Source organism: Microseira sp. BLCC-F43, assembly GCF_041929235.1.
Classification (GTDB): Bacteria; Cyanobacteriota; Cyanobacteriia; order Cyanobacteriales; family Aerosakkonemataceae; genus Microseira.
In genome coordinates this window covers 1-43,222 of sequence record NZ_JBHFNP010000232.1, presented here as the reverse complement: position 1 = coordinate 43,222, position 43,222 = coordinate 1, and the positions used below count along the sequence as shown (strand labels likewise).

Below are 43,222 nucleotides of genomic sequence, written 5' to 3'. Positions count from 1 at the left end.
TGAGTTTCGACAACAGGAATCGTTTCGACTATCGGCTGAGTTTCGACAACAGGAATCGTTTCGACTATCGGCTGAGTTTCGACAACAGGAATCGTTTCGACTATCGGCTGAGTTTCGACAACAGGAATCGTTTCGATAATAGGTATACCCTCGACTGATTGTTCTGGTTTAATATCATCGAGCAATTGCTTACCCTTCTCAGAATTGCGCCAATCTTTTGTCTGGTTAATAACTTCATCGATTTTTATCGCTTTCCCGGTTGCACCACTGACTTGAAAAATCAGGTCGTTGTAATCTTTATCCGATCCAGTATCAACTCTTTGATCTTCAATCGAAAAAGTATTACCTTGCCCATTAATATCGGCAATTTGACCGATGTGAAAACCTTGATTCGGATTGGCTATTACTAAAGAAAATAACGGACGTTTGTCTGCACCAATTGCAGGATTATTTAACACATCCTGCACTTTACCATTGGGAATTAGCATGAAGCCAAATTTATCCCCCGGCTTCATTGCAAATGTCTTTTCGCCAAAGTATTTTCCGTCGTTGTAATTCCCTTCTCCTAAACCACCGCTAAACTTGGCGTCTTCCGATGCATCGGAAAAGACTACGTAACCTTGCTCCGAGTTGGAGAGCGATCGCACAACCGCCTCCTTAATAAACTCCTCCGATCCGGGGACATATTTCTCCATCCCCTCCAAACTGAAAACGGCTAGCTCACCTTTGTACCAACCACCGTCAAATAAAGGATCGACACCTACCTGTCCGCTTTCACCTACCGTAAAGTAACCGGATATAAGATCCATCCCAGTGAGAGGCTCGACTTGAGGGTTAGCAGCCAGATTCAGGTTGTAGTTGGTACTACCGCCAACTTGCAACACCCGCACCGCATAGTTACCCGCCGCCAAGTTATTGAGTGCGATCGCTTCCGCACTTATTCCCAAAGCAGCAGAACTATACAACACCTCTCCACTGCTATTGAGCAGTTGCACATCCGCATTATCGCTCAAACCGTTCAGCGACAGGCTAAAACTACCAGACTCTTTGACGCTGAAGTTATATAGGTCAAATCGATTCCCACCGCCAATCAAACCCGAATAGTTCTGGCTGCTGCTCAGACTACCAATATCAAAGTTAGACATATTCCCTCTCTTAGAAAATGCCCCGAAGAGTTTGTGAAGATGAAATAGGTTACCCTAGTTTTGTCTATATCTAGGTGTAGACTATAGTTTGTCTCACTTAAATTATAAATTAAAGTACTCTGACTTGCGAGCGGAAAAATCGGTATTATAGCGGTTTGCAGCCCGTAGAGGCTTCGTTTGTATAGCGGCAGCATTAATGCTGCCGCTACACAAACAAAGCCAAAAGGCTGTACCTCAGCCGAAAAGCAATCCGCTGTAACCTAGTTGCGGGAAGGGAAGAAAGTCGCAAAAGTTATAACTTGTATATTACTTTTGTGATATAACTTAACAAAGCTGGGGGTCATATGATGTCCGCCCAATCACTCTTAATAAAAATATCGACCCGTCACCGTGTCACCGTTCTCCCAAGTGAGTCCAAAATATGGGTGAAGAACCGGACATGATATCAATCCCGCTTGCCATCAAAATAGATAAAACCTGAGCTGCATGGCCTGGATAATTGACATCCTCCCCACCGCATAGGATGGGGATTCCAAGCATCGCTACTTGACTTTCCTGGTTATTCCCTTACGGGCTTTCGGCACTTGCCTAGTCATTTCTGACCCCGGTAGTACGCCTGCACAGGCAGTTTCCCTTCCCCGATTGTCCACGGGTACTAGATTCAATCCACGCAATAACACCATCTCAGCAGCAGCACGATCTCGATGAGTTTGATAGCCACATTCAGGACAATGGTGATCTCTGACATCCAGCGACTTTTTCACCGTTGCGCCACACTGCGGGCAAGTTTGGGACGTGCTGTTAGGATTGACACCCATGAAGAACGCGCCACGCTTCCAGCATACCCATTCCAACAAACTCAAGAATTGAGAAAAGGAGGCATCAATGCAATCTTTGCGAAGCATTCCTCGATTGAGTCCAACGGTATTGAGATCTTCAGCAAAGATGGCTTGAGCTTGATCGCAGAGCTTGTGAGCCGTTTTGAGATGAAAGTCTTTGCGGGTGTTGGCAATGTGATGATGCAATCGGGCAATCTTGATTTGCGCTTTTTCGGAGTTGGCAGAACGCTTTTGTTTTCTAGCCGCTCGACCTTGCAGCAATTTCAGCTTGCGATGTTGAGACTTAAGAAACTTGGGGCGTTCAAAAAAGCTTCCATCCGATACCGTTGCAAATCGTTCCAGCCCAAGATCGATGCCGATGGCTCTCCCATGAAAGGGAGCGTCAGGCACCGAGACATCGGACTGAATCGAAACCACCACATACCATTGGGTTCCACGAGCTTTCGACAAGACCCGCACTTGTTTCACCTTGAACCCGTCAGGAATCGGACGAGACAAACTCATGGGGACATGACCAATCTTTGGCAGATTGATACTGCTCCCCACAATCGGATCGGTCTTGAACTGTGGAAACACGAGCATACTTGAATTGTCCAAACTTTTTGAATCGTGGGAATCCATACCCACGCTCTTGAAAGGCTTCCCACGTGTCATGCAATCTCCGAATCGTGGTTTGCAGCACTTGAGAATGGACATTCTTCAGTTCTGTCCAAAACTCTTTCAGCTTGGGCAGATCATTTTGCTGACGATGATAGGACCCAAACGGGACATCGGCAGGAATGATATATTCCCGCTCAATGGAACACCGATCCACCAAACACTTACGCGAACCCGTCCAATCCTTCAATTCACGCAGCGCTCGGTTATAAACTTTGCGCGACGTTTCCAACCATTCGAGCATCATTGCCGATTGGTGAAGGTCCAGATAAATGCGGTAGGTGTAGTTCATTGTTAGCATCTCCTATTTCTACCACACTTAATAAGCAGTGGTAGACATTTACCCAAAAAGAGATTGGCGCTCCCGCGCCGTCGCTATCCATCCCCACCGTGTAGACGGATGGGGAATTCCGCGAGATTAGTTAAAGAGACAATCAGGATAAGGGGCTATTTAAATGTCCCAGGACTTACGCAGGACGATCTGAGAAACCGGGTTTCTGCGTAGATCTCAAATCTTGCACCTTGAGGCAGCAGCCTCAGTATTTTCGTTCCCAGGTTGAACCTGGGAACGAGATCCGGGAGGCTCTGCCTCCCGTGGTGCAAGATGTAAGTAGATCTCTGGTTGTCAAACCGAAGATTTTTCCGAGAAACCCGGTTTCTTTGCGTAAGTCCTGTATCCCTCAATTGAATACGCCCAAATGACTGACCAAAACCTCGCTGAGAAAATGCCCGCAGAAGACAACAGTACCATCCTAGAAGCCAAAGACCTGACGCGCCGCTTTGGGGGTTTGGTTGCGGTTAATAACGTATCGTTTGCAGTCCAAAAACACGAGATATTTGGACTGATTGGTCCCAATGGTGCGGGCAAAACAACGCTGTTTAATCTGATCACCTGTCTGCTGCAACCTTCCAGCGGACAGTTAATTTACCGAGGGGAGGAAGTTTCCCAACAACGCCCCCATGAAATCGCCGCTAAAGGTATTTCTCGCACGTTCCAGAATATTCGCTTGTTTGGCGAACTTTCGGCGCTGGAAAATGTCACAATTGGACGCCACGTCCACAGTCGCAACGGTAATGCCGTATCTGCCCTTGTTTCGGGGATGTTGGGGTTACCTGCTGCTGTGAAGCAAGAAAGGGAAACGAAACAAAAGGCGCAGGAGTTATTAGAAATGGTAGGATTGAGCGATCGCGCCCAAGAAAAAGCCAAAAACTTCCCCTACGGCGATCAGCGTCGCTTGGAAATTGCCCGCGCCCTCGCCCTCGAACCCCAAGTCTTGCTGCTAGATGAACCCGCAGCGGGAATGAACCCCAGCGAGAAGCATCAACTGGGCGAGTTTATTCGCGATATTCGCTCTCGCTTTAACTTAACTGTCATCTTGATCGAACACCACGTACCTTTAGTCATGGGGTTATGCGATCGCATTGCCGTGTTAAACTTTGGCAAATTGATCGCCTTGGGCGCACCTGCTGTGGTCAGAAACGATCCAACTGTAATTGAAGCCTATTTAGGCGATGAATAATCATGGAGCTTCAGGTGCAGGTGAGCAGGGGGGCAGAGGAGCTTCGGAGCAGAATGAGCAATTAGCAATTAGCAATTAGCAATTAGCAATGACCAATTACCAATTACCAAATTTCAAATTATTTTATGACTAAACTACTAGAAATTAACAATCTTTTTGTTAACTATGGAGGCATTCAAGCCTTAAAAGATGTAAATCTAATTGTAGAGACTGGCGAAGTTGTTACCCTGATTGGGGCAAACGGCGCCGGAAAAAGTACAACCCTACGCGCTATTTCCAGATTAATTAATCCCCGCCGAGGCGAAATTATTTACAACGGACGCAACATTACCCGTCGCCCATCCCATGAAGTAGTACAACTGGGGATTGCCCACTCCCCTGAAGGACGGCGAGTTTTAGCGAGGCAAACGGTTTTAGATAATTTGGAATTAGGTGCTTATATTCGTTCTAATTCGGCAGAAATTAAGGCGGATATTAATAAACAATTTCAGTTGTTCCCCCGTTTGGCAGAACGACGCCATCAACTAGCAGGAACCCTGAGTGGAGGAGAACAACAAATGCTGGCGATCGCGCGCGCCCTCATGAGTCGTCCAAAACTGTTACTATTGGATGAACCAAGTCTCGGTCTTGCTCCAGCAATTGTGCGCGAGATTTTTTCAATTATTCAAAATTTGCGCGCCACAGGCGTTACTATCCTATTAGTTGAACAAAACGCCAATCTCGCCTTACAAATTGCTGACCGAGGTTATGTGCTTGAGGCGGGTTGTATTACCCTCACAGGAAAAGCGTCGGATTTTCTCAATGATCAGCGAGTCAAGCAGGCTTATTTAGGGTGATTAAATAACTTTTGTAGAGCAATTTCGTTGAATTTATCCGGAAATAATTTGCTTGAAAATCATCAAGTTATTGGTTGCCATTAGAAAAATTAGTATGGTTACACCTACTCTGAAGTATGTTTTCCCAAACCAGAAACGATTGACAGCTAACAGGAGAATTAGGAAAGTAAAGTTACAGGAATAAAGAAACATTTCGTTGCCGCCAAAAAATGAGTGTATAGCCATATTAAATAGGATAGAACAAGAAACGGCAACGAGAAAAATATTCTGTCTGATAGTTAGCATGTTTCTCAAACAACCAGCGATGAATAAGCTAACCCAGAGAACTGCTCCTATATAACCGATAAAACTATATTCTAAAGGACGATTAAAAAAGGTTAGAGGTATAATACTTGAAACCTGCGGACTAATTGATCCAAAGGTAGATGGGGCTACAAAGTTAACGAGGAAGAAATTTTTGAGAAGTTCTTGAATGACTAAAAATGGCTGATTTAGAATAGTTATTTTTACATATTTTAACTCCCATTCGAGGGTTTCAGGCAGAAAGAAAAATTTGGCATTTGGGAAGATTCGCCACTGAATAACGCTGAGTATAAAAGCAAAAAATACAACTAAGCTCACATATTCTAAGATAGCGATCGCTCTGCGTTCTTTCTTCAAAGTAAATGCGATCGCTGTGAAACAAATTACAGTTTGGCTAAAGTTGGTAATTGTTACACCAAACGAGAATAACCCAGCTACTATCCAGTATATATAGTAGATTTTTTGATTCCGCAAACAAACCAAAAATAAAACGTATGTTGCGATGGCGCTACAGCTAGCTAGGGCATAGGTTTCTGGTAGCGTGCTAAATACTAGGTGACTCATGCTCAAACCAAGCACAGCAGTTAGAATTGCGGTTATTACCCGGTTTTTGGTCAGGAGCCAAAACAGTGTCGATGCTGCTAAAATAGCGAGGAAACCGAAAAAACAGTTGAGAATTACTACCGTTTTTTCTTGGGAAAAAGTTAAACTATACAGCAATATTGCCAATGGATCGACCATCAGTAAAATTAAAGGATGAGATCCTTTATGTTCCTGGTTGTACTCACGTGAAGTCCAACCAGGAATTGTTTCGGTATGATCTGCGCCAAAAAAATTATAATTGTAGAATTCTGGTATTAGGCGCGTTCCTATTATGAGGTACAGGACGTAAAACAGCAGAGATAGGGAAAGTAGAAAAATAATATTTTTTTTATTATCATATAAAATTATGATGAAGCTTTTAATATCTTGGGTTAAAAGCTCAGCAAATCTCCGAGGTTTTTTCAATTGTTTATAAATCGCAGATAGAGCTAAGACAATACAGGTTCCCAAGGCGTTGAATGCAATAAATAACCTATCTGTTCTTTGGATATAAAAACTGAGTGTATGTCGATCTCGTACTAACAAAAATTGATTCAATAATTCAGAGGATTCACTCTTGTAAATTGACTCAACTATTCGATGGGCAAATAGGAGATAGAATATTCCTTCGATGATTAAGAATATAGCTAAAGCCGCGACGACTTTATTGTTGGTAATCCAAGCCTTTAAAGTTCTCATTTTTCAGTCAGCGAATCAGGCCAGAATAAGGTTAACTTTTATTCCTGAATGAATCGAGCTTCCAAAGATAGCTAGAAACCAAATTTGTAATTACATGAGCCACAATTGGCACTAACAAATTGCCCGTTGTTAGAACGCTATATCCGAGTATGAAACCGACAACGCTTGCCCAGACGGCATAAGGCCATTGTTCTATTCCACTGAGGTGCAAAAGGCCAAAACAAAGGCTGGTGAAAAGTAACCCTGGCATATCTAACCCCAAAGCGGGCAACATAACGCCTCGGAATAACAATTCTTCACTCAAACCGGGCAACAATCCCAGCCAAATAATATCTGGCAGCAATAAAGGTTTTAGCACCATTTCTAAGTATAAATCTGCACTTTGGCGATACGCAGGCCAAAGGCGATACACCAAGCTACTGGCAGCAGTAATTAAGAATCCGATACCCAGTCCTTGGGGGAATGCCTCGATTTTCCATTTAACCGGCAGTAGGGAGACAGAACCAAAGTGCTGCCAAAGTTTAGCAACGACAAGCAATACAATAGCGGTCACGCCCATTGCGATCAGCAATTGGGTGCGCGTCAGGGGTTCAAATTCCGGTTGTTCGGGTAGTGGTTTGGTCACCAGTTCGTGTTATGCAACTTAGGGGTGAGAGGTGCGGACGGAGGGCAGCGGGACTAATTCCGGCTCGATGAGCAACTAAAACGCCCAATGCCTCTAAATAAGAGTTTACCCGCAATGCTTTAATGCCTAAAGGTTCGGGGGGAACTCGCAAAACGGTTTGGTTTTCTGCGACGGCGATAACGAGCGCGCGATCGCTCAAACTCAAGATAGCGCTTCCTCCACAAGCATCGGCGGGGACGACGACAGAGTCTACTTGGTTTGCCCAGATGCTAATTGCTAATTGCTCATTGCTAATTGGTAATTGGTAGTTGGTAATTGGTAATTGGTCATTCTGCTCACCTGCCCCTCTGCTGACGAACTGCGGGGCGCGACTTAGTCCGGCGAGGACGCAGGGGAGGAAGGTATAGCCTAATTCTTCGGCGGCGGAACGGGGGGAGAGGTGGGGGTCGAGGGGGGTGGGTAAGAAGGCGGGGGCGTGGGCGCAGGGTATTTGGAATTTTCGCACGACTAGATGACTGATGACCGCTTCTGCACCGGCGATCGGATCTACGCCTTTCCCCTGGCGATAGTTTTGCAACGCTTGACTATCGATATCTTCTGGGAAGCGGGCGACGACTGCGATCGCTTCTGCCCTCGCTTTGGTAATCAAAACTTCGGCTGCCCGCAACAAGCTATCTGGATTTTCAATTGTCCCCCAGGATGCCCCAGAAGCGGCTACCCGCAGTTCTACCCCCAAAGGTGCATCGGTGATTATGTAGTCGGTCAAACTCAGTCCCAGCGTGGCTCTAGCGGCCTCTGCGGCCTGAATTTGACGCAGTTGCAAGTCGGGTTCAATTCCCCGATCGAGGATTAAACCGATGCGGTTTTGATGCACGGGTTGCAGTCCCCAGCATCCGGCGGCGAATTTGTCCAGTCCGTAGCCTTCGACGTAGAATGCGTTATCGATAGGCCAATAGAGCATAGCGCCGTTGAGGACATTGGGGTGGGTGATGAGACGATCGCAGGTTTGAGCGATGGCGCGCGCGACTGGTAGCGCATCACCTGCATAACCCCCAATTGCCGCTCCAATGCCGGTGGGTACAATTAATACGACGGTGTAAGGACGTTGGGTCAATTGCAGATTTCAGATTTTAGATTTGGGATTTGGGATTGGTAACAATTGCTTCTACGGTTGCTTTTTCCTGTTTGGCATCGACATTTGTAATTGCCCAACGTAGGGGTTCTCCGCGTTTTTTTAATTCCGATTCAATTGCTTGATTCAGTTTAGCGGGAGATTCGGTGAGGTCAATTTCTGCGGTAATGAAATGGGTGGTCATAATTTTAAGGTTGTCCAAATTGACGATTATAAACTTCTTCTTCTTTTTCCGATTCTATAATTAAATCGGACCGGGGATAGGCGACGCATAGCAGAACATAACCTTCTTTTTGAAGATCTGGTCCTACACCCATGCCATCAGTTTGATCTACTTTTCCACCATTAATAATTTGGGCGGCACAGGTAGTACAAACCCCTGCATTGCAGGAATTTGGCAATTCTATCCCAGCGGCGGAGGCAGCGCGCAGAATCTTTTGATCTTCTGGCACTTGTATGGTGTGGGTACTACCTTGGTGACGAATTTCGACGTTGTAAGTTTGGGTCATCGTATCTGGTATCTGCTTAATTCTATTAACGGGCGATTGGTAGAGATAGCCAGTACCCGTCCAGGGATTATTTTACCGCTTTGCGGACACTTATTCTATATTAATTTCGCGGGGAGGGGGGGCGGTTTCTTCTTGTTTGAGCGTTCTGGAACCCGTTTGCATATAACCTTTGTACAAGTCAATAAAAATTCTCGAAGAGTCGGATAAGGATATTGTTTCCCCGTGGATTTTAGCTTTCATGTATCTTTTGAGCAGTTCGATGTAAGCTAATCCCAGTGCTAGGGTTAAGGTGGCGGCGGTGGATGCTGCAATCGCTCCCCCTATTACCGTACCTGCACCCGGTACCATTTTGATTAAATTGGTCACAATAAATCTGCCGGATGCGGTTACCCCGCCCGTGCCAAAAATGGCAGATAATATCGTACTGATAAATGCTTTATCAAACGGCATGCCAAAGATAACGCTGATATGTGCCAGCATGGTTGTTTGCATTGGTACTAAAATCAACGAATCGGCAAAGGGAATCGGTGCTGCCCCCACCAATGCGGAACTGGCAACATATCCGGTAACATATTTAAAAGCGGCTTCTGCTTTTAAATTAATACTCGCCATTTGTTCTTTAACAAAGGCTTTTCTTGCCACCTCCGGCAAAAGTTCAAAAGTTGCCTCTACTAAGCGTTTTAACCCGTAACTTTCTACTGGATATCTGCCTACCCGTTTAGATTCGGCTAAGACTGGAATAACATAACTAACGGGGAGATTCTTCTTTTCTAAGAAGAATATAAAATCGCTGCGTTCTTCCTCATCGACGGAGACTGCTTGAGTCAGGATGAGAATTACCGGAACTTCTTTGAGGTAAAGCGTTTTAATCCAATCTTCCTCGATGTCTTCAAAGCGGTGCGCTTCGTGGTTGATACAATACCAAACAACGTGAATGTGTTCTTTAACCGGCAGCAGTCTTTTATCTTCAATTAATTCGGCAATTTCTAGCTGGACTTGTTGAATTTGTTCGGCATCGAGTTCGAGTCCGGGGGTATCGTATACGGTAATCGGGCAATTTTCCTTAGTATATTGGCGGATGCCTTGGGTAATCGGTCTACCGACGCCGGTTTCTGCCAAGCGAGCGCGAAACACGGCGTTAATCAGCGTACTTTTTCCCACCCCCGTTTTCCCGATTACCAAAACATTACATTGCCCTACTTTAGTTTCCGCATTTTTATACGCTTCGCTTATTTTAGTTAAAATATCATCTAACGAAAAATCCCGCTCTGCCATTTCATTTTACTCCATCTTTTAATACCAATTACCAATTACCCATCACATTTGAGCCAAATGTTCTCTGAGCAATTCGTGGGTGAAGCGATAGCGATTGCCGAATTTTTGCAAAAATCTTCTTTCAGTCGCTAAACCCAAAAAACGAGAATAATTCCAGGGGATATAACCATTACGCCAAAGGATGAAATGGAGGACGAAACCTCGCATTCCGGCAATACCGCCCAAGGTTAGACCGATTCCGAGACGGTAGGTGCTTTTTTGAGAATTAGTCTGTAACCATTGTGGGGAAATTTGCGACATAGCAAACTCTACCTGCTTGTCTTCTTTCATTCTTTTCGCTAAAAAAACCAGCCAAGGACGAGTTGCTTCGGGGCGCGGTTCTTTTCGATAGTACCGACTTTTAATTTTCCGGGTTAGCAGCCAACGAAGGTAAGCATTTAACAAATATTTAAGACGTTCTTCCTTAGAGGGGAGGCGTTTCCAAGCGTGAATTAAAATTTCCTCGTAGGCTAAAGTCATCATGGACAAAAACAGCGGTGCTTTCACCAATTCCAGCAAGTTTGGATCGTCCTCGATAGCGTACCAAAGCTGGAGGCTGCTTGCACCGACCAAATATGCTTTAATTTGTGCCTCAGTCAAGGGTCGCAAATAGACCGCTCCCTGCAATCTTAACCGGGTTTTGCAGCGCTTATACTCTTCTAGGGGAGTGCAGACAACCAGATGCTTGACTGGATGTTCTCCTACCAGCAGCCGATTAATCGCTTGCAAACATAATTCTCGCTGCCTTGGTTCCAGTTCGTCCAATCCATCGAGTAGGGGCAGTAACTTTTGCTGCTGTATCAGTTGCTTGCCAATTTTATCCTGAATGCCATATTTTGACTTGAGTTCAGCGACGATCCAATCAGCGAGGCTGAGGTTTTTTTTCCAAGATAAAAGGTCAAATAAAACTGGAATAGGTTGTTCTGGGTCGTTTTGGGCGCGAGCGATCAAATCTTGGGCAAGTTCCAGCAGCGTGGTAGTTTTCCCGCCTCCCAACGAACCCAAAATCAGTAACTTGCCCTGTGACTCGTCAAAAACATTCGTAACGCTTTTGTCTGGAGGTAACCGAAAATTGGGACGATTGCCGATTTTAACTTCAAGATCGCAAAGTCTCGGCAAGAGTTCGGGTGGTTTTTCTTTACGCAAATCGATTGCCACGGCACTGTGCAATGACTGTTCTAGCCTTTGGTTAACCTCACGCTTGACAGCTTCTAGCAACTTATTAACTAGATGGCGATTAATTTTGGTTGACATAAGCTGCTTCCGCTTCGGGTGAAAGTTCCCCTCCAAATAAATAAGAATAGCACCCGCTTCGAGCAAATTTTCTCTAGCTTTTGGCTGTATTGCTGGAATTACGGAAATTGTAGCCTTCGGTTTGGGGTTTTGGGGCAATGGCGACGCAAATGGGTAAGCACCCCGCCAAGGTTGTGGAGAGGATGGGCGCTGAAAACCAAATAGCAAGCGAAATCCAATCACCCCAGGACTTATATCATGTCCGGTTAAACTAGGAATGACGCTCCTGACAAGGTGACACGGTGACGGGTCGAGATTTTTATTTAGGGTAATTAGGCGGACATCATATTACCCAAGGGGGTTCCTATCACCTTTGTTGCCTGCTGGGATCTATGGTTCCAAAGCGACGATTTTTCCGAGAAACCCTCACCCATCCCAGAAAACCTCTAAATAATATGAGCGAAAAAAAATATCCGCTATTTCATCCAAAACGACTATTTTTCCAGAATGGCGGATTTGGGTATGAATTTTCTACTTTAGAAGAGGCTTTGAGGTGCTACCTAGTCAACATGGAGATAGATAAAAACGATGTAGAGCTTGACGGATATTCAGTTATTGTTACCAAACGGGGTTTGAAGCAGCAGACCCGTAGAGAGTATTTTACTCCCAGGGGCTGATAGGGGCTGATAAGTTACGACAAGATTACCTCTTTTTAGACATATATCAAGGACGACTGCAAGAACTCCAACAGGACGCACTTACTGGTTGGGAAGCATCCCAACGCGGTGAAGTCGTAGATGGTGCAACTGCAATGGCACAAATCCGCGCCAAGATGCGTTCGCGCTACAGTTCAAAAGAAGTATGACTTCGTTCCGTAGCAGGAACCATCTAAAATTGCAATTAAGCAGCTGCAACCGCTTCTTGTGCGTGTCGCCGCAGCAATTCCATCAATTCATCGCGATAGTCGTGGAAGATAGAGTGACGTTTAACGGTGTGGGTGCGTGAGGGTAAATTAATCGGAATTTCTTTCCTTACCGTACCAGGACGCGCACCCAAAGCATAAATGCGATTGGAAAGAAATACAGCTTCTTCCACATCGTGGGTAATCATGAATACGGTAATATTGGTGCGCTGCCAAAGAGCGAGCATAAATTCGTGCATGGATTCTTTGGTGTGAATGTCTAATGCACCGAAAGGTTCGTCCATTAATAATACTTTAGGTTCCGAAGCTAGGGCGCGCGCGATCGCCACCCTTTGTTTCATCCCACCTGATAATTCCTTCGGCAAGGATTTAGCAAATTGAGACAATCCCACCACGCTCAAATAATAACTTGCTTGTTCGCGCCGTTCTTTCTTCGGTACGCCTTGAAGTTTGAGTCCAAATTCGGTATTTTCCTGCACCGTCATCCAAGGAAAAAGCGTGTAATGTTGAAATACCATCCCCCGATCTGGACCAGGTGCGGTGATGCGCTTGCCATCAATTTTAACTTCTCCCATTGTCGGGCTATCCAGTCCAGCAATTTGCCGCAGTAGGGTAGATTTTCCCGAACCCGATGCGCCTACCGTACAGATAAATTCCCCTTGCGCGATCGCCATGTTAATGTCTTTCAGGACGACTAACTTTCCTTGCTTTGTTTCAAAGTGCTTGTGCAGGTTAGTGATTTGCAGAAACATTGGTTAAATCTCCGTATTTTGGTAATTGGTAATTGGTAATTGGCAGGGTTTATCGTTGCTGACTTGCCCATTTACAAGAAACCCTGAGCAAGTATTGAAATAACAAATCAAACGCCAATCCGATTGCCCCGATGACAATCAAACCGACAAAAATTTCATCGGTTCTAAGAAAGCGACCCGCCACGCTAATCCGACGACCTAAACCTTCCGTTGCGGCGATTAGTTCTGAAACAATTACTAATTGCCATGCAGCGGCTAGGTTAATCCGGCAAGCATCAATAATTCCAGGCAAGACATGGGGGAAAATTACCTGAGTTAGGGTTTCCCAGCGATTTCCTCCCAAAATGTACGTAGCTTCAATCAAGTCTTTGGGGACGAACTTTACCGTATCCATCACCATCAACGAGTTGAAGAAAAACACCCCGATAAATATCAGCGTAATTTTAGGTTCTTCTCCAATGCCCAAATATAAAATTAGCAGAGGAATGAAGGCAGGGGCAGGCATGTAGCGCATTAAGCCGAACAGCGGTTCCAGTAAAGCGCGAATGCTGAGAAAACTGCCCATCAAAATACCAACTGGAATTGCAAAAACTGAGGCAAAAAAGAAGCCAACCCCCACTCGCCATAGACTCGCTACCGTATCTTTTAGGAGTTCGCGAGTCCGCCACAATCGCCCAAATGCTTCCAGAACTTTACCTGGTGAGGGTAAAAATTTGGGGTCTACGTTGCCGAAGGTTGTTACTAGCCACCACACCAGCAATGGCAAGGCAATCGATGTTATTATCAAAGCGGTATTGAGGGGTTTGGGAATATCTTCCGCCAGTCGCCAGAAAACAGTCGGGCGAATTGTTTTAGGTTTAATCAGCGATTGAATTGCTCGAGGGTTAAAGCTGTCGTTCATGATTTGGCTAATTGCTAATTGTTAATTGATGGAAGTTTAAGATTTTTTGGCTTTTTCTGCGTAGGCTTTTACGAAGCGATCGTCAAATAACCGGCTAATATCTGGTTTGGTTTTAGTTAGACCTACTTCTTTAAGGAATTTACTCATTTCTTGGGCAGCAAATGGTAACGAGTTCATATTATTACCCGGTTGAAAGGCTTTTAAGTTTTCCTCGATGGTCAATATTTTAGTTCCGTTAGCATATTGTTTGTATTCTTCCACGCTGACGCCTGCCCGTTGCGCCATAATGCTATATGCTTGTTCTTGATTTGCTTGCATAAAGTCTAATGTGGCGAACCAGGAATTTACAACTGCTTGCACTTTATCGGGGTTTTGTTCTACAAATTTGCGCGTGCAGACTAAATGATCTGAAATTGCACCGGGAAAATCTCTAGAACTGAAGAGTTCTTTACTGCCAGAAAGCTTTAATGCTTGGGTTGTAAATGGGGCGAATACTGCGGTTGCATCAACTTTTCCTGCTACAAAGGCGGCGGCGGCTTTCCCTGTTTCTAAAGGAACGAATTGAATATCTTGTGGCGATAAACCGGCTTGTTTTAGTCCTAGTAGTAATAGAAAGTGATCGACTGTGCCTTCTTCGGCGGCAACTTTTTTGCCTTTTAAGTCGGCAATGGAGTTGATGCCTTCTCGGACAATTATTTTGTCGTTGCCGGTGGAGTAGTCGTTGACTAATACTATTACTTTATCCGCGCCACCGGAGATGGAATTTACTGTATCGCCTAAGGTTTGGCTATTAGCATCTATTTGTCCGGCTGTCAAGGTACTGATAGATTCTAGATAGCCATCAAACCATTTTAAATCTACTGCAACTTTGTTGGCTTCAAATATTTTTTGTTCTTGGGTAACTTGCCAGGGAAACCAACCTGGCCATGCACTAAATCCTAAACGAACTGCACCCGCAATTGATGAAGAAGTTGTATCGGTTTCTGTTGTGGTTTTGATGTAGATGGCGGGGTTAACGCAACTTACGGTGAGGGATAAGGTGATGAGAAATAGTATGCAGTAGGTTGGTAAGGATCGCTGTTTCATATGTTTGTAGTAAGGATTTTAGTCCTTTTTATTTGAACCGCAGAGACGCAGAGAACGCAGAGAAAAGAGAAAGGAAGAGGTAGGCGATTTTAGAGGGAGAAGAGAGTTCGTAGTAAGGACTAAAGTCCTTACTACGAACTAGGCAAGGGTTAGTTGGTGGGGTGCGGTTGATGTTTGATTAATCTGAAAATGCAACCAGTCAAACCAGGTTTGTAGTCCTTGTCCTGTTTTGGCAGAAATTGGAATGATGGTGCAATCTGGGTTCATTTGGCGGACGTTGGCGATAATGCGATTTACGTCGATGTCTAAATGGGGTGCTAAGTCCATTTTGGTAATTAATAAGCAATCTGCTTCTTGAAACATGACTGGATATTTCAGGGGTTTGTCTTCTCCTTCGGTAATGCTTAAGAGGGCGACTTTGGCATGTTCGCCGACTTCAAATTCGGCGGGACAAACTAGATTGCCAACGTTTTCTACTAAGACTAAATCGAAGTCTGTTGGGTTGTATTGGTGGGCGAATTGGTGAATTCCTCCGGCGACCATTTTGGAGTCTAAATGGCAGGAACGTCCGGTGTTAATTGCGATTACTGGCACGTTGTATTGACGCAGGCGGTCGGCATCCAATTCGGTGGTCATATCGCCTTCTATTACGGCAATTTTTAATTGGTTGCTGAGTGCTGCTAGGGTGCGTTCTAGTAAAACGGTTTTACCGGCACCTGGACTGCTCATGATGTTTAAACAGGTGATGCCCCATTCATCAAAGTGAGCGCGGTTATGGTCTGCGCCTGCTTGATTGGCGTGGAGTAAATTGATTTCTAATGCTGCGTCAAATGTTTGGTGCATAGGATTCTATTGAATCAGAATGGTATTCAATCCGGTCTATTTTTAGTTCTCGTCCAGAACGAATATCTTCCATTGGGGATTTGCAGGTTGGGCAAGCGTATTGTATGCCAATTTCTGGACGATATTCTTGTTGGCAACAATGGCAGAAGGCAATTAAGGGTGTTTCGCGAATTACCAGTTTTGCTCCTTGTAAAAATGTGTTGCGCGTCTGAACTTCAAAGGCGAATTGCAAACTCACAGGTTCGACGCAAGTGAATTTTCCCACTGTGAGGTGAACGTGAGAAATTTTGGGTCGTTCTGGTTGCGATTCCCACCAATCTCTCACGGTTAGGATTAGCGCCTTGGTCATGTCGGTTTCGTGCATTTTTTTGGCTTCGATCTTACGTCCACGCGACTAATTCCGGTTGTGATTCTGGATGGATATAGGCAGGTTTTTGTTTACGCGGTAGTTGTCCTGATAAAACTAAATGCGCCATCGTGTCGCAAATTACCCGCGTTGCCATTAGCGATGTAATATCGCTGATATCGTAAGGGGGAGAAACTTCGACTACTTCTAATCCGCAAATCGGGGTGCGTTGCAGGATTTTTCCTAATAAATGAAGTGCTTCGCGGGGCAAAAGTCCACCTGGTTCGGGCCATCCCGTACCGGGGACAAATCCGGCATCGATGCAGTCAATATCGAAACTTATCCACACGCAATCGGTGCCATCGGTTGCTCTTTCTATGGCAAATTCTGCGGCGGCATCGAGTCCCATTTCAGTAATATCGGTTACCGTGAGGATATTTATTGCTCTTTCTCGACAAACTTTGACGCCTTGACGCGGTACTTGCCATCCTCCAATCCCCAGTTGTACTAAGTTTTTAGCGGGGGCATTTTTCATATTTGTGGCATGAAACCAGGGGCAAGTATGCATCCGTTCGTCTAAATCTGTTTCCTGGGTATCCACGTGGCGATCGAAGTGGATAATGCCGACTTTTTTATCGCCTAAGTGCCGACAAATTCCCCGCACTGTGGGAAATCCAATCGAGTGATCGCCGCCCAAAACTATGGGAAATGCTCCCGAATTAAAGATGTGGGCGACGCCTTTGGAAATCTGGTCGAATGACTTTTCGATGTTAGCTGGAATCGTGAAAATATCGCCGACATCGCAAAGGGTAATTTGCTCGCGCAGGTCAATTCCTAATTCAAAGTTGTAGGTGCTATATAAAGCAGAAATGCGGCGAATTCCTTGGGGACCAAATCGCGTTCCGGGGCGATAAGTTGTGCCGGAATCGTGAGGAACTCCGACAATTGCTACGTCATATTCGCCCACTTTGCGAACGTCTTCTAAATAGGGCGCTTTGAGGAAGGTGTTGATTCCGGCATAGTGGGGTAATTCGCCGCGCGAGAAGGTGGGAATCGTGCGATCGCGTATGCTATCTGCCGCTTCCAGTCCATATTCTAGCCCCTTCGATACTTCCTGTTGCCACCCCGTCAATGGTAGTCGCGATTCCATCTCTAACGCCCGTTGCGCTTGATTTGGCACCTGTCCGTTTTGATCGGGACTTTGAAATAAGGGGTTTTCTGAAGGATTTTCCGTCATTTTGATTCCTCTCGCTGTTTTCAAAACATTTAGGACTGACGCAAAGAAACCGGGTTTCTATGAAAATCGCTTTGAAACTAAAGATCCACGCAGAAACTTTGGTGATAGGATCGTCGGTAAGCCAAAACAAACGAATGGAGAAAACCCAGGAGGGAACAAACTCAGCCTGAGTGACTGATGGTATTCCTCCCGGGCTTTTCTCCCGCCGTGTAACTGGCTAATCCTTCTCTAACAACCAAAAAACTTAGGATAGCCAGCCTACTTCTCTCGGACCAGCATTTGAATTATTCAAACCGGAACCCTAGAAGTTGTTAAATTTTCCCTCTTTTTTGTTTGAGAATTACCGCAGGACTCAACGCTTTGCTCGCATCGGTAATCTAGGCGAATCTGTGTAAAATTACAGAGTAATTTTCTGCAACTCCTGGTAAGCTAACAGTTAATTTAATATTTAATTGTATTTAAAGTTACAAAATTGTGAGATTTAGGAGTAAAAAAATATGAAGTTTACTTGACAAAAAGAACGAGTGCGGCTTATGTCTTGGGAGCAATCGCACTTTAACCCAAATGGTAGAGGACAAAAAATTCATCAGGACTTACGCTCTTCGGAGGTCAGAAACCCGGTTTCGACCTTGTTCGCGCTAGCGTTGGGAGGCATATCTCTGGTTCCCAAACCAACGATTTTTCTTAGAAACCGGGTTTCTTTTAGTCCATTCAGTAATTGCTTTGTAATTAAAGATGACGGAGACTGCACTAGACAAATTTTGGGAGTTAGTATGGGGAGCAATCGCTCTCGACACATCTGCATTTGAGCAGATTCAAGTTGTGCCCTTTGGAACGATAACTGCACTGTTGATTACCTTGATAGCAGGATTTTCCCAAGCGATAGGTCAGGGGATTGTTCTATTTATCAATCGCGTCAAACCGATTCGGTTTATCCTCAGTTTAATCATTGCGGCGCTGTTATTTGCGTTTAGCTACATTTTTTGGGTACTTAGTACTTGGGTGGCGAGTATAATTCTGTTTGCGATCTATCCTTCCCTCACAGCATTCACGGCAATTGCCAGCGTTTTGGGACTTGCTTATGCACCCCAAATGTTGAGTTTTTTCGTCGCGCTGCCTTACCTGGGCGTGCCGATTTCGGTAATACTATCATTGTGGAGTTTTTTAGCATTTTTAACCGGATTAAAGGTGGCATTAGGTTTAGGAACTTGGCAAACATTTTGGTGTAGCGTATTGGGGTGGGCGGTGTTTCAAATATCCCAACGCACCATCGGGCGTCCGTTGATAACTCTCGGTCGTTGGTTAGAAACTACAGCTGCCGGAGTTAATTTAGTCACTAACCTGCAAGCTTTAGAGGAAATCGTGCAAAACGGACTGCAAGGTAGAATAGCTACCAGAGTACGTCAACGGGGAGGTAAACGTTGAATAAACGATTCAAATTTCTGTTACTCGGTGCAATCGTCTGCACCTCCGTTGTCGTTTTCCCCCAGTTAAAGCCACTATATTTGGCGGCATACGCAGTTTTAGGATATAGTTTGGATCTGGTAATTAACCTGCTGTTTATTAGCGCGATTGCAATTATTTTTGCCGCGTTTCTCTCCCCCCTAGAAGCACTAGGATGGTGGGCGGGATGGTACGGCGATCAAGTCGATAAAAATCTCGATCCGGGTACTTTAGCAGAACCCCTCCCGCCTGAAACAAAAGTCTTTCGTTATGTTATCTACCTCGATGGAATTGCCCAAGCTGAATCCAGATATTTCCCAGATGTAGAACAATTTGTCGATGAATTAGCCGCCCGCTTGCCCGATGATATCCTAATTATTCGCGGGTTAATGCCCTATTCTCCCATGAATCGCCCCTTGACAAAAGACCGATTATTATCATTTTTTTGGCGCTTAGCTGAGCGACTGCAAATGTCTACATCTGTCGGTATTTTCGGCGCTTTAATTGGCTGTACGATTAATATTCGCAATACTTTAGTTGTCACGGTTTCTGCCGACCAACGCTACGGTCCGATCTACAATCAAGGAACCGCACAGGTGATGTATAACAGCCTCATCACTCACGGTTACCAACCTGAAAGTGGCATACCAATAACTTTAATTGGTTACAGCGGTGGCGGGCAAATTGCCATGGGTGCAGCGCCTTATTTACGGCAAGCTTTGGATGCACCGATTGAGGTAATTTCTATATCCGGCGTGCTAAGCGGTAATACAAATGCTTTGCAGTTAGAACATCTTTATCACCTCGTCGGCGATAAAGATTTTGTCGAAAGGGAAGGACCAGTTTTGTTTCCCAAGCGCTGGCAAATCTTCTTTTTATCCTATTGGAATCGCGCCAAACGTCGGGGTAAAATTAGCGTCATTTCCCTGGGACCTGTGGGTCACAACGGCGCTGGAGGACCGTTTGATGCGAATCGATTTCTACCCGATGGTACTACTAGCTTTTTACAGCAAACTGTTGATATCGTTGAGGGAATTATTTTAGATAAATTCCCCTTTGCTCAGAAGAATCCTAGAAGGAAACCCAGCAATTACCAGCGGTATTGGTCAGCGCCGTTTAATCAACCGAGTTATTATCCGATTCAACAATCTGTTAACTTGGAAAATTATCGCGCCATCGCACCCTGGATGGGTCGTTTAATTCTACCCAAACCAGAGGAACGCCGCCAAGTAAAAGGAGTGTTTTTTGAAGTCCATCACGCTCCTACTGAATATCAACATTTAGTCGGACAAATTGTTAATTTGCGTTGGAGCGATGCCCCATCTGTGCAAGCTTACGTCCGCCACGTGACTAAAAGCGTCCACTTTTCTGAAGAAACAGAATATAGCATCAGCCAAGGTTATATTCATCCAGAACGACTGAATCATTGGCAACAAGTCGATCCGTTGGAGTCACTAGCAGGCGCAAGACCCCATGATGATGTTATTGTCAAGTTGCCCGAAGTCGTTGCTATTGTCGAAAGGACAGATAGGAAACGCGGTTCTTTATTTATATCAAAAGAACCCGTCCAAATTACCGGGCGTTATTATGCTTTGGTGAAAATTTTACACCCGCTAGAAGATGGGTCAGATTGTTTCCGAGTGGTTCATTTTAATCGCCAATCGCAACAATTTGATGGAGTGGAAGACAGGGTGCGAATTCCGCAAGTTGTCGCCGATATCAATGGCGTTTTCCCTTCCACAAATCGCGATATGGAAAAGTCTCCGGTCAACGAAACGGGGTGGTATATTTATGGGGCAAAGGATAAAAATGGGATGTTCGTCGTGCAAGCGATCGCGCCCCGCAGGTTGTTGCGATTGCAACCCGATGAGATAATTTTCGGCAAAAAAGCGGCGCTGAATTACCTGAAAAAAGAATCTTGGCAGGTAGAAGGACAAAAAGGCAAAGTATCATCCGTTCTTTTAAGTCCAAAACATCAAGAAATCCAGGCGGCGATAGAGGAATGGCAAGAAGGCGATCTCGCGTTACTGATTCACGTCTACGGCGGCATTGGCGGTAGAAAGCGCGAACCGGCGGCTAAAACTCCCATATTCTTCGGTCATTTTGCCTATGGAATTGCGCGGGTAGTGCGCGAACCAATCGCGGATGAATTATGCTTTGATATCGAATATTGTCAGGTTTATACCCACAACATCGATGGCATAATTGCCGGGACAAATGCATGGTGTCGTTTTTTGGGAGATCGCCAGTGGGGATGGCTGGGAACGCGCCCGGTTTCAGATATCATAATTAAACTGGATGCGGTAACTGAAAACTACGATATCCAAGGATTGAAACGCTCTCCGTTACTTACCCTCATCTATTATTTAGAAATCGCAATGGCACGCTACCGAATTGGAGATGGAACGGGTGGAACTTATGTAGGTCCCGCAAATAACTGTTCCCAAGATTCCAATCAAGCGCTATATGGTGCGATCAAAAACATAGAAAATGCGATTACAGCCAATCCCAATTTAGCAGAATGGCTAAGCAACAATCCCGAACAAGCTCAGCGGTTTGAACAGTTAGTAAAACTAGGAAATTCTATTAATCGCAGACTGCTACCTTTTGGCACTGCTCGTGCTGACTGGCAAAATAATATTGAGATGTTGGGAATTAGTATAGAAGACAATCCGATTGAAGCGCTTTTAAGAGGTTTATTGAGTTGGCGAACCATGTTACCCCGTTTAGCTAGCGAGACGATTGCTAAGAGGTTTCTGTTGCGCGATGCATCGATTTGGGTACTTCGCACCAATCAAGTGGGAGGATACGATCCTGATATTGAACCCATTGCGCCTACAGAAATTGGTTGGTAAGAAACCCGGTTTCTTGAATAATACCTTCGCCAAACAGCCGACACCCTTCAGGGTGTCGCTATACAAACTTTGGCTGCCTACGCAGTCTGTAAGAACTTCAGCCCGCGTACCGCTGACGCGGAACCCGAAGGGTAGGCGGGCTTCGTTTGTGTAGCCCCAGGTTTTAACCCCAGGACTTACGCAAAGAAACTTTGGTGATACGAAAAATCGTTGGTTTGGCAACCAGAGATCAAGGTCTCACCAAAGTTTCTTTTCTCGTCGTGCGTAAGTCCTGAACCCTTGTCGTTACCCACATTTTTTCACCAGTCTGATTAACAGTTTCGGCGCTAGCCCGCCTGGGATTCAAATCCCAGGCTAATAGCAAAAGTCCGTTAAAACAAACTAATATTTTCCAGCAGTCCACTTGAGTGGACTTTAGCTAAAAGCCCTTGGAATTTATTCCAAGGGCTTTTATGGGTAGCGACAAGGCTGTGAGATCTGGGTAACGACAAGGGTTTTAACCTGGGGGCGTTTGAGAAAATTGGCGCAGGTATTGTTGAAGAAACCGGGTTTCTGGATCTGCGCCACTCGGGTAGCTCCTCTCGTTCCCAGGCGTAACTCCCATGAGCAATTAGCAATTAGCGATTAGCAACTTCCGGTTTGCAACGGAGGCCGGGGACGCTCTCAGTTTTAATTATGGGTGAAAAGCCGGACATCATATAAGTAAAAATACTTGGTTAATTTGTCAGGACTTACGCACTACGAGCTTATCACCTTTGTTTCTTCGTTCTCTGGTTGCCACACCCAGGATTTTACGTAGAAACCCGGTTTTTTTGCGTAAGTCCTGTTTGTGAATATACCGTAAAAATACGGTAAAGCTTTAGTGAACTTACAATCCAGTTTGAATCAACATGATAAATTTACTGAAGTAGCTTGGTAAATGCGAGAAAATTAAACGGTCAGGGTCAATGAAAATACTTAAATCAAGTGGCTGGCAGGATAACTATCAGCACATTTGGCTGAAAGAATAGTTTTAGAAAGCCTTGTTACAGCAGGAAAAAACTGCACCGTATTAACGAACATTGATGACAAGCTAATAGCTGTTGTCGATTCATTTGGTCAAAAATCGACAAAAAGATACGAGTTAGTTGCAACAGAAATACCCCTAATTCATAGGGGAAAATCCCGTTCGCACTTATTCTCTGTCACCCTTTGCATTCTTCTTTATAAAACACTCAATTTGCTAAGGAAACATGATGAAAATACTCAATACTTGCAAAGTTGGTATGGCGCTGATTGCCGCAGCATTCTTGGGAATAGCTACCTCCCAAAGAGCCGATGCTATCAGTTTTTATCTCACAGACGTGGGTACGCTGGGGGGTAACAATAGTTATGCCACAGATATTAACGAGTATGGTCAGGTGGTTGGTACTTCATACACCGCTGATGGGCAATCTCGCGCCTTCTTGTGGGACAACAGCAGCGGCATGACTAACCTGGGTACACTCCCCAGTAACTATAACTATTGCTATAACTATGGCTATGGCTATGGCTCTTGCTATAGCTCCAGCTCTAGTAATGCCACAGCCATTAACGACTATGGTCAGGTGATTGGTAATTCTTCAACCACCTACTATGGGGGGTACTATGGGGGGTACTATGAGCAAAATCTCTTCTTCTTCGACAAGAGCAGCGGCATGATTAGGGTGCCTACACCGGGGGGTGGCTATAGATCTATTTCTGCCACTGCCATCAACAACTATGGTCAGGTAATTGGTAACATATACGACTACTATGGGTTATATCCCTTCTTCTGGGAAAAGAGCAGCGGCATCACCTACCTGGGTACAGCAAGTGGTTACTTTGACGATCGCTATAGCTCTGCCTCTGCCATCAACAACTATGGTCAGGTCGTTGGTACTTCATCCGGTTATTACAGTTATTATGGGGGCTACCTTAATTATCGGCAATATCCCTTCTTGTGGGAAAAGAGCAGCGGCATGATTGACCTGGGTAGTCTGGGGGGTAACTATGGCAGAGCCTCTGCCATCAACGATTTAGGTCAGGTGGTTGGTACTTCATACACCGCTGATGGGCTTCGTCGCGCCTTCTTGTGGGAAAAGAGCAGCGGCATGATTGACCTGGGTACATTGGGGGGTAACTATGGCTATGCCTCTGCTATCAACGATTTAGGTCAGGTGATTGGTTACTCAACCACCGCTGATGGGCTTCCTCGCGCTTTCTTCTGGGACAAGAGCAGCGGCATGATTAACCTGGGTACGCTGGGAGGTTACGATAGCTATCCCACAGCCATCAACAACTATGGTCAGGTGATTGGTTACTCAACCACCGCTGATGGGCAATATCGCCCCTTCTTCTGGGACAACAGCACCGGCATGAGTGACCTCAACGACTTGGTGTCTGCTCCTGGCTGGATACTAAACAATGTAGTAGGCATCAACAATGCGGGACAGATCGTGGGCAATGGCTCTTACAATGGTCAATCGCGAGCCTTCGTCTTAACGCCCAAGTCTGTTCCCGAACCTTCTTCTACACTGGCATTCTTAACATTGGGTGCTGTGGGTGCTGGTGCGGCGTTTCGCCAGCGGCAGCAACAGGAAGCTTCTAGCCGCAACTAAACCCGGTTCCTCTGGTTCCCAGGCTCCCGCCTGGGAACCAGATGGCTCCCGCCTGGGAACCAGATGCGGTGGGTTGCCGCCTCCCCAGGGGTGCAAGATCTAAATAGATTCAGATCTTGCATCAGTCTCATACCCCGCCCGGAAATAAATTTCCGGGCTAATAGCTCAAGTCGGTTAAAACCGACTCAATGCCATCAAACCAGTCCGTTTTAACGGACTTTCGCTATTAGCCTGGGAATTTATTCCCAGGCGGGTAAGCGGGTAGGCGCAAGATCTAAATAAACAAACCTACACCCAATCAAAGGTTTTAGTAACCGCCTTTTTCCACTGTGCATACTTAGCTTCTCTCACCTCAACCATCATATTAGGTTGCCAAGTTTTATCGATTCCCCAGTTGTTTTGCAACTCGTTAATACTACTCCAAAAACCCGTTGCCAAACCCGCTGCGTAAGCGGCTCCCAGCGCTGTAGTTTCTGCTACTAAAGGACGAATCACCGGCACGCCTAAAACATCGCTCTGAAACTGCATTAAAGTTTCATTTCCCACCATCCCTCCATCGACTTTAAGCGCGGTTAACTTCACTCCTGAATCTTGTTCCATTGCATCTAAAATTTCCCTCGTTTGCCATGCAGTTGCTTCTAAAACTGCTCTGGCAATATGACCTTTTTGCACGTAGCGGGTAAGTCCAACTATTGCACCCCTGGCATCAGCACGCCAATAGGGGGCAAACAATCCCGAAAATGCTGGGACAAAATAAACTCCGCCGTTATCTTCTACTAAATTAGCCAGCGCTTCGACTTCTGCGCTAGTGGAAATCATGCCCAAGTTATCGCGCAACCATTGTACCAATGCGCCTGCGATCGCTACACTCCCCTCCAAAGCATAAACCGCTTTTTCCTCGCCCATTTTATACGCCACAGTAGTCAGCAACCCACTTGCAGAAGCAATCTGGTCATACCCTGTATTTAGTAACATAAAACAACCCGTACCATAGGTGTTTTTAGCCTCACCGGGATGGAAACAAGTTTGCCCGACTAACGCCGCCTGTTGGTCGCCTAAATCTCCCGCAATCGGCACTCCTGCTAAACGACCAACACCATGACCGTAAACTTGGGAAGAAGGGCGAATTTCTGGTAGCATCTGGTGGGGAATGTCGAGAGTTTCCAAAATTTCCTTATCCCAATCTAAGGTGGCTAAATTCATCAGCATAGTGCGACTGGCATTGGTTACGTCGGTAATGTGCAATCCCCCTTGAGTACCGCCGGACAAATGCCAAATTAAAAATGTATCGATGTTGCCAAAAATCGCATCGCCGGATAAAGCTGCGGCGCGCAAACCTGTTATATTATCTAACATCCACTTAATTTTAGGGCCGCTAAAATAGGTGGCGAGTGGTAAACCAACTTGGGCGCGGAAACGGTCTATTCCCCCATTTTGAGCTAGTTCGTTACAGATATTATCGGTGCGGGTATCCTGCCAAACTATGGCGTTATAGTAAGGTTTTCCTGTGTGTCGATTCCAGACTACAATTGTTTCGCGCTGATTCGTAATGCCGATGGCGGTAATCTCTTCAGGGGCGATATTTCCTCGGTCTAAAGCTTCATCGATAACCGTTTGCGTGCGCGACCAAATTTCGGTTGGGCTGTGTTCTACCCATCCGGGGTTAGGATAAATTTGTTCGTGTTCTTTTTGCGCGAAAGTCACAATTTTTCCTGCTTTGTCAAAAATGATAAAGCGGGTGCTGGTTGTTCCAGAATCGATGGCAGCAATGTATTTTTTCACGGTTTTTTATGGTGAGTTTTTCTCTGGTTATATTGCATTTTATCATTAGCCATTACTTAAGGAACCGCTCCAGACGCACGAACCGGGGTGAAGAGAAAAGAAGAAGGTAGGTAATGTTAGAGGTGTGCAGACCATTAGCTATTACCTATTACCTATTACCTATTACCATTAACTTGCTCGTTGCGTTCGATCCGTCCATTTCCACAAACTACCCTCAAGTTAGATTCAGAGTAAATTGGCGTTACCGTACCCTGTTCTTGACAGCGTTTTAGATAAATTTGCACGACTTTATCCAGCGGGTTTTGTCGCAAACAATCTGCAAACAGTTGTTCCGCTTCTCTCAATTTTCCTGAACTATAGTTAGACAAAGCTTCTAAAAATATTGGTAAAGTTGCTAACTTGCCCTCTTTAATTTCTGGACGTTCGGTTTCAAACACTTCATAAACTGTCACTAATTCTGATTTTCCCTTAACTTGGACGCGGTCGATCAGGCGAATTGCATATTGATGGGATTGATTCAATTGTACAAAAGTTTGGTGAGTAATTAACATCGGGGCTTGATAAGATTTTGTCAAATTTTCCACCCGCGAGGCTAAATTCACCGCATCGCTAATCACCGTCCCATCCATCCGTCTTTGTCCCCCAACGGTTCCCAGCATCAAAGACCCGGTATTAATTCCAATGCCGATGCGAATGGGTGCATAGCCCGCTCTGATGCGATTTTGATTATAATCTTCTAGGCGTTGTAACATGTTAATTCCTGCTTTGACAGCATCATCTGCCCCACCGCTAAACAGTGCCATAATTCCATCGCCAATATATTTATCAATAAACCCATGATTTTGAGCGATCGCAGGTTCCATCGTCGATAGATAAGAATTAATAAATTTAAAATTCTCCTGGGGAGTCATGGTTTCAGAAAGCGTCGTGAAGTTGCGAATATCGGAAAACAGCACTGACATTTCTTGTTGCACCGCATCGCCTAATTTCACATCCACCAAGCTTTGGTGTCCCAACAAGGAAAGAAATTCATTCGGTACAAACCGTTTAGCCGCATTAGCTAATTCCGATTCAGCGTACAGCGCCAGTTCCAAATTGCAATTGAGTTCAAACAGTTCTGAAATAAATTTTGCCCGGTCTTCTTCTGCTTGTTTCCGTTCCGTAATGTCTTGTAACGTGTTAATTGCATAGGCAATTTCTCTCTGGGAATCATAAATAGGCGTTGCGTAAACTTCTAGGGGTATAATCTTGTCACCTTGGCGAACTTCTAGATCGTCAGCGGTGACGCTTTTGCCATTCAACGCCTGGATAATCGGCAACTTTTCAGTTGGGTACTGCTGGTCTTTACCTGCTTGATAAACTTGATAAACCTCTGATAATTGCTCCAAGGTTATACCAGGCACAACTCCTTTACCCAATAATTCTTTTGCCTGCTGATTAATGTAGTAAGCTTTGCCTTGTGTATCCAAAACAGCAACGCCGATTGGCATCGCTTCTAAAAACTGTTTCAAGCGATTTTCATTTTCTTGCAGTTGGGAAATTAGCGCGGCTTGTTCGCTGTTTAATCGCGCCAGCAATTGATTCATTTCCTGAAGTTTGGCATTTTGTTCTGCTAGCTTTTTCTCCTGAAAATAGCTATCAATTGCTTTTTCTACGGTCAATCTTAAGTCTTCTGCTTCCCAGGGCTTGGCAATATAACGATATAAATTTGCCTGATTAATTGCATTAATAACTGCTTCTATATTGGCTTGACCCGTGAGCATTATTGTCACGGTTTTAGGTGATTTTTGCCGAACAATTTTTAATAACTCATCTCCTTTCATACCGGGCATAATCTGATCGGAGATGACCAAAGGAACTTCATATTTATTTTCTAGCAATTCATCCAATATTTCTAAAGCTTCTTCCCCTCCTTCTGCTGTTTCTATCGTATATTTGCCCGCGAAAAATATTCGCAGCTCTCGTTCCAGACTTTCCAGGATAGTCAGTTCATCATCTACGCAGATAATTGCGGGCTTTTTCATGATTTTGAGAGTCCAGATCGAATGGTTTCAATTAATTCTTTAGTATTCCAGGGTTTGGTCAAGTAAGCATGGATATTCGCTTCGTTGATAGCACGTTCAACTGCTTCTCGATCTGCTTGTCCAGTTAATAAAATCGTATTTACCTCTGGAAATCTATGATGAATTAAAATTAAAAGTTCATCGCCTTTCATTCCCGGCATCAACCAATCGGATACAAGCACTACAATTTTTACGCTATCTTCGACTAATTCCTCAATTACTTCTAAAGCCTCGTCAGCACTTTCAGCAAATTCATAGAGATATTGATTCTTAAATGCTTTTTGCAGTTCGATTTCAAGGCTTTCTAAGACAGTGACCTCATCATCTACGCATATAATGGCTGACTTAGGCATTGCTGGCTTCCTGTTGCAAATGGATATAGTTAAGACTCTAGCATCAAATCCCTGGCTTAAGCAAGGCTAGGATTCTCGTTGAAATTTATTGGTAAAAACACGGTAAATGTTGTTTGACCCGTCAGGGATGAAACTGCAATTTTTCCCTGATGTTTTTCAACTATTTTTTTGACAATATCCAATCCCAAGCCGCTGCCTTCTCCCGGGGGTTTTGTTGTAAAGAATGGCTCAAATATTCGGGGCATAATTTCTTCGGGTATCCCACAGCCACTATCGGTAATCTGGACTTTGATAAATCTTTCTTGCTGAGTCACATCAATTTTTAAGGTTCCCCGATTACTCATCGCTTGCACGGCATTGTGAATTAAATTTGTCCAAACTTGATTCAGTTCATCGGAGTAGCACCAAATCGGCGGTAATTCTTGATAGTTTCTGATGACTTCTACCCCCTGTTTGAGTTGATTCTGGTAGAGGGTTAATACGGTTTCAATTCCTTCAACGATATTCGCCTGTACTTTTTCCTCAAAATTGTCGTAGCGGGCATAACTTTTGAGGGCAAACACGATTTTGGCAGCCCGGTCTGTAGCAGTCATAATAGTTTTGGTACTTTTCTGAAAACTAGCCAAGTCATAGGCTGTTTTGAGCAGCTTGTCCCGGTCTGGGTCTTGCAGTAAGCGTAAAAAGGGTTGAATATCGTCGTAAATACCAAGAGTGACTAGAGTACTGGCAAGGTTATCGGCGTCTTCTATTCCCATTTCTTCTAGCTGCTGCTGCAAAGCTTTTCTGATTTGGCGTTTTTCTTTACTAGAGAAGGAGGTTGTTTGTTGGCTAGACTTTTCCATTAAGGCAAAGAAATCCTGTTGATTTTCAGCAGAAAGTCCTTGAAAAAATTCCGGTAATGTCTGCAAGTTTTCGGCGAAAAAGCCAGCAATATTGTTGATAGATGAGCTAATCGCGCCCAGTGGGGTATTAATTTCATGGGCAATGCCCGCAATTAATTGTCCCAAGGCTGCCATTTTTTCTGATTGAATTAATTGAGCTTGGGTGGATCTGAGTTGGTGCAAGGTTGTTGTTAATTCTTCATTTTTCTTTGACAAGCTTCTTTGCAGGTTGCGAATTGCTAAGTGAGCTGCCACCCTGGCTAAAACTTCTTCTACTTGAAAGGGTTTTGTGATATAATCAACTCCACCAATGGCAAAAGCTTTGACTTTATCTAGCACTTCGTTGATCGCGCTAACAAAAATAACCGGAATGTCTTTGGTTCGCTCATCAGTTTTGAGTTGTTCGCAGACTTCGTAACCGTTCATTCCCGGCATCATAATGTCTAGTAAAATTAAATCGGGTGGCATTCCCTTAGCAGCGGATAGGGCAAATTTACCGTTGGGGGCGGGTCGAACTTCGTAGCCTTGTTTGCTCAAAATATCGATTAACAGGTGCAGATTCGCTGGGGTGTCATCAACGACTAAAATGTTGCCTTTAAATTTGTCAGTTTGCATGGTTTTATCGGATGTTAGGGGTTAGTTGTTAAGAGTTGATTGGCAGCTTCAATCAGTTGCAGAATCTTGTCGTACTCGAAGTTATCGAGACAATGGGCGATGGCTAGGGCGATCGCATCGTCCTGGGTGCGGATTTGCGCGATCGCATCCTCCATTAACTTCATATCTCCCATCAAAATCGCCTCTTCTAGCTTTTTCAGCCATTCGGCGGGTAAAGATGCGAAGTCTTCCCCACTCAATACATTTTCCTCCTTAGAAGCCTCGCTTGTCGTAGGTTCCTCATAAATGTAACGCACCCCCAAATGCTGACTCATCGCGGCAAACAATTCGGCTTCCCGAAACGGCTTGCTGACGCAATCATCAAAACCAGCCGACAAAATCGCCGCCCGTTCCTCTTTAAACACGTGGGCAGTTAATGCAATAATTGCCATCGCTTCCCCCTCCAGTTTGGCGCGAATTTGTTGCGTTGCTTCGTACCCGTCCATTACCGGCATTCGCAAATCCATCCAAATTAAATGCGGTTTCCAACTCTGCAAAACCTCAAGCGCTTTGAGTCCATTCACCGCTTCTTTCACCTCAAAACCCAAAGGTTGCAGTAACTTGATCAGCAGTTGGCGGTTTTCCCAGCCATCCTCCACCACCAGCAAGCGATAAGTCGGTTGTGCGGCTGCCAATCCAATGACGCGACGCAGGGGTACAGTCACCTCCACCTCCGCCGCCGCCGCCAGAGTCACTTGAATGTCAAACGCAAACGTCGTTCCCTCACCCACCGCCGAGCGAACTAAAGTGAGGTCACCCCCCATCAAGCGCACAAAAGCACGGCTAATCGGCAAACCTAAACCCGTGCCTTCTTGAAACCCCCGATTGGTTTTACTCTGCACAAACGGTTCAAATAAATCTTCCATCTCTTCAACAGGAATGCCACAGCCAGTATCTTCAATTTCAAAATGCAATTGGTAATGGGTATTTGGTAATTGGTAATTGGAATTATCTTTTTCTTTTCCGATTAGCCATGAGCCATTAGCCATTAGCACTCTGACTGTCACGCCGCCTCGCTGGGTGAACTTGAGTGCATTGCCAAGCAAGTTAATCAAAATTTGGCGCAATTTTCGCTCGTCGGTATTTACGTGTTGGGGAACTTCCGGACTGCGTTCAAACTGTAGCTTCAAGCCTTTTTCCGTGGCCTGTAGTTGGAACATTTGCTCGACGCTATCTAACAACTGATAAAAGTCAAAAGCGTTTTCCATTAGCAACATTCGACCAGACTCGATTTTCGACATATCGAGAATGTCGTTAATTAATGCCAGCAGATGTTCTCCACTGCGACTGATGATGTTGAGATTTTCCCGGTAGGAGGGAGAAAGCAATGAATCGCATTTCATCAATTGGGCGAAGCCGAGAATAGCATTAAGCGGCGTCCGCAATTCGTGGCTCATTGTGGCTAAAAAAGTACTCTTGGCTTCGTCAGCTGCTTCTGCCGCTTCTTTTGCTTCTAACAATTCGGCGGTGCGTTGTCGCACTCGTTCTTCTAAATCTTGGGCTTGTTGTTGCAATTGAGCTTGAGATTCTTTGAGTTCGGCAGTGCGTTGTTCGACCCGAGTTTCTAACTCGGCGTTCGTTTTTTCTAGAGCGGCAAAAGACTCGCGTAACTGCCTTGCCATTTGGTTAAAAGACTGGGCTAAAACTGTTAGCTCTTGCGTTCCTCGTACCTCTACTTGTTGGTCGAGTTCGCCGCTAGCAATATTCTGACTCGCTTGACTCAAACGCAGCATTGGTTTCCCGATCCAGTGCGCGGTGGAGATAGCCAGTAATATGGATAAAGCCAGCGCTCCCGCACACAGGAAGATGGTGGTGCGAGTGTTAATATTTATTTGCTCCATGAAATCTGCTTCTGGAACCACGACCGCAATCAGCCAATCTAAGCCTTTGCCATCTTGGAATGGCAAAACTTTGATAAATTGCCGCTCTCCATTGATTTTAAAATTCAGCTGCGCTTGAGTTTGAATTTGGCTAAATTTGGAAAAACGAGTGGCGAGATATTGAACGGTAGATCGCGTCAAATGGTTGCGACTTTCAGCGGCTTTAAACTGTTGTTTTAGATTCCCTTTGATGCGGAACGGAAGTTCAGAGGTTGAAGTGGCTAGCAGATTTCCATTTCTTTCGATAATAAAGGCTTGTCCGGTTTTACCAATTTTGAGGCTATTTAAAAATTCCCCGATAGAATTGAGCCGTAAAGTACTAATCAATCCGCCTTGAAACTGCTCTCCTGTTGGGCTGTAAACTGGTTGAATAGCACTGATGAGCAAAGTCGGTTCTATCAATGATACGTGAACGGTAGTCCAAGTCTGTTTGCCAACTTTAGCAACATCTTTATACCAGTTAGCATTTGTGAGATTGAATTTTTTGCTGAGAAAAATCGTCGTGCGATCGCCTTGGCTATTGGTGTTGTAAGAAAAGAAATTAAACCCTGTAAAATTGTCAACTACGTTAATCTTCAGCGAGCCATTTTCCAGCTTTTCCCCGCCGCGGTATTTTCCTTGCTCGTTGCCAACGCCAATAAACAGCATAGAAGGATATAATTGGACTTGCTGCCAAAGGTATTTCTCCCAAGCTGGCAAGTCTTGCATATTCAGTAACCCTAGCTTCACAGCATTCAAGTTAGTTTGATTAATTTGATGGGGAGTTATCAGGTAATTTTGCAAATTTTGCTCAACTCTATTGCCCACCTCGTCCATCAACCGATTTGCTAAATCATTGACTGCCTTTTGTCCATTTCTGAAGGAAAAATACCCGACTAAACCGACTGTAGCAAAAATTTGCAGCACAAAAGCGATCGCCAGAACGGTTCCCAGGGACAACTTGCTAGTTATTTGTGCAACGATAGGATTGGGACTTTTGTGTGACATAGAGATATTTTTATTTTTTGAGCATTTTTACAATTTTACATAGGCTGTGCTGTGCCTTCTGGTATTACAGCCAAAACCTTGTCGTAGTCGAAGTTATCGAGACAAGATTGAATGGCAAGAGCCAGGGGTGCATTTTCGGTCTGAATTTGGTCTAAAATGCTTGCGATCGCTCTCATATCCACATTCTCTATAGCTTGTTTCAGGTTATTCACCCATTCCGTCGGCAGTGCCGCCATTGCCTCTCGCGTCAGTAGTTTTTCTCCATCTTCTCTCACTTTACCCGCTGATATCATGTCCGGTCGATTCGCTATCATTTCCTCCTCTGTGAGAAAACCCTCTCACTCTCTCACCTGCTCACCTTACATCTGATATTATTTTATTTTTTATTAAATAAATAAAAGTAGGTTGCTTCACATCTTGCACCTTTCTCAATAAGGCTTTAGAAACCCGGTTTCTGACCTTGGTGCAAAATCTGAGTTTCGGCACTTTTGAGACTCGATAATCGTTATTCTGGAGGGTTATTATGTGCAATTAAATTTAAAATCTTGTCGTACTCAAAGTTTTGGATGCAATTTGCGATCGCCTCTGCCAGTTCTGGATTTTGGTCACGAATGCGATCGCTCTCTTGGGCAATTAAATTTAAGTCAATATTAAGGATTGCCTGTTCCAAATTAGCGACCCATTCTACAGGCAACTTTTTAAAGGCAGCGGCAGTCAATATTTCCTTGCCACTCTCTTTTGTTTTCATCGAGTCAGATTGGTTTAAATCTTCATATATATAACCCACTCCAATATGTTTGTGCATCGCTGCAAAAATATCTGCTTCCCGGAACGGTTTCCGCATAAAATCATCGCACCCCGCTGATAGCACAACAGCTCTTTCTTCCTCTAAAACGCTCGCAGTCAGAGCAATAACAGCAGTCGCTTGACCTTTAGTCGTGCTTTTTATATGTTTGGTCGCCTCGTAGCCATCCATTACCGGCATTCGCATATCCATCCAAATTAAGTGCGGTGACCATTCGTCCCAAATTGCGATCGCTTCTTTGCCATTACTCGCTTCTTTCAATTCAAAACCGAGGGGATTGAGTAATTTAATCAGCAGTTGGCGATTGAGGGATTTGTCATCCACAATCAAAATCCGATATTGAGGTTGATTTGGCTCAAGAGCAATCACTCGCCTTGTTGTTTTTTGGCTTTCAACTTCGACCGCATCAGCAAGGCTAACCTGAATATCGAATTTGAAAGTTGTTCCCTTTCCTACTGTAGAACTCACCGTCATTTCACCCCCCATTAACTCCACGAATTTGCGGCTAATGGGCAATCCTAAACCCGTCCCTTCTTGAGCTTGTTTTCCCGTTTCAGTTTGCACAAAGGCTTCAAAAAGGCTGTCTAATTCTTCCGGGGCAATCCCAAAACCAGTATCTTCCACTTCAAAAAATAAGTTCGTAGTAGGGACTTGGGTCCCTGCTGTTGCACTCAAGTGCTGACTAGGAACAAAAGATAAGTTCGTAGTAGGGACTTGAGTCCCTGCTGTTGCACTCAAGTGCTTACTACGAACAATTCCAACTCTCACCGATACGCCGCCTTCTTCAGTAAATTTGATCGCGTTATTAATCAGGTTAATTAAAACTTGCCGCAATTTGACTTCATCGGTGCGGATGTATCGCGGCACATCGGGGGTATGTTCCACTAATAACTGCAATCCTTTGTCTTCTGCTTTGAGGCGGAACATATCTTCTATATCAGAAAGCAGGCGGATTAAATCAAAGTTTTTTTCGTTGAGGGTTGTCCGTCCAGCTTCGATTTTTGATAAATCTAAGACGTTATTAATTAAGGTGAGTAAATGTTCGCCGCTGCGGTTAATAATGCTGACGTTTTCTAGCTGGTCTTTAGCCAAAGTTTGGCTGCGGGTCATGAGTTGAGAAAAGCCGATAATCGCGTTTAGAGGAGAACGCAATTCGTGGCTCATATTGGCAAGAAATGTGCTTTTGGCTTGATTTGCAACTTCGGCTTTTTCTTTGGCAATTTCTAACTCATTTGTTCTGGCTTTAACTTTTTGCTCTAAGGTTTCAAAGGATTCTTGCAACTGGTGCGCCATGGTGTTAAATGAATTGGCAAGTTCTCCCACTTCATCGCCGCGGTTAATTTCTACTGTTTTATCCCAGTCTCCTTTGGCAATATTTTTAGCGGCAGCATTCAAGCGTAAAATTGGCTGTGTAACCCAACCAGCGGTCAAAATACCGACAATTACTGCTAGCAACAATGCGGCAATACATAGTAAAATAGTCGTGCGGGTATTGGCGTTAATTTGCTCCATAAAGTCTGCTTCTGGAATTACCACAACAATTAACCAGTCAATACCCAGACTATCTTTCAGAGGTGCGATCTGGATAAATTGGGGTTTTCCCGCAATCGTCGCTATGAATTGTTCTTCGCTGTTAATTTCTGCTAAATTGCTGTGGCGTTGCGTCAAGTACTTTGCCGTAGCTTGAATCAACGGTACGCGACTTTCTGTAGCTGCAAGTCTGGCTTTTACTTTACCACCTTCATCGCGCAAAAATGGTTCTTCTTCTGTGGAAGATGCCACAATTAACCCGGTTCTCTCGATGATAAATGTTGTCCCAGACTTACCGATTTTCAAACCTTTGAGAAACTTGCCGATATGAGTTAGGACAAAATCAACTCCGATGACTCCCCGCAGGGATGCAGGTTGATTTGGAATTGATTTGTAGATTGGTTGAGCTAAAGTAATCTTCAGTCTTGGTTCTTTAAAATCGAGATAAATATCGCTCCAGACTGACTTGCCTGCTTTTACTGCTTTTTGATACCAAGGTCGAATTCTGGGATCGTAATGCTTCCCCACGTCTAGTAATTTTGTAGGATTTCCCCAATTGTCTGTAGCGTAGCTGTGAAATTTGTTGTTGGTAACTCGACCAACTCTACTAATTTGCCAGGTGTTGTCGCTTTGAAGTCCTAATCCGGTAAAATCTCCCTCGGCGCTACCAAAATAAATCGCAGATATGTTAACTTCGTCGAATAAAAATCTTTGCTGCCAAAAGTTGCGATTTAAGTTGTTTGGATCTTGCAGATTTAATTGATTGAGCGCGATCGCATTCCCATTTATCCGATCGATCGTGCGCGGTACTGCTAGATAATTATTCAGTTTTTGCTCAATCCGATCGCTCGTTTCCCGCATCAACTGATTTGCCAAATCTTTGACTGCTTGCTGTCCATTTTTAAATGATAGATATCCCACCAGTCCCACCGCCCCAACTATTTGCAGCACAAAAGGGACAATTAAAACCGTTCTTAGCGGCAGTTTTAAAGGGGTTTTTCTAAATATTTCTTTCAGAGGTTTGACGCGCATGATTTGGGTGGTCTTCTGCGGAACTAAATTCTTGATGATTTGATATCTTTTACCGACCAAGCTGCACCCAATTCTATTTATTGCTTTTTGAGAATATTTTTAACTCTAATAAATAGCTATTTTTAAATTATATTCAACAATAGTTAGCTGCGTCAAGTACAGACAATTCCCAGTTTCTCAGTGGTGGCGGTGCCGTACACCGCTGGTGGACGCACCCTAGGTTTAGCATCTTTATTGCTTACGTATTTATACGGATAATTACGGTATGATAATTGCAATGTAAAATCTACGTATTATTAACCCAAATAACAGTGACAATCTGGCTTTTCAATTAAAGATTCAACTAAAGCATTGAGGGCGACTGCGGCTAACAATCCACCGCCTAAAGTGCCTTCAGTGGTAATAAATGGCACGCCGGAACGGATTAACCTTCGCTTCGCAGCAGGGGCGTGACTAAAACCAATCGGCATGCCAATAATTAAAGCGGGTTGCAATTGCTTTTGTTCTATTGCCGTACAAGCAGACATTAAAACCGATGGGGCATATCCGACGACTAAAATACAACCAGGGGTGAGTTGCTCTAATTTTTCTTGCCATTGTTGATGATGCCAAAATTCCCGTTCTGCTTCGGCGGCAGTACTAATGTGGGGGTCATTAATTAAGGTTTCAACGGGACATTTGAGATGAGCTAATCTGGTTTTGTCTAAAGCTGCAAGGACGGGTGGAACATCGGCGACGACTTGGCAATTAGTTTTGAGCGCGTGGCGGGAAGAAGCGATCGCTCCCTCTCCCACTCTGACAAACTGAACTAAACTCACGTCCCCACAAGCTAAAACTAATTGCGAGAGTAAATAAATTTCTATTTCCGATCGCCCGGATAAATCGGGCAATAATTGTTGCAAAGATTCCTCAAAACTTTCCGGATGAGCGTGAGTGGCGGCGTCCAAATTATCCCATAATTTGGCTAGCTGTCCCATGCTATCTTGGGTTTCCACTTCCAAAAGTCGGAGTTGAGCGATCGCATCTGCTTGGATAATTTGACACGAGCGATCGCGTCCTAGCAACCCTTCCAATGCCGATGCAGTTTGGCGCAAATTTGTTAATTGTTGAACAATGGCGCGATATTGTTTTTGCAGTTGCGCCATTAATTCGTCAGAGTTGCCCGTTTCGGTTTGGAGCAACTTGTGAATGTGCGATAGTTGAAATCCTTGTTGTTTGAGGGCGACAATCCGCCGCAAACGCAGCACGTCCGCTTCGGTATAGAGGCGGTAGTTAGAATGCGATCGTACAGCAGAAGGCAACAAACCTATTTGATGATAGTGCCGCACCATCCGGGGCGTAATATCACCGCCAACTGCTTCTGTAAGTTGTTTGATGGTGAGATATCCTGCTGTCATCGCCTAATATTATTTTGGATTTTAGATTTTAGATTTTAGATTGCAGATGAGGAAGACTCTTGAAGTAAAAGTAATTTCTTCCAGAGTCTTCCTCACTCCTCAATAGCTAATCGCTAATTGCTAATTGGTCATGGGAATATTTTCCTGCTCTACCGTAGCCTAATAGCTATTAGCCATTAGCTATTAGGCTACGGTATGACCCGTTTTAGTAATCGCCTCTTTCACTGCGTCTTCCGATGCAGTCGTTTCCACCGAGACGGACTTCCCTTGCACATCGCCCTTAACGCTGGCAGACGAGTCAAGTTCCATCACAGCTTTAGTAATCGTGTCAATACATCCAGAACAGGCAATTGACGGGACTTTCAGTTCGAGTGCCATACTCCGATAACCCTGAATCAAAATACACTCTTGACTTTAACACTAATGTCAAGGTTTAGGCTGGTAATTGGTAATTGGTAATGGGTAATTGGCGATCGCCACGCTCCCGGGACTTACGCAAAGAAACCGGGTTTCTATGAAAAATCGTCGCTTTGACAACGAAGATCGCAGCAAGAAACCCGGTTTCTAGGATCTTCGCGCGTAAGTCCTAAATCCATGACCAATTACCCATTACCCATGACCCATTAGCAAAACTGTTATGGCTCAGAATACTTTCTCTCCCCGACCACTGCAACAGTTAGTCAACTCGCATCCAGAGGCTTTAGCTGCTGTGATTTGCGGTGTATTCTTAATCCTGGGTTGGCTAGCACTCCACTTTAGCTGGATTGGATTGGCTTTAATACTTCTACCTGTAGCTTATGTTATTGGCGGTTACGAAAGCGCCCGCCTTGGACTGACTACCTTATTGGAAGAGAAAGAATTAGATGTAGACCTGCTAATGATTGTGGCAGCTTTAGGTGCGGCTGCGTTGGGTTTATGGCGGCGGGAATACTATCTAATCATTGATGGGGCGGTGCTGATTTTAATTTTTGCCATTAGCGGCGCACTCGAAGGTTATGCGATGAAACGCACCGAACGCAGCATCCGCAGTCTCATGAGTTTGACGCCAGATACGGCGCGGGCGATCCTGCACGGACAAGAAAAGATTTTGCCCATCGCGCAATTAAAAGTAGGCGATATCGTATTAGTTAAACCGGGAGAATTGATTCCCACCGACGGTATTATTGCCTCTGGCTACAGTACGATTAACCAAGCTTCGATTACGGGGGAATCCCTACCTGTAGAAAAGACCGTCGGCGATGAAGTGTTTGGTGGGACGATTAATGGAAACGGCGCGATCGCACTCCGCCTCCACAAACCCCCAACTAGCAGTTTAATCCAGCGCGTTATCCAATTAGTCCAGCAAGCTCAAACAGAAGAACCCCCCTCCCAGCAATTTCTCACCCAATTTGAGCGGGGTTATGCAAAAGTAATCGTCCTCACTGGGATACTGCTGGCAATTCTGCCACCATTCTTATGGCAATGGGATTGGGAAACAACGATTTATCGGGCGCTGATTTTCCTCGTCGTTGCCTCTCCTTGTGCGCTAATGGCAGCAATAATGCCCACGCTGCTATCGGGAATTGCCAACGGGGCGAGGCAGGGGATTTTATTTAAAAATGGCGCACAGTTAGAGAATATGGGCAGAGTGAGAGCGATCGCTTTCGATAAAACCGGCACCCTGACGACAGGACAACCGCAAGTTGTGCAAATTATCCCCGCCTCGTTTGAGCAGGGGAGCAGAGGGGAGGAAAATAGAGTATTGCAGATGGCTGCTGCGTTGGAAGCTTATTCGGAACATCCGATTGGACAAGCGATTGTGCAAGCTGCCAAAGGCAGAAATTTAGAATTACCACCCGCTACCAACGTGCAAGCGCTTCCTGGTTTTGGGATTACAGGCGAAGTTGAGGGAAAACCCATCGCCGTCGGTAAAGCTGACGCAGCAAAAGAACGCTCTACACTCACCTACCTACCTGCCCACCTGCCCCCCCGTCCACCTGCTCACCTGCTTTCAGATAGTCAACAACTAGAATCGGAAGGCAAAACCGTAGTCTGGGTACAAGCAGCAGGGGAAGTTTTGGGGATAATGGCGATCGCAGACACCCTCCGCCCCACAGCTACCCAAACCATCCAACGCTTGAAACAACTAGGCGTCGAACAAATTATCGTGCTTACCGGCGATAACAACAGCACAGCACAAAGCGTCGCCCAACAGCTAAACGTAGACCAAGTTTACGCCGAACTATTACCCGAAGATAAAGTATCCGTCATTCGCCGCTTGCAAAAGCAATATAAAACCGTCGCCATGGTAGGAGACGGCGTCAACGACGCACCCGCCCTCGCTGCGGCTACCGTAGGAATTGCAATGGGTGCAGCGGGTAGCGACATCGCCCTAGAAACCGCCGATATCGTTTTAATGGCAGATAGATTGGAAAAATTAGAGCAGGCAATCCGTCTAGGTCGTCGCTCTCAAGCGATCGTCAAACAGAATATCGCCTTCGCCCTCGGTTTTATTGTCCTGCTATTAGTCGCCAACTTCGCCGGTAATATCACCCTCCCCTTCGGTGTCATCGGACATGAGGGTTCTACAGTATTGGTAACCCTCAGCGGTTTGCGGTTATTGAGAAATTAGGCGCATTTGGGCGGGCGTGAGGGAGATGATGGAGGTGATGGAGATGATGGAAATAACGAAGCAAAAGTAATTTTTCCCCATCTTCCCCATCTTCCCCATCTTCCTCATTCCCCGCGTCCTTAGCGTCCCCGCGTCCTTAGCGTCCTCTTGGACTGCTGCCTCCTATGGAAAAAAACAGAGGAACATTTTTCCCCATCCCCCGGTCAAAAAATACAACTGGATGAGGTGCTTGCACCCGCGCAATTTTACCCTTAAAGTAACTGCAATTCGAGGCATTTCCATGAACTTTAAATCGCTCGCTGCAATTTTAGTCTCAACTTTAGCTTTATCTGGCGCCGTTGCATCCACCGCTTCTGCACAAGTTCGCGTCGGTGAAGATGTTGGCGATGACGTTCAAGTCAGCGATACAGGTACAACATTTTATTGCGTGAATTCCGGTGGAAATTTTGCCACCATTGCCGAACGCAACGGACGCCGCACCGCCCCAATTTTTGTCTGGAGAACCAGAGAATTTGGTCGCGATTACACCCCCGAACAACGGTGCAATCTGGTAACAGAAAGATTGAATAACGCCACGGATCAAAATGGCGGACGCTTGCGGAATTTACTGCTAACAACTGGCAGAGTGAATCGCCTTCCCGTAGTTTGTTATGTGAATAGCGATCGCACGGGTTGTAATTCCCAAAATCTCCTGTTCACCCTCGACAGTCGTAACGCCACCAATCCCGATTCAGTCCTGCAAAGGTTGCTGCAATTTGGCGTCACTGGTTCTGGGGATGCGATCGTTTCTTTTGCACCTGGTGGTTCTAGTGCTAGCACACCCAAGCTGCGACGCGGTTACTATAGTTTAAATCAAGCCGTCAATCAAGCTTTTACTGCACTTGATGATGACGAAGAAGAAACCCCCGCACCAGTTCGTCCCGCACCAGTTCGTCCCGTTACTCCCACCCCCGTTACTCCAGTTCGTCCCACCCCAATTCGCCCATCTCGTCCCGTCGATGGAGGTCTTTAAATTGATTGCAGAACTCTAACCACGCGAAGACAGTTGTAGGGACAAGGCAGTCAAAATATCTCCGCCCGCTCAAATAACGTTGATTTTGCCGTGTCTCTACTAGCTATTGTAAAAATTAGCCATTAGCAATTAGCCATTAGCAATTACCAATTACCCATTCCCAAAAGCCAATCTGGAGCATGTTAAAAATCTCCGGATTGGCTTTAAAATTTTGAAGTCAGCATTCGTGTGGGAGGGGGCAAAAGTCACCGTGAGCCTATCTTCAATTTATCTGGGTTTGGGTCAACTTTTTGCGAGCGCTATCAGCAGAGTAAGAGCTTGGTATCCTAGGAAAAAGATAACAACCCTTGCTGTTACTTTTTTACTTTTTACCTCGACTTATTTGCTGCTGCATCAGCTATGTTCCCTCGCAACACCCCCATCTCATCTCCCCGTCCCAGTCGCTCAAAACCGACGCCAAGCAGGAAACTCGGTATCAGAAATTGCCAGAGAAGTAACGGTGCGAATTATTACAAATCCGGGATCGGGATCGGGAGCGATCGTGGGGCGCAGAGGCAATACATACACGGTTTTGACCAACGAACACGTGGTATCTGGTCGAAGTGATAATAAATACACAATATTGACGGCAGACGGACGCACGCATAACGGTCAGTGGATGCGCGCGCGTCAATTTGGCGATTTAGATTTAGCCATAGTGCAGTTTAACAGCAACGAGTCCTATCAAGTTGCAGAATTCGGCGACTCGAATAACCTATCGATTGGCGATGAAGTCTACGCGGCGGGATATCCCAATTGGTACTGGGTGAACTCCAACAACATCGAGGATACCCGCAATTGGGGAGTGAGGGCGTATCGCCTCACCAGAGGACAGGTAGGGATGATTGCAGATCGAAGTCTCCCCAGAGGCTACCAGCTAGGATACACCAACGAAATCGAACAAGGCATGAGCGGCGGTCCAGTTTTAGACGCAAACGGACAATTAATAGGCATTAACGGAAGGTTGAAATTTCCACCCCAAGGCATAGACGTATACACCTTCGCCGACGGTAGCGTCCCCTCCCAAAAACTCTACCAGCAAATGGAAGCCTTAAGTTGGGCCATCCCCATTGCCACATTTCGGCAAATGGCACAACAATAAAGAGGATCTGAGATTGCAGATTTTAGCTAAATCTCCAATCTGCAATCTCAAATCTAAAATCTGCAATTACCAATTACCCACCCAAAGAATGATTGCTCAACTGTTCAACATCGCTAACATATTTGTATTACCTTTCTGGGCGATAATGATTCTGCTGCCCAATTGGGGAATCACCCGCAAAATCATGGAATCTTATCTGCCATTTGTCGCATTGGCAGGATTGTACATTTATTTATTTGTGGTTGCAATTACACCCGAAACTGCTCAAGCACTATCGAGTCCGCAATTGTCCGATCTTGCCAAAGCTTTTAGCAATGAAACTGTCACAGCGACGGGGTGGATTCACTTTTTGGTCATGGATTTATTTATCGGTCGCTGGATTTATTGGTCAGGACAAAAAACCGGAGTATTTACCACCCATTCTCTCGCATTGTGCCTATTTGCTGGCCCAATGGGATTGCTTTCTCACATCCTCACCAATTGGATAACCCAGAAATTCTTTGCCACTGAAAAGCAAGATTCTGTAACCCCTTCTACCAGCGCCCCAGAAGCTTAATCTGTCGCGCCATCACCTTTGTTTGTCTCAGAAACCCGGTTTCTTTTAAAATGACGACATCACCTTTGTTTGTCTCAGAAACAAAGGTGATGTTAAGGGTTTTTCGCAGAAACCCGGTTTCTTTTAAAATGATATGGGCGC

Annotated in this window: 36 protein-coding genes and 1 riboswitch; of the genes, 10 read left to right on the top strand and 26 right to left on the bottom strand. The window is 45.1% G+C overall.

Features of this window, described 5'->3' with window-relative positions; translation table 11 throughout:
• The 4 genes from ACE1CM_RS30915 to ACE1CM_RS30900 form a co-directional block, all read right to left on the bottom strand.
• Positions 1 to 1,145, bottom strand: a 1,145-nt coding sequence (locus ACE1CM_RS30915) for a DUF4114 domain-containing protein (protein ID WP_374882694.1), incomplete at its 3' end; no start/stop codon positions are given.
• 393 nt (positions 1,146 to 1,538) lie between these two features.
• Entirely contained in the window at positions 1,539 to 1,685 is a 147-nt protein-coding gene (locus tag ACE1CM_RS30910) for a hypothetical protein (RefSeq protein WP_374882693.1), read from the bottom strand.
• Between the two features lie 2 nt (positions 1,686 to 1,687).
• On the bottom strand, positions 1,688 to 2,566 hold the full coding sequence (locus ACE1CM_RS30905; RefSeq protein WP_374882692.1) for an RNA-guided endonuclease InsQ/TnpB family protein: 879 nt from the start codon (positions 2,564 to 2,566) through the stop codon (positions 1,688 to 1,690).
• Positions 2,463 to 2,942: a helix-turn-helix domain-containing protein gene (locus tag ACE1CM_RS30900; RefSeq protein WP_374882691.1), complete on the bottom strand. Its 480-nt coding sequence runs from the start codon at positions 2,940 to 2,942 to the stop codon at positions 2,463 to 2,465. The genes ACE1CM_RS30905 and ACE1CM_RS30900 overlap by 104 nt, the downstream gene beginning before the upstream one ends.
• Before the next feature lie 397 nt (positions 2,943 to 3,339).
• On the opposite strand from ACE1CM_RS30900, the gene ACE1CM_RS30895 reads away from it, so the two are divergent.
• Positions 3,340 to 4,161, top strand: coding sequence for an ABC transporter ATP-binding protein (locus tag ACE1CM_RS30895; RefSeq protein WP_374882690.1), 822 nt, complete (start codon positions 3,340 to 3,342; stop codon positions 4,159 to 4,161).
• Between the two features lie 125 nt (positions 4,162 to 4,286).
• A complete protein-coding gene (locus tag ACE1CM_RS30890) occupies positions 4,287 to 4,997 on the top strand; it encodes an ABC transporter ATP-binding protein (RefSeq protein WP_374882689.1) in 711 nt (236 codons plus the stop codon).
• A gap of 33 nt (positions 4,998 to 5,030) precedes the next feature.
• Here the strand turns inward: ACE1CM_RS30890 and ACE1CM_RS30885 are convergent, their stop codons facing one another.
• The 7 genes from ACE1CM_RS30885 to ACE1CM_RS30855 form a co-directional block, all read right to left on the bottom strand.
• On the bottom strand, positions 5,031 to 6,581 hold the full coding sequence (locus tag ACE1CM_RS30885) for a hypothetical protein (RefSeq protein WP_374882688.1): 1,551 nt from the start codon (positions 6,579 to 6,581) through the stop codon (positions 5,031 to 5,033).
• A gap of 31 nt (positions 6,582 to 6,612) precedes the next feature.
• Entirely contained in the window at positions 6,613 to 7,206 is a 594-nt protein-coding gene (locus ACE1CM_RS30880) for a CPBP family intramembrane glutamic endopeptidase (RefSeq protein WP_374882686.1), read from the bottom strand.
• The gene (locus tag ACE1CM_RS30875; RefSeq protein ID WP_374882685.1) at positions 7,172 to 8,320 is read right to left on the bottom strand and encodes a DUF3326 domain-containing protein; all 1,149 of its coding nucleotides are present in this window, start codon (positions 8,318 to 8,320) and stop codon (positions 7,172 to 7,174) included. Before ACE1CM_RS30875 ends, ACE1CM_RS30880 begins: the two co-directional genes overlap by 35 nt.
• A 16-nt stretch (positions 8,321 to 8,336) precedes the next feature.
• Positions 8,337 to 8,522 (bottom strand): hypothetical protein, encoded by a 186-nt coding sequence (locus ACE1CM_RS30870; RefSeq protein WP_374882684.1) that lies wholly within the window; start codon positions 8,520 to 8,522, stop codon positions 8,337 to 8,339.
• Between the two features lie 4 nt (positions 8,523 to 8,526).
• Entirely contained in the window at positions 8,527 to 8,847 is a 321-nt protein-coding gene (locus ACE1CM_RS30865; protein ID WP_374882683.1) for a 2Fe-2S iron-sulfur cluster-binding protein, read from the bottom strand.
• Between the two features lie 90 nt (positions 8,848 to 8,937).
• Positions 8,938 to 10,122: a YcjF family protein gene (locus tag ACE1CM_RS30860; protein ID WP_374882682.1), complete on the bottom strand. Its 1,185-nt coding sequence runs from the start codon at positions 10,120 to 10,122 to the stop codon at positions 8,938 to 8,940.
• Positions 10,123 to 10,164: 42 nt separating this feature from the next.
• Positions 10,165 to 11,415: an NACHT domain-containing protein gene (locus ACE1CM_RS30855; protein ID WP_374882681.1), complete on the bottom strand. Its 1,251-nt coding sequence runs from the start codon at positions 11,413 to 11,415 to the stop codon at positions 10,165 to 10,167.
• A 371-nt stretch (positions 11,416 to 11,786) separates the two neighbouring features.
• On the opposite strand from ACE1CM_RS30855, the gene ACE1CM_RS30850 reads away from it, so the two are divergent.
• Positions 11,787 to 12,071 (top strand): hypothetical protein, encoded by a 285-nt coding sequence (locus ACE1CM_RS30850; protein WP_374882680.1) that lies wholly within the window; start codon positions 11,787 to 11,789, stop codon positions 12,069 to 12,071.
• A gap of 223 nt (positions 12,072 to 12,294) precedes the next feature.
• Here ACE1CM_RS30850 and ACE1CM_RS30845 read toward each other — a convergent pair whose 3' ends face one another.
• The 6 genes from ACE1CM_RS30845 to speB all read right to left on the bottom strand — a co-directional run bounded on the left by ACE1CM_RS30845 (position 12,295) and on the right by speB (position 17,481).
• A complete protein-coding gene (locus ACE1CM_RS30845; RefSeq protein ID WP_374882679.1) occupies positions 12,295 to 13,068 on the bottom strand; it encodes an ABC transporter ATP-binding protein in 774 nt (257 codons plus the stop codon).
• A 49-nt stretch (positions 13,069 to 13,117) separates the two neighbouring features.
• Positions 13,118 to 13,969, bottom strand: coding sequence for an ABC transporter permease (locus tag ACE1CM_RS30840; RefSeq protein WP_374882678.1), 852 nt, complete (start codon positions 13,967 to 13,969; stop codon positions 13,118 to 13,120).
• A gap of 36 nt (positions 13,970 to 14,005) precedes the next feature.
• Positions 14,006 to 15,055, bottom strand: a complete 1,050-nt coding sequence (locus tag ACE1CM_RS30835) for an ABC transporter substrate-binding protein (protein ID WP_374882677.1) — start codon at positions 15,053 to 15,055, stop codon at positions 14,006 to 14,008.
• Between the two features lie 138 nt (positions 15,056 to 15,193).
• A complete protein-coding gene (hypB, locus tag ACE1CM_RS30830; protein WP_374882676.1) occupies positions 15,194 to 15,898 on the bottom strand; it encodes a hydrogenase nickel incorporation protein HypB in 705 nt (234 codons plus the stop codon).
• Positions 15,882 to 16,262, bottom strand: coding sequence for a hydrogenase maturation nickel metallochaperone HypA (gene hypA, locus ACE1CM_RS30825; protein ID WP_374882675.1), 381 nt, complete (start codon positions 16,260 to 16,262; stop codon positions 15,882 to 15,884). The genes hypB and hypA overlap by 17 nt, the downstream gene beginning before the upstream one ends.
• Before the next feature lie 16 nt (positions 16,263 to 16,278).
• Positions 16,279 to 17,481, bottom strand: coding sequence for an agmatinase (gene speB / locus ACE1CM_RS30820; RefSeq protein ID WP_374882674.1), 1,203 nt, complete (start codon positions 17,479 to 17,481; stop codon positions 16,279 to 16,281).
• A gap of 184 nt (positions 17,482 to 17,665) precedes the next feature.
• A riboswitch (guanidine-I (ykkC/yxkD leader) is annotated at positions 17,666 to 17,797 on the bottom strand.
• Between the two features lie 419 nt (positions 17,798 to 18,216).
• Between speB and ACE1CM_RS30815 the strand changes: the two genes are divergently transcribed.
• The 3 genes from ACE1CM_RS30815 to ACE1CM_RS30805 all read left to right on the top strand — a co-directional run bounded on the left by ACE1CM_RS30815 (position 18,217) and on the right by ACE1CM_RS30805 (position 24,397).
• Entirely contained in the window at positions 18,217 to 18,906 is a 690-nt protein-coding gene (locus tag ACE1CM_RS30815) for a hypothetical protein (protein ID WP_374882673.1), read from the top strand.
• A complete protein-coding gene (locus ACE1CM_RS30810) occupies positions 18,903 to 21,779 on the top strand; it encodes a CAAX protease (RefSeq protein WP_374882672.1) in 2,877 nt (958 codons plus the stop codon). The genes ACE1CM_RS30815 and ACE1CM_RS30810 overlap by 4 nt, the downstream gene beginning before the upstream one ends.
• Before the next feature lie 1,232 nt (positions 21,780 to 23,011).
• Positions 23,012 to 24,397 carry a DUF3466 family protein gene (locus ACE1CM_RS30805; RefSeq protein ID WP_374882671.1) on the top strand — a complete coding sequence of 462 codons (1,386 nt, stop codon included), beginning with the start codon at positions 23,012 to 23,014 and terminating at the stop codon, positions 24,395 to 24,397.
• Between the two features lie 288 nt (positions 24,398 to 24,685).
• On the opposite strand, the gene glpK is transcribed toward ACE1CM_RS30805, so the two are convergent.
• From glpK to ACE1CM_RS30760, 9 genes are all read right to left on the bottom strand, one after another.
• Entirely contained in the window at positions 24,686 to 26,179 is a 1,494-nt protein-coding gene (glpK, locus tag ACE1CM_RS30800) for a glycerol kinase GlpK (RefSeq protein WP_374882670.1), read from the bottom strand.
• A gap of 155 nt (positions 26,180 to 26,334) precedes the next feature.
• Complete coding sequence (locus tag ACE1CM_RS30795; RefSeq protein ID WP_374882668.1) at positions 26,335 to 28,203, bottom strand: adenylate/guanylate cyclase domain-containing protein; 1,869 nt, start codon at positions 28,201 to 28,203, stop codon at positions 26,335 to 26,337.
• The gene (locus ACE1CM_RS30790; protein ID WP_374882667.1) at positions 28,200 to 28,595 is read right to left on the bottom strand and encodes a response regulator; all 396 of its coding nucleotides are present in this window, start codon (positions 28,593 to 28,595) and stop codon (positions 28,200 to 28,202) included. Before ACE1CM_RS30790 ends, ACE1CM_RS30795 begins: the two co-directional genes overlap by 4 nt.
• Before the next feature lie 56 nt (positions 28,596 to 28,651).
• Positions 28,652 to 30,091, bottom strand: a complete 1,440-nt coding sequence (locus tag ACE1CM_RS30785; protein ID WP_374882666.1) for a response regulator — start codon at positions 30,089 to 30,091, stop codon at positions 28,652 to 28,654.
• Between the two features lie 14 nt (positions 30,092 to 30,105).
• Positions 30,106 to 32,997 carry an ATP-binding protein gene (locus ACE1CM_RS30780; protein ID WP_374882664.1) on the bottom strand — a complete coding sequence of 964 codons (2,892 nt, stop codon included), beginning with the start codon at positions 32,995 to 32,997 and terminating at the stop codon, positions 30,106 to 30,108.
• A 35-nt stretch (positions 32,998 to 33,032) separates the two neighbouring features.
• Entirely contained in the window at positions 33,033 to 33,311 is a 279-nt protein-coding gene (locus ACE1CM_RS30775; protein ID WP_374882663.1) for a hypothetical protein, read from the bottom strand.
• A gap of 191 nt (positions 33,312 to 33,502) precedes the next feature.
• Positions 33,503 to 36,364, bottom strand: a complete 2,862-nt coding sequence (locus tag ACE1CM_RS30770; protein WP_374882662.1) for a response regulator — start codon at positions 36,362 to 36,364, stop codon at positions 33,503 to 33,505.
• A 296-nt stretch (positions 36,365 to 36,660) separates the two neighbouring features.
• Entirely contained in the window at positions 36,661 to 37,761 is a 1,101-nt protein-coding gene (locus ACE1CM_RS30765; protein WP_374882661.1) for a precorrin-8X methylmutase, read from the bottom strand.
• Between the two features lie 183 nt (positions 37,762 to 37,944).
• Positions 37,945 to 38,139, bottom strand: coding sequence for a heavy-metal-associated domain-containing protein (locus tag ACE1CM_RS30760; protein ID WP_374882660.1), 195 nt, complete (start codon positions 38,137 to 38,139; stop codon positions 37,945 to 37,947).
• A gap of 259 nt (positions 38,140 to 38,398) precedes the next feature.
• Here ACE1CM_RS30760 and ACE1CM_RS30755 point away from each other — a divergent pair, with 259 nt between their 5' ends.
• The 4 genes from ACE1CM_RS30755 (at position 38,399) to ACE1CM_RS30740 (ending at position 43,081) form a co-directional block, all read left to right on the top strand.
• Positions 38,399 to 40,372: a heavy metal translocating P-type ATPase gene (locus ACE1CM_RS30755; RefSeq protein ID WP_374882659.1), complete on the top strand. Its 1,974-nt coding sequence runs from the start codon at positions 38,399 to 38,401 to the stop codon at positions 40,370 to 40,372.
• 280 nt (positions 40,373 to 40,652) lie between these two features.
• Positions 40,653 to 41,384: a COP23 domain-containing protein gene (locus ACE1CM_RS30750; protein ID WP_374882658.1), complete on the top strand. Its 732-nt coding sequence runs from the start codon at positions 40,653 to 40,655 to the stop codon at positions 41,382 to 41,384.
• 211 nt (positions 41,385 to 41,595) lie between these two features.
• The gene (locus ACE1CM_RS30745; RefSeq protein ID WP_374882657.1) at positions 41,596 to 42,525 is read left to right on the top strand and encodes a S1C family serine protease; all 930 of its coding nucleotides are present in this window, start codon (positions 41,596 to 41,598) and stop codon (positions 42,523 to 42,525) included.
• A gap of 88 nt (positions 42,526 to 42,613) precedes the next feature.
• The gene (locus ACE1CM_RS30740) at positions 42,614 to 43,081 is read left to right on the top strand and encodes an ABA4-like family protein (protein ID WP_374882656.1); all 468 of its coding nucleotides are present in this window, start codon (positions 42,614 to 42,616) and stop codon (positions 43,079 to 43,081) included.
• Positions 43,082 to 43,222: the final 141 nt, after the last annotated feature.

What these genes read in the sequence shown, in the direction of transcription:
- ACE1CM_RS30910 (WP_374882693.1), bottom strand. Translation starts at nt 1,685, where the DNA reads ATGCTTGGAATCCCCATCCTATGCGGTGGGGAGGATGTCAATTATCCA.
- ACE1CM_RS30905 (WP_374882692.1), bottom strand. Translation starts at nt 2,566, where the DNA reads ATGCTCGTGTTTCCACAGTTCAAGACCGATCCGATTGTGGGGAGCAGT.
- ACE1CM_RS30900 (WP_374882691.1), bottom strand. Translation starts at nt 2,942, where the DNA reads ATGCTAACAATGAACTACACCTACCGCATTTATCTGGACCTTCACCAA.
- ACE1CM_RS30895 (WP_374882690.1), top strand. Translation starts at nt 3,340, where the DNA reads ATGACTGACCAAAACCTCGCTGAGAAAATGCCCGCAGAAGACAACAGT.
- ACE1CM_RS30890 (WP_374882689.1), top strand. Translation starts at nt 4,287, where the DNA reads ATGACTAAACTACTAGAAATTAACAATCTTTTTGTTAACTATGGAGGC.
- ACE1CM_RS30885 (WP_374882688.1), bottom strand. Translation starts at nt 6,581, where the DNA reads ATGAGAACTTTAAAGGCTTGGATTACCAACAATAAAGTCGTCGCGGCT.
- ACE1CM_RS30870 (WP_374882684.1), bottom strand. Translation starts at nt 8,522, where the DNA reads ATGACCACCCATTTCATTACCGCAGAAATTGACCTCACCGAATCTCCC.
- ACE1CM_RS30865 (WP_374882683.1), bottom strand. Translation starts at nt 8,847, where the DNA reads ATGACCCAAACTTACAACGTCGAAATTCGTCACCAAGGTAGTACCCAC.
- ACE1CM_RS30860 (WP_374882682.1), bottom strand. Translation starts at nt 10,122, where the DNA reads ATGGCAGAGCGGGATTTTTCGTTAGATGATATTTTAACTAAAATAAGC.
- ACE1CM_RS30855 (WP_374882681.1), bottom strand. Translation starts at nt 11,415, where the DNA reads ATGTCAACCAAAATTAATCGCCATCTAGTTAATAAGTTGCTAGAAGCT.
- ACE1CM_RS30850 (WP_374882680.1), top strand. Translation starts at nt 11,787, where the DNA reads ATGGTTCCAAAGCGACGATTTTTCCGAGAAACCCTCACCCATCCCAGA.
- ACE1CM_RS30845 (WP_374882679.1), bottom strand. Translation starts at nt 13,068, where the DNA reads ATGTTTCTGCAAATCACTAACCTGCACAAGCACTTTGAAACAAAGCAA.
- ACE1CM_RS30840 (WP_374882678.1), bottom strand. Translation starts at nt 13,969, where the DNA reads ATGAACGACAGCTTTAACCCTCGAGCAATTCAATCGCTGATTAAACCT.
- ACE1CM_RS30835 (WP_374882677.1), bottom strand. Translation starts at nt 15,055, where the DNA reads ATGAAACAGCGATCCTTACCAACCTACTGCATACTATTTCTCATCACC.
- hypB (WP_374882676.1), bottom strand. Translation starts at nt 15,898, where the DNA reads ATGCACCAAACATTTGACGCAGCATTAGAAATCAATTTACTCCACGCC.
- hypA (WP_374882675.1), bottom strand. Translation starts at nt 16,262, where the DNA reads ATGCACGAAACCGACATGACCAAGGCGCTAATCCTAACCGTGAGAGAT.
- speB (WP_374882674.1), bottom strand. Translation starts at nt 17,481, where the DNA reads ATGACGGAAAATCCTTCAGAAAACCCCTTATTTCAAAGTCCCGATCAA.
- ACE1CM_RS30815 (WP_374882673.1), top strand. Translation starts at nt 18,217, where the DNA reads ATGACGGAGACTGCACTAGACAAATTTTGGGAGTTAGTATGGGGAGCA.
- ACE1CM_RS30805 (WP_374882671.1), top strand. Translation starts at nt 23,012, where the DNA reads ATGATGAAAATACTCAATACTTGCAAAGTTGGTATGGCGCTGATTGCC.
- ACE1CM_RS30795 (WP_374882668.1), bottom strand. Translation starts at nt 28,203, where the DNA reads ATGAAAAAGCCCGCAATTATCTGCGTAGATGATGAACTGACTATCCTG.
- ACE1CM_RS30790 (WP_374882667.1), bottom strand. Translation starts at nt 28,595, where the DNA reads ATGCCTAAGTCAGCCATTATATGCGTAGATGATGAGGTCACTGTCTTA.
- ACE1CM_RS30785 (WP_374882666.1), bottom strand. Translation starts at nt 30,091, where the DNA reads ATGCAAACTGACAAATTTAAAGGCAACATTTTAGTCGTTGATGACACC.
- ACE1CM_RS30780 (WP_374882664.1), bottom strand. Translation starts at nt 32,997, where the DNA reads ATGTCACACAAAAGTCCCAATCCTATCGTTGCACAAATAACTAGCAAG.
- ACE1CM_RS30775 (WP_374882663.1), bottom strand. Translation starts at nt 33,311, where the DNA reads ATGATAGCGAATCGACCGGACATGATATCAGCGGGTAAAGTGAGAGAA.
- ACE1CM_RS30770 (WP_374882662.1), bottom strand. Translation starts at nt 36,364, where the DNA reads ATGCGCGTCAAACCTCTGAAAGAAATATTTAGAAAAACCCCTTTAAAA.
- ACE1CM_RS30765 (WP_374882661.1), bottom strand. Translation starts at nt 37,761, where the DNA reads ATGACAGCAGGATATCTCACCATCAAACAACTTACAGAAGCAGTTGGC.
- ACE1CM_RS30760 (WP_374882660.1), bottom strand. Translation starts at nt 38,139, where the DNA reads ATGGCACTCGAACTGAAAGTCCCGTCAATTGCCTGTTCTGGATGTATT.
- ACE1CM_RS30755 (WP_374882659.1), top strand. Translation starts at nt 38,399, where the DNA reads ATGGCTCAGAATACTTTCTCTCCCCGACCACTGCAACAGTTAGTCAAC.
- ACE1CM_RS30750 (WP_374882658.1), top strand. Translation starts at nt 40,653, where the DNA reads ATGAACTTTAAATCGCTCGCTGCAATTTTAGTCTCAACTTTAGCTTTA.
- ACE1CM_RS30740 (WP_374882656.1), top strand. Translation starts at nt 42,614, where the DNA reads ATGATTGCTCAACTGTTCAACATCGCTAACATATTTGTATTACCTTTC.